This is a genomic window from Lacibacter sp. MH-610 (assembly GCF_045780045.1).
In the GTDB taxonomy this organism is placed as follows: Bacteria; Bacteroidota; Bacteroidia; order Chitinophagales; family Chitinophagaceae; genus Lacibacter.
On record NZ_CP116002.1, the window covers coordinates 1,785,586 to 1,843,256 of the forward strand.

The following is a 57,671-nucleotide window of genomic DNA, read 5'->3' on the forward strand; positions in this document are numbered from 1 at the left end:
TGTTACGGCATCAGCCCCCGGTTGTAGCGTATCTTTCCCGATGGGCAAAAGAAAGCGATAATAAATATCAAGGTTGAGTTTGTCTAATTCCGGCTGGTTTAACCTGGATAAAACACCTCCAATGGAATATTTATTTACCCAACTATTTATCTGATTTATAATTTCATTTCCTGTTTTGGATAATTCTTCAAGCAGGGGAGCAAAATCCTGTGCCAGCGGGCCGGGGTTAAAATCAAGTTTCAGTCTTCGTTCATCTACGCAATAAATATGTTTGTGGCCTAAATACTTTGCCAGGCGAAAACCAATTTGCTCCGCTTCAGATGAGCCTAATTGTCTTTCTCCTCTCAGGTATTGCTGGTACAGTGAATCACCCAGGTTTCTGTTCTTATCAAACTCCAGTGCTATACGTGTGGGTTTAAAACGGGCCAGTTGGATTATTAATTGCTCTATCTCTTTTTGTCTTTTATCTGAAAGAACATTATCTGATTTTACATTGAATTGGTCCTGGTTGGGGTTGTCAAAATGATAGGTTCCTAACAGCGCAATATGCGTTTTTACCTGTTCGCTTTTTTGTGCAACAAGTGAAATGCTTATGAAAAGCCCAGCAATAACAGGTGCAATTTTGTAAATCATACCAACTGATTTTATAGTCATTTTCATGCTTATAAAATTCGGTATTATTTACGAGATGATTGTCGGGTTTTTTACAATCAGAACGTGTCAGGTTTTTAGAAACCTAACACGCTCCTTTGTATTATTTAGCCAATACTTTATCAAGGGATAATTTCCCGCTTCCGTTAACGAGTAGCGCAAGACATAATCCTATCAATAATAAAAAGTATTCATATCCTTCACCTTTCTGATTTCCGGACCAGTTGATAAAAAAGCCATATTGAATATGGGAGGTAAAAATAATTCCGACACTAAGGAAAGCGATCATGACAGCTGCTAACCGGGAACCCAAGCCCATCAATACCAGTAAGCTTCCAAAAAATTCAATCACTATTACCAGCAATCCGATAATCCATGGCAAACCCACAGTTTCAGTAAAAAACTGCATAGTGCCTGTAAAGCCATATCCGCCATACCAACCCAATAGTTTTTGTGCACCATGCGGAAATAAAACAATGCCTATGGCAAAACGGAGTAATAGCCCGGTATAATCATTATTTGTTTTGAAGAGTTTTTGTAACATATAATTATAGGTTTATTCTTTTGCTATTTGTTTTTAATTTCCATAAAGAAATTGCTCACGGATGATTTTTCCGTTTTCCCAATGCTGTACTGATAACTGTGTATAGTTTCTTATGCCCCATTCTTTATGCGTATAATCGTAGCTCCATGTAACGTATGATATATTGTCGCCAATAGCGGTATGAAGAACTTTAGCGCCACGGAACTCGGTAATATTATTCAGGAATTCCTTTTCCCTGATGCGGTTGGCTTCTTTGCCAATAGTTGCGGGCTGCCCGTTTTCCTGCATTGTTACGTTGTCATCATAATAGAGTTCAAAGGCATCCAACAGTTGCCCGGCTAATACCAGTTGATTGAGATGGTTTAATTTTTCTGCAATTGTGTTCATAATAAAAAATTTAGATGTAATTAATGACACAAAATTGCGGTGCAGATGATGGTGAAGCCAATAACCTATGGTAGGAAAAAGTATTGATCTATGTTAAGAAGTTACTTGCCGGATAGTTGTTTGCGGATGCGGCTAAGCGATTCAGGTTTGATTCCCAGATAAGCTGCCAGTTGGTGTTGAGGAACTTTTTGTTCAATATCAGGATAGCGGTTTATAAAATCAAGATATCTTTCTTCTGCAGTTTGATTTAAACCGGCCAATATGCGTCGTTGCAGGGCTACATAACTGTTTTGAAAGGCAATGCGAAAAAAACGTTCAAATTTTGGCACCCGGGTATAGAGTGTTTCAAGATCTGTTTTGCTGATAAGTAAAAATTCAGCATCTTCCAGCACATCAATAAAATACTTTGAGGGTTCGTCGGTTAAAAAACTCGATTGTTCTCCAATCCACCAATCCGCTACCGCAAACTGCATAATATGTTCCTGCCCGTTTGCAGACAAATAATAATGCCGCAAGCAACCGCTGTTTACAAAGCATTCATAATGGCATACTTCTCCTTCCTGCAGTAAGAATTGCTTTTTTCGAAGACGTTTAAGCTTTAATAAGCTTGTGAAATAATCAAATTCCGCAGCCGTAAGCGTAATATGCCGGGATATATTCTGGTGAATAAGTTGAAACATAAAAAATGAGGAAATGAAGATAAAAAATAAGATGACAAATTAAAGAGGTATTTGCTATTTGGTAAGCAGGCGCTTCTTCAAAATGATGATGTAATCTGCTCCCGAAACATTTATCTGTTATTGTAGTATAACCGACATAAATGGTGTTTTCTTGTCCTTTAAGTCGTATTGAAGACAGTTCATCTCTTGAAGGTTTTTTCACTTTGTATTTGAAAAATTTAGTATGACAAATCATTACGATATCATCATCATCGGCACCGGGAGCGGTGGCGGCACCATTGCTTATAAACTGGCCCAAAGCGGTAAGAAAATCCTTATACTGGAGCGGGGAGGATTTGTACCGAAAGAAAAAGAAAACTGGGATGCGCAGGAAGTGGTGACGAAAGGAAGATACCGTCCTGATGAAAATTGGTATGATCATACTGGAAAGCCCTTTAAACCTTTTATTCATTACAATGTAGGGGGTAATTCTAAATTTTATGGTGCAGCGCTTTTTCGTTTTCGTGAAAGCGATTTTAAAGAAGTAAAACATTACGGCGGCATTTCTCCGGCCTGGCCATTGGGGTATGATGTATATGAATCTTATTATACACAGGCTGAATTTTTATATCATGTGCATGGTTTGCGTGGCAGCGATCCCACCGAGCCAAAGGCCAGAAGTGAATATCGTTATCCGCCTTTGCCTTATGAACCCGTAATTAAAGACCTTATACAAAAAATGCAAAAGGCAGGATTACAACCTTTTCCGCTGCCTATGGGTATGAAGTTGCCACAGGACAGTTCGCCAAATGAATCTCCTGTAAAACTTGAAAATTTTGATGGGTTTCCGGATCCAACTGATTCCAAAGCTGATGCACAAACGGCGGCTTTACGCAATGTTTTGAACAGGGAGAATGTAACATTACTTACACATACCTATGTTGAAAAGCTCATTACAAATACAGACGGCACAAAGGTTACCAATGTAAAAGCACTCATTAACGGGGAGGAACAATATTTCAGCACCGATATGGTAGTTGTTGCCTGCGGTGCTGTAAACAGCGCTGCATTATTTTTACGTAGTGCCAATGAACAGCACCCCAATGGCCTGGCTAACAGCAGCGACCAGGTGGGGCGTAATTTAATGCTGCATCATAATGGTTGCCTGGTTGCATTTACGAGGAAGAACAATACGAGTGTATTTCAGAAAAGTATAGGAATTGCTGATTTTTATCATGGTGCTGACGACAGCGAGTTCCCGCTGGGCGAAATACAACTCATGGGCCGTAATGATCCTGATACCATCTTATGGATGGGCGCATCTTTATTTCCCGGTAAAACATATGAAGAGTTGAAAGCGATGAGTATTGATTTTTGGTTAACCGCCGAGGATCTGCCTTCGCCTGACAATCGTGTCACACTTCGTAAGGACGGTTCCATTGAAGTAAACTATACGAGAACCAATTATGCAGCTTATGAAAAACTGAAAGACAAGCTGAAGCAAACATTTGAAAAACTGGGTGAACTTGACCCTGATTATAAAGATGTACAATGGGGTGGTTATGATCTTGATATAAGCGGTATGAGTCATCAAAACGGAACATTAAGGTTTGGTACAGATCCCAAAACTTCTGTGCTCGATTTGAATTGTAAAACACATGACCTGGAAAATGTGTACGTGGCAGATGCAAGTTTCTTTCCAAGCTGCGGTGCATTTAATCCTGCACTTACCATTGCTGCCAATGCCTTACGTGTAGGCGATCATATTATTAACGAAGTATTGAAAGTAAAGAAATCTTCAACAGAGAAATTTGAAATGTTAGGTTCTTAGTTTTCTCAGAGTTGATATGAAAAATCAAGGCGCTTCCTTTCCAGGCAGCGCCCTTTGCATAGTATATGGAAGAAGTAGCCAAACAAATAACCATTAATATCAGTCACGTGGTGGAAATACTCGCCGCTGTGATTATAGCGGTTGCAGTAATAATCGCTTTATATAACTACCTGCTGCAATTGCTGCGGAAAAGGAATCCTCCGTCACTGGAAAGTATCCGTGTGAATTTCGGAAGTACAGTTGCAGTAGCGCTGGAATTATTACTGGGTGCAGATGTACTGGCTACTGCTGTTGCGCCGGGTTGGGATGCAATTGGTATGTTAGCCGCCATTGCTGTGTTACGTACGGCCTTAAATTATTTTCTTGCAAAAGAACTTAAAGAAATCAAAGAACATGTATCCTGATCGTTTTTGTGGAATTCTGTTGATTGTAATGCAGTTGGTAACTGTTACTTTAAAGGCACAAAAGTTAAGTGTTGATATTGCTGCTGTAAGAAATCATTCTTTACGGCTGCATGGTACTAATGCCAGTTTATTTTATCATTTCACAAAACACTTTTCAGCCGGTATTGAAGTCAATCGGTTTTTCGGTACTCAAAAAATAAAGCAGGGAGAAACAGTCAGGTTATCAGCATGGGATTTTGATATGAATCTTCATTATTACTTACCTGCTTCCCGCCAAATTATCTTATACCCTGTGTTAGGAATAAGCTATTCAAGGGAAAAGGAAGCAAGTTTGAATGAATCAGAACTGCGTCATTTAAAATATGTTAACACCGGCGCTGGTATATTATTCGGCAGCAGAACCTGGAAACCTCATATTGAATTTATACTTGCTAACGGCAAAAAAACAGAGCAATTGGTGATAGCAGGTTTAAATATAGAGCTCGGTAAGGAAAAATGAGGATTGCGTCAATCAGGCGACACCGCATCCATTTCAATTGTATTCATTTTACATCATGCGTGCAATGCCCATACAGGTACGTCGTGGTCTCAGCGGTTGGACACAACTGAAAGCCGCCTGGAATGCAAACCAGTTGTATTATTTCCAGGAAGCAATCGGTCTGGGCATCTTCATGGTATCAGCATGTTTCTTCGGCTCTATGTTGTTTTCTCCTTACAGCAGTTGGTATGCTTATCTGCCCGATGTGTTTTTAAGAAATATACTGATGGGTGTGGCAATGGGTGTAACGGCACTGGTTATCTTTTATTCACCAATTACGGCTCCCAGCGGAGCACATATAAATCCTGCAGTAAGCCTGGCTTTTTTGCGCATAGGCAAAACCTGCAGGTATGACACCCTGTTTTTTGTTTTGTTCCAAATAACAGGAGGGACAGTTGCCGTTTTTTTAATGCAGTTGTTTTTGGGCAAGTTGCTAACCTCAGCACCTGTTCACTCTGTTGTAACTGTTCCCGGTAAGTATGGGGTTGCTGCCGCCGCAGTAACAGAATTTAGTATTGCATTTATTACCATGATGATGGTCTTGTTTACTTCGCACCACAACACGTTAAAAAAGTACACAAGAATATTTGCAGCCTGCCTTGTATGTGTATGGGTGATTGCAGCAGGACCTGTTTCAGGTTTTGGTATGAACCCTGCACGTTCTTTTGCCAGTGCGTTGCCTGCACAGATATGGACAGCTTTCTGGATTTATCTCCTGATGCCTTTTGCAGGCATGATGGCAGCAGCTGAATTTTTTCTCAAAACAAAATTTGCAAAACAAGTAACGGTAAAAAATGGTATATGAAACAGATACTGCGAAATGGATTGATAACAGCATTTTTTCTTTGTTTACAGGCTATAACTTTTTCCCAGGTAACGAATGTGGAAACAGTTGGCTTTACAGTAAAGGATATGGATCGGTCTGTAAAATTTTATACTGAAGTACTGGGCTTCCAGAAATTTAGTGACGAAGAGTTGCTGGGTGAAGAGATTGAAACCATCAAAGGTGTGTTTGGTATTCATCTCCGTGTCGTTCGTTTGAAACTGGGAGATGAAGTGATTGAACTTACCGATTATTTAACTGCCGGTGGCAGAAGTATTGCAGAAGATGCAAAGAGCAATGATTTATCTTTTCAACATATAGCCATTGTGGTGAGTGATATGGATAAAGCCTTTGCACAGTTGCGTAAGCACAATATTGAATTTGTTTCAACAGCACCTCAAACATTGCCCAAAACAATTCCCGCAGCAGAGGGCATCAAAGCCTTCTATTTCCATGACCCGGACAATCACAATCTTGAAATCATTTATTTCCCTAAAGGAAAAGGCCAGGCCAAGTGGCAGCAAACAAACGGAAAAATATTTCTTGGGATTGATCATACAGCTATCGGTATCAGCAGTACTGAAAAGAGTCATGTTTTTTACAGCACCTTATTGGGTATCGAACGCAAAGGAGACAGTTGGAATAAAGGAACAGAACAGGAACATTTAAACAATGTACAAGGTGCCAACCTGCACATTACCGGTTACAGGGCTGCAAAAGGTATTGGTGTAGAATTTTTAGAATACTTAGTTCCCGGCCCGGGTAAAACATATCCGACTGATACAAGAGCAGATGATTTGTGGTTCTGGCAAACCACTTTTATAGTAACAGATGCAAAAGCTGTTTTCGATAAATTAAGAGCAGCAGGCGTAATGCTTATTTCAGAACCGGTACATCTGCAGTACAACAAACGGCATTGTATGGTATTTACAGCAAAAGATCCTGACGGGCACGCTGTGCTCATAGTACAGCAACAATAACTACAGATGATTCCCATGTACACAAAAATTAAAATATGCCCTGTTTGCGGAGATGAAGTAGCCGGTTTGCTGTATCGTTATCATATTGATAATGAGAAACTGGTTCTTCAACGGATCAGGGAGCATAATCCTGACTGGGCCCAGGAAGATGGTATCTGCAGCCGTTGTGTAGATTATTATCATACAGAAATTATCATGCAGCAGCGGATGCTTCCGGAGATAGGCCCTTATTTCCCGGTAAAATCACCGGATGATTTTATTATCCTTCCGTCTGCATTGCGTTTAGATGCAGATGTGCGTTATACCGGAAAGGGTGTTACCATCTGTTTTATTGATAGTGGATTTTATTTGCATGATGATTTAGTTCAAACACGCAACCGTGTAAAAAAAGTACTGGATATAACCAACCCTTCTGCAACTGAGGAGTACTTTAAAAAATCACACCCTTCTGCATGGCATGGAACCATGACTTCTGTAGTTTGTGCCGGTGATGGTTACTGCAGCAATGGTTTATACAAGGGAATTGCCTGTGATGCAGATTTGGTATTGCTTAAAGTGCAGGATGAAAATGGACGCATCACCACCGAAAATATTTCAAAGGCATTACAATGGGTATTGGATCATCACGTTGAATATAATATCAGGATCGTTAACATGAGTTTGGGTGATGATGAAGCTACCGGTTATCATCAATCCATGGTTGATCAGCTCGCACAAAGACTTATTGAAAAAAATATAGTTGTTATCGCTGCCGTGGGTAATGATGAACAGGCTTCTATTAAGCCACCTGCTAATGCGCCTTATGTGATCAGTATCGGCGGCATTGATGACCTTAACAGGCTCGATGACGAACTGTTTTCTTATCACTCATCGTACGGCGCTACCATTGATGGATTGTTTAAACCGGAACTGGTGGCCAATGCCGTTTGGATTGCAGCTCCTATACTTCCGGGAACAGAGCAGGCTAACGAAGCGGAATGCCTGCACAGGGCAATGATGCTAACAGATGAAGAACTTGAACATCAGTGGGCTGATGTGCAAAAAAAATGTACCTGGATTTTGCCGGAAGCTTCAAAAATGGATATAACTTTTAAGAGGAAGTTACTTACAGATCGGATTCAGCAAACAAAATATTTTTCGGCAAAGTACATGCATGTGGATGGTACTTCATTTGCAGCGCCGTTGGCAAGTGCCGTGGCAGCACAAATGTTACAGGCTAACCCGGCACTGGATGTATTCAGCATCAGGAAAGTATTATTCAGTACTGCAAAACGCCTGCCCGCTATACAAATTGAAAAACAGGGCTATGGTTATATCCGTCCCCGCAAAGCATTATTTCAAATTTTAAACCGGGAGGTGTTTATGAAAGAGCATGCATCACCTTATATCAATCGCAACAAACGCATGGTTGAATTTCATATACAGAATAACTGTGCACACCAGATTTCCCTAGCAGGTAGTTTTAATTACTGGGCGCAGGATGTTTTGTTAATGGAGCCTCATGCTAACGGCAACTGGAAAATTCAAATTCCCCTTCCTCCCAAAGGAACTTACACGTATAAATTTCTGATTGATGACAAAATGTGGGTGGAAGATGTTGAAAATCCCGTTCGGGAACCTGATGGATTTAATGGCTGGAACAGCATACTCAATATTTAAGCGTTCACATTCTCTTCAATTACGTCTTACAGGCGACAGCATCATTGCTGTTGTTATGCTCTCTTTGTGTAAAGTATTTGTATGGCAGTTATATGGTTGTTAGCGGTCATAGCCGGGTATCTTATGGTTGGCATTTGCTTTCTGCCCTTTTATTATTCAAAAGGTATAAAGATGGTAGATGAAGGAGTAAAGGGAAGCAGTTTTGGATTTTACATTATCATTATTCCCGGCGTTATAGTGTTTTGGCCCATATTGCTTCGCCAATGGATAAAAATTTATAAAGCCCCAAAAAATGAACAGGCAGCTGCGTAAACGTCATCGCATTGTATGGATGGTACTGGCCGTGTTGATTCCTTTCCTGGTAATTATATCATGGTTGCTGATACCCTCATTAGAGCCGGTAAAAGCTATTGTGAGTTCACAACCTCCCGCTTTGCCTGTAGTTTTAAGAACCATTCAGCGGCCTCATTATGAAATAGAGCTTCAAACTGATAAGCAGGGGCATTTGCAACTGGAGTGGTGGAGTAAAGTTTCATTACGTATTCCTTCTGCTGTGGTGTACCAGGTGCGTGAAAACGGTGAGCAACATTTAATCGGACGGATAGAAGCACGGGGTCATTACCGTTTTCCACTTGAGCGAAAGGATTCAACCGGCAGGTTGCAGCTGCAATTGTATGATTTTATTCATGAACAGGTAATTGATACCATCAATATTTCATTATGAGTACCGCATATGCAGCCGTGGGATGGAACCGGCAAAAGAAATTATATGACTTCTTCATTGCATTGTTTTGCATCAGCTATCTTGTTTTGTTTTCAGCACTTACGCTTTTATTTAACAGTGAGGTTACGTTTGAAACATTACTCATCCGCAGTACTTCTACACTGGCCTTATTATTGCTGCATGCAATCCTGTCTATTGGTCCGTTAACAAGATTGAATAAAAAGTTTCTTCCTTTTCTGTACAACAGGCGGCATTTAGGTGTTACTATGTTTTGTTTGGCAGCTGTGCATGGCATCTTCAGCATTTTTCAGTTTCATGGATTAGGTAATGTTAACCCGGTTGTTTCTGTGCTTACGTCAAATACTAACTTTGGCAGTGTGCCTGCTTTTCCCTTTCAGTTGCTGGGTTTACTTGCACTTATAATTCTTTTCCTGATGGCTATCACCAGTCATGATTTCTGGTTGCATAATTTATCACCCATGGTTTGGAAGTCCTTGCACATGATGGTCTATGCAGCTTATGCACTGGTAGTAATGCATGTAATGCTGGGTGTGATTCAGTTAGAAAAAAATCCGGTATTCGTCTGGATTTTATTCATCGGTACTGCCTCATTAATCATCCTTCATTTGCTGGCAGCATGGAAAGAGCGAAAGATTGACGGCATGAAATACACCATGACGCAAAACGGATTTGTATATGTATGTGAAGCGCATGAAATTGAAAACAGCAGGGCAAAAATATTCTGTATTAATGAAGAGCGTATTGCGGTGTATCGTCATGAAAATAAATTGTATGCTGTTCATAATTTGTGCAAGCACCAGGGTGGCCCTTTAGGCGAAGGAAAAATTATTGACGGATGTATTACCTGTCCATGGCATGGGTATCAATACCTGCCGCAAAACGGGCAATCGCCGCCGCCATTTAAAGAAAAAGTAAGCACTTATGCTGTGAAGGTAAAGGATAACAAAGTATGGCTCAATCCCAATCCGTTTGCAGAAGGTACGGAGCAGGAAGGAGCAACACTTTAGTAACCGGATTTTATTTAAAACAGTTGAAGATGAATGATGAATTTTATATAGGCTGGATGCCGACAGCTCCGCAAAGTTTTGCAAAGCATATAAAAAAGATATTGTTAGTAATTGGTCTGCTCGTAATTACTCTTGGTATTATACTCGCATTACAGCAGCGAAAATTTTCAACATCAGTATTTGAATACGGAATGCTTACAGAGGTTTCAGGGATTTATCAACAATATCCTGTTCCTTCTTTAAAAGTATTTTCAAAAACAGATGCTAACGGAAAACAGGAGTTTATTACAATGCCACTGGTAGGTTACGGTAAATTTGGTGCGCAGGGGATTATTGACGAACTGGAAAAGCAAAAGGGTTTTCGTTTTCATCAACATCAGCTAACATTAAAAGGAACTTTGATTTACAGTGACGGGAAAGCAATTTTGCAAATTGATAAGTACGATGCGCCGTTGGTGAAAGTGAAAAAAACGGAATCGTCTTTGAAAAATGTTGTAAAAGATTTGGGTACGGTTGATTTGATTGGTGAAATATTAGACCCCAAATGTTATTTTGGTGTAATGAAGCCCGGCAGGGGAAAGCCGCATAAAGATTGTGCCATTCGTTGTATTGCAGGCGGCATCAGCCCGGTTTTATACGTTCGTCAGCGTGAAGGTGGCCCATTATATTATTTATTGCTTGATGAAAACGGCAACCCTGTAAATGATTTTGTAAAAGACTATGTGGCAGACCCCGTAAAGCTTCATGCAAAAGCTATGCAGTATAATGATTGGGTTGTATTATATATCAACACAAAAACAAAACTGCAACGTACAGGTGGCTTGAGTTGGTTTAAAGAAAATGATGAATTGATTTATTGTAAACCTCTTTAATCAAAAGTTGTTTGGTTTACCGGGTCAGCAGTTGTTGTTTTTTAAGCAGCCTCTTTGCTGCAGCATCAACAATATCAACCGCCACCTCCTTTTTCGATTTCAACGGAAATTCAGTAACTGATAAATCATCCTGGATAATCGAAATTTTATTGGTGTCAAATCCAAAGCCCGCCTGTGCATCGTTCATAGAATTGAGTACCACTATGTCAAAATTCTTTTTCTTCAATTTCGATAAAGCATGTTTTTCTTCATCATTGGTTTCAAGGGCAAAGCCAACAGAAACCTGGTGAGGTTGTTTGATTTGCCCAAACTCAAACGCTATATCTACATTCTTTACCATTTTGATCATGAATGATTCATCATTCTTTTTGATTTTTTGTAAAGCTGCTGCTTCGGGTCGATAGTCAGCAACTGCAGCAGCAAAAACTGCAACATCCGTTTCTTCAAAATAGCGACAACAGTCTATATACATTTCATTGGCTGATTGCACCCGGATGATCTTTAAATGCTCATGATGCAATTCAATACAAACGGGGCCTGTTACCAGTACAACCTGCGCCCCTCTGCTAAGAAATTCCTGTGCAAGGGCATATCCCATTTTTCCGGAGGAGTGATTGCTGATATAGCGTACCGGATCAATCGCTTCTCTTGTGGGGCCAGCAGTAATCAGAATCTTTTTTTGATAAAGTATAGTAGAACCTTGATTCATGGTAGTAAAAATAATTATAACTCAAACTTAGGGTTTATAGCAGCTTAAAATGTAAGCTGCATTACATAGGCAACATTTACCTTAATTGCCATCTCTTTATTTTATAAGCCTGGTAGGTTCTGCCCTGTATAGGAACAGGATTATTACTGTTAATAAATGAAAAGGGTAGTGTTTGGCAGGGTGCTTTTGTGCAATAGCCTGTGATGTCTACATGCAGATGCGGTTCTGTACTTATACCTGTATTACCGCTCAGTGCAATCGTATCACCTGCCTGAACATAATCACCTTTTTCAACCAAAACACCCTGGAAAGTAAGATGCAGGTAACGGGCAGCTGTAGAGTCGTCATGTAAAATGATCAGGAAGTTGAGAGAGTCGCTGTTATTGGTATGATCATGAAATTGTTCTTTTACGTTGACTACCCTGCCGGAGCGCATTGCTGTAACGATGGAACCTACGGGCATGCGAAAATCATAGGCAAATTGCTGATGTTCAAAATGGCTATGCCTGCCACAGTTCCCCTGCAAGAGAAAATAACTATTGCCGGCAGGATAGGGAAGAAGATAACGTGGTTTGGATTTGTTGATGCACGACGTTGCTGTAGTTTGAGAATAACCTGTGCTATGAAAAAGAAGAATTAATACTATCCAAAGCCGGTTGATTTGTTGCACGGTTTTGATTTATTCATTTGTGGTGAAAAGGATTAACAATTGTTATACACCTTAATAATTGTTTCTCTTAAGGCATGGGCTTCGTCTGTACTGTGATAATAAATAATATTGGCAATGTCTTCCGGTTTCACCCAATTGTTGAAGTCAGCTTCCGGCATCGCCTTGCGGTTTTGTGGAGTGTCAATCGTACTTGGTATAACTACACTTGCTACTACATTTTTTCCTCTGGCTTCAATATTTATTAACTCCGCCAGCCGAACCACTAAAGATTTGGCAAAACCATAGGCTGTCATGTTTTCACTCTGAACTGCAGATAAACCCGGTCTTGCTCCAATAAAAAACATTCTGCCCTTGTTCTGCTTCATCATTTGTACAAACACCGGCCGGGCAATATGATATGTAGTTTCAAAATTGAGTTTGTATTGTTTCATTAAATCGCCGGAGGAAGTTTCACTGATACGTCCCATTGCAAATCCGCCAACTGTTAGAACTGTTGTATCAATAGTACCATGCTTCTTAATTACTGAAGCAATGAACTCCGCTGCAGCTTCTTCATTGAGCAGGTCCACTACCACTTTTTCAAATTCATCTTCGTGAAAGTTCATAGGCGTAGCATCATCGGGTACAGCTGTACCAATTACTTTATATCCTTCAGCGATAAATTTTTTTGTTACTGCCAGTCCAAGATTGCCTGTGGCACCTGTAATAATGGCTATTTTCTTTTTAGACATAGATATAAAACTTAAATTAAAAAATAGCTCCGCTTTTGGCGGAGCTCCAACACTCTCAACTTACTCCCAACTGAATTTTCCACCTGTTAACACCCTTAGTTTATGCAAGCTGGTATGGGTGGTGAGGTACAATGTTTTTCCATCATCGCCCCAGGCCATATTAGCTGCACGTTCAGGCGTAACAATTTTGCCGAGTAATTTTGCCTCGGTCGATAAAATCCAAACACCGCCGGGTGCTGATACAAACAGATTCCCTTCCTTATCTACTTTGATGCCGTCAATGGCTTCATCATCTTCCGTAAGATTCCAGTCGAAAAATATTTTTCCATTCTTTAATGTGCCATCTGCCTGTACTTCATAGCGCCAAACAGTTTTGGTATGATGCACATCCCGAATATCCCAGTTGCCCACATATAAATATTTTTCATCAGGCGAAAATGCAATACCGTTTGGTCCTCCGCAATCTTTTGCAACTACTGATACCTTTCCGTTTTTTATGAGAAACACACCCTGGTAATCCAGTTCTTTGTTTTTATCATTGAAGAAACCGGGCAATCCATAAGGAGGATCAGTAAAATATATGCTGCCATCACTTTTCAGCACTAAATCATTGGGACTATTAAAACGTTTGCCATCAATTTTATCTGCAAGTACTGTAACAGGCCCTTTCTTTTCAATACGGATCACTCTTCTGTTTCCATGCTGGTCAATAATCAATCTTCCTTCTTTATCAATTGCCAATCCGTTACTTCCCGGCTGACCATATTCGCCAATATCAGCACCTGTAAATCCGCTGTGACTCATGTACACCGTTACATTATGATTCTTTGGATTGTAACGATAAATGGCATTGGTGTTCGGGTCGCTGAACAATAAGTAGCCATCAGGATGCCAAACAGGACCTTCCGTAAATGAAAATCCATCTGCAATCTTTTCAACCTTTGTGCCGGGCGCAATAATTGTATGGAGCTTTTCATCAATCGCAAATATTTTTCCGTCATCAGCCCATGATTTATTTACCGGCAAACCATCTTTATAAAAATCAACAACCGCATTGCGTACCCATATATAATTATCCGGCAGTTTCCCCATTGTTCCGTTAATACCGAGAATTGCTATGGAGAATTGATCGCCTGCTTTTGCATTGTTTGTAAGTATCACACGGTTTCTTGTATTGTAACCGCTGATGACACCATTTCCATTTTGGCCAAAGCCCTGCATTTGTTTTCCATTCACCCATATTTCACTGTAATCATCCATCACAATTTCAAATACAGCAGTAGTACCTGTGGTATTCAGCCTTCCGATCGTAGCAGGAATAGTGAGATCTACTTTATACCACACGAATGATAAAAGACCTGTTCCCTGTCTTCTTTCCAATTCTGTTGGTGGTATTGCTTTAAATGCTTTATCAAAATCAGCTGCTCCTATTTGGGGATGCAGTTGATGCGTTTTAATGGCAGTACCGGTTGGATACAATGGCAGTTGATCGCCATTGGTTCCGGGGCCGGGTGTTTTGAAATCGGCATTCACTATATGTGCATTTTGTACAAACCATCTTGCATTAAGGATTGCTGCACCTTCTGCTGTTTTTAAATCTGCAATTGCCTGCGGTTTATCAACAGCCAGTTGTCTTGTTTCCTGTGCAAACAAAGCAATTGCTAATAGCAGCAGAAAAAAGAGGATGATCTGGAAGCGAATGATTTTATATATTCTGCTCATGGTTATTGTATTTGTGCTTTACTGCCTGCATTGGCAATATCTTCATCCTGTTGTGCACTGGCACTGCCACTTACTCCAATGGCACCAATCACCTGTCCATTGAATATAATGGGAATACCGCCTTGCAAAAATGTATGACCCACAGTTATCAATGCACCTCTGCCACCATTGATAGCGTTTTCTAACCGGGAAGACGGTGCTTTAAACAGGGCAGAAGTGTTTGCTTTTTTGGTAGCTACTTCACTGGCGGCTGCAAAGGTTCCATCCAGTCTTTCCAGGTAAATAAGATGACCCCCATTATCCACTACAGCAATGGCGCCTCCGGGGGCATTTACAGATTTTGCATATTTCACTGCTTCGGCTACAATTTTCTTAGCTGCTTCCAGTGTAATTGTTGATTGACTGATTACCTGTGCTTTTGCAAGTGTTACAGTAAAAAGTGCTATTGCAATCAGAATATTCTTTTTCATGTGATGTTGTTAAGAAGTTAATAGTTAAACAGGCTTATCGTATTTTACTTTTTTACCTGCATTTTCTTTTTGAATGGGTGGCCACTGCACATCAGCCTGCGATTTGAATTTGGGAATGTCTTTGTTAAATAAATCCCATGCACCCTTTGAGTGCTGAAGAATTAAGTGACCATCAACAATATTCCAATACTCAGGATTTACCGGTCTTCTCCTGGCAAATGCCATCGCATACCCGCAAAAGGAGCCGTATAAGGGAGCAAACATTTCCGGATGCTCTTTAAACATGTCAGCATGTTCCTGTGATGTGAAATAATAAGTAGCTCCGTTGTAGCGTGCTGAAAATTGGGATGAGCCTTTGATAGGTTTCTTGTCAGTAAAATAAGCAACAGGGTCATAACCACCCATGATGACCCCATCATCGTTGATGTTGTTATAGAACCCCTTTTCTTCGTCAGTTGTAATTTGTTTGCCGTTATGTGCTGCTACATCGGGCCAGTATTTATCTGCTTTTACAATATTGCCCGGTACATCTTTGTTCCATCCGTTTACTGCACGCTGATTGTGTTGTATAAATAAACGTCCACCCACAATAGAGAAATTGTTGACATCAATAGGAGCGATGCGACCCAGTGACACAGCGTAGGCACACCAACCACCAAACTGGGGTACATATTTTTCAGGATTGGTTTTGAACAGTTCCAGGTGTTCCTGTGAAGCAAATTGATATTTGGCATCATGATAGGTAAACGTAAATTTCGGGTCACCTTTTACAGGTTTATTATCAGTAAAAAAGGCTACGGCATCATATCCATCAAGGATAACACCGTTTGCATCCAGATTATTAAAATACTTTGTACTTTTTTGCGCCTGTGTATTGGCGGTTACAAATAAACAAAGGATGACAAAGATGGTAGCTATGAGGACATTGATGATTTTTTCCCGGCGTTCTTTTGTTTTCACAACAAAATTCAGGCGATTGATTTTTCTGCTTGTATCCATAAAATTGAATTTGATGGAACAAAGTAAGCAGGCCGGTATAACATCAGGTGTCGGTCATTTTACATAGTAGTATAAGTTTCAATGAAATATTTATACGGAAAAGGTAGTGGTTAAAGAAGTTTATGGCAGGAAAACAAAAAACCGATTCATATGAATCGGTTTTATCGTGCCCGGGACTGGATTCGAACCAGCACGCCCTTTCGGGCACCACCACCTCAAAGTGGCTTGTCTACCAATTTCAACACCCGGGCAATTGGAGGGGTGCAAATGTAAAATGAAAAATGTAGAATGAAAAATAAAAAACCAACCCGTGGCTCACAGCTAATACCTTGCAGCTTATTTTTTCAATTCTATCCTGAACGTTGTGCCTTTACCCACTTCAGAATGTTTTACAAACAATTTGCCCTTGTGATATTGTTCAATGATACGTTTGCTCAGACTCAGTCCTAATCCCCAGCCACGTTTTTTGGTGGTAAAGCCCGGCTTAAATACACGGTTGATGTTTTGTGAAGCAATTCCTTTGCCTGTATCCGCCACATCAATCAACACTTTGCCCGCTTCCTCTTTTAAAGTAACAGTAATGCTGCCGTTGCCATCCATGGCATCCAGTGCATTCTTCAATAAATTTTCTATTACCCAGTCAAACAGGGGAGGAGAAAGCGGGGCTACCATCGCATCACGTTCATGTATAAAATGAAACTGCACTTTTCCGGCGGCTCTTTTCTTTACATAATCCACCATCCGCTGTACCTGTTCTACTGTGTTATGCGGCTCCAGTTGTGGTACAGAGCCGATCTTTCCAAAACGGTCACTCACCAGTTTCAGCCGCTCTACATCTTTTTCCATTTCGGCCGCAATCTGTCCGGCCCCTTCTTGTTCTTTCAGCATTTCCACCCAGCCCTGCATACTGCTCACGGGTGTGCCGAGTTGATGGGCGGTTTCCTTGGCCATACCCGTCCACAGCATGTTTTGTACAGAACGGTTGCGGCTTTGCAGGGCCAAGAGTGTGATGATGATAAAGAGCGCCACAATTAAGAGCTGAACCAGTGGATAATAACGCACTTCATTAAGCAAACGGGTATGACCGAAATAGTAGAGATTGAAACGGGTGGAATCGTAAGGGTCTGTCCACTTAATAGGATCGTTGATGGCCCGGAACTCATCCAGTTTTTTGCGAACATACCCGGTATCAATGGCAATCTTCTGAGAGTCCAGGTTGATGTATTGCACAATACTGTCCTGCTCATTGGTCCAGATAACTGGCACATCATCATTATCCTGGATAATTTTAAACGGCAGCCTGGTGTCGCCTGCAGTTGCACTCAGTAAAGCATTGCTGGCTTCCACCCATTCTTCCACTTTCTGCCGTTCTTCACGGGCTATCTTCCGGCCGAGGTAGTTGGAATAAAAAACAGTACCGCTTACAATGGCTATGGCAATTACTGCCAGTAAACTGCGCCAGTTAAAAAATTCACCAAGCATATTTAAAAATAGGAAGGATTAGCAGCCAACAACTATTTTTGAGCAAATTTTTAAAACCCTTGCGTCAACCTTCTGTTGCAATTGTGATTTTAAACTGGAACGGCGAAGCTTATTTAAAGCAGTTTCTGCCGTCTGTTCTGGCTTCCACCTATGCCAACAAAAGGATTATTGTAGCTGATAATGCTTCCACCGATGGTTCTTTAGAATTGTTACGGAAGGAGTTCCCATCAGTTGAGATTCTTACATCAACCATGAATTATGGCTTTGCCAAAGGCTATAATTTTTTTCTGCAGCAGATAGAAGCTGATTACTACATCTTACTTAACTCCGATGTGGAAGTAACACCGGGTTGGATTGAACCGGTAATCGCCTTAATGGAGCAAGATGCCCGCATTGCAGCCTGTCAACCCAAACTCCTTTCCTGGCACGACAAGACAAAGTTTGAATATGCAGGTGCTTCCGGCGGTTGGATGGATGCCTTGGGTTACCCCTTTTCAAGAGGACGTTTGTTTGATGTGCTGGAAACCGATGAGGGGCAGTTTAATGATGCGGCTCCTGTTTTCTGGGCAAGCGGTGCTGCTTTTTTTGTGAGGGCTCACTGCTACCATGAGGCCAAGGGGTTTGATGAATACTTCTTTGCGCATATGGAAGAAATTGATCTGTGCTGGCGTTTGCAGCGCCTTGGTTATGACATCTATGTATGTCCGCAAAGTACCGTGTACCATGTAGGCGGCGGCACATTGCCCAATGGCAGCGAACGGAAAGTGTATTTCAATTTCCGCAACAACCTCATCATGCTTACTAAAAATCTGCCGCTTACACAGTTGATCTGGAAGATACCGGTTCGGCTGGGGCTCGATGCTGTTTCTGCCTTGAAAGAATTGCTGCTGGGTTATCCGTTATATTTCAGGGGCGTGGCAAGTGCTCATCTTTCTTATATAAAATGGTTGTTTCTGAAAGGGCATCGCTATAAAGCAGATCAGCCCGTTTTAAAAGGTTGGTATAGCGGAAGTATTATCTGGCAATATTTTGTGAAGGGAAGAAAAACTTTTTTGGAAATTGTGAAAACAAAATAAATCAATAAAAGCCCGCAACCCTTACATTTGCAAAGTAAAAAACCGATCACATGTCACAGGAAGTAATGGACAACAAAAAAAATGATTTCACCCGCAACTGGGTAGTATCTTCCCGTTTTTTATTTTATGTGCAGCTCTTTTGTATTGTTGCGTTTGTTATGGGCGGCTGTTATAAACTGTACAGCTATCGTTACAAAGGAAAGCCGAATGTAGAAGTGCCTTCCAGCACGGAGTACAACCCGAAGTATAAATAAAATTTATTGCTATATAGTAAGAACCGCCGTGAGGCGGTTTTTTTATGCTTGTACATAAACCATATAAAACAAAAAAAGCGACCAAAGTCGCTTATTCTGTGCCCCGGAACGGAGTTGAACCGTTACGGCCATTGCTGGCCACAGGATTTTAAGTCCTGCGTGTCTACCAATTCCACCACCGGGGCAATATTTTTATATAAGAACTACTTGTACTCCAAAAAGGAATTGGACCATTACGGCCATTGCTGGCCATCACGCATTAAGGCGTGACGTGTCTACCAATAATTCCACCATCGGGGCCCACCGTTTGGTGAAAAAAAATCCCGCTGTAGAGCGGGATTTGAGCGGAAGACCGGGCTCGAACCGGCCACCCCGACCTTGGCAAGGTCGTGCTCTACCAAATGAGCTACTTCCGCTTGTTTAAGAACTTGTGGGGTGCAAATGTAAAGAAGCAATATTAATCTCCCAAAATCAATTTGAACTTTTTTTATTGATACCGGTAAGTAACATAACCCAGCAGTCTTTTTTGTTTGTCATAACAGCTTTCTTTCTCCTTTAATCCCTGCTGGTTATAGCTGTATCTCCACACCAGGTAATTACTGCTGCCCGGTTGTACTGTAAGCATCTGCTGTAATTGGCCTGATGGATTGTATTCAAAAACAGATTCAGGTAATAATTTTTTAGCCCGGTCATTAAACTTTACAATATCTGTTAAGCGTTTGTTGTCGTAATAATAGTAGTACAAGGCAGTGCTTACACCGCTACTGTTAAACCACTCTTCTTCTATAGGCTGATTGTTTTCATCACACTTAAATTGTACTCTCAGAGTATCATTATTACGGATGCGGAACATTTGCTGTATTCTTCCTTCAGCGTCATATATCCAGTTGTGTTTCTCCGTTTCGCTTTGTTTGTAAGCATAGCTCTGTGTGGTTACTGTTAACTCTGTGAGCTGTCCTTTTTCATTGTAAGTATAAGTTGTAACAGAAAGCGAACTGTTGCTGCTGTCGCTGCTCCTTATGAGTTGCATCTTTGGGTTAAACTGGCTTACCAGCACACTCTGCATGGAAGCAGCAGATTGTGTATAGGTTTTAATGATATTGAAAGTGGGTGAAACTTCCTGGAAACAAACAAAGTCAGGTGTGGGTTCTCCTTGCGGACTGAAGGAATTGAGGATCACCTTACGTATTTTCTGTGCTTTGTATTGCTGCTGCAGTTCAGTAGTTTGCTGCAGGCTCACCTGGTCTTTATAGTAAAACTGGCTGTGGGCGGCAATTGGGAATAAAAAAAGCAGATAAAGGATTTTTTGTAACATGTGTGCTGAATTAGATCAAAGATATTCCTGCTAAATGAAACGTATGAAGCTTTCTTTATATTTTTAGCAAAACTTAAAAAAGAAATGTCGCACGGAAAAGAACGGAAAGAAAAACTGTGCTTAAACTGTAATGCAAGGGTTTTTGGCCCTTACTGTCATGTATGTGGCCAGCATAATATTGAGCCCAAGGAAACGGTATGGGAGCTGATAGTTCATTTTTTCAATGATATCACGCATTTTGAAGGCAAGTTTATTTCTTCACTCCGCTATCTTTTATTCAAACCGGGATTGTTAACGCTGGAGTATGAACGGGGCCGCCGTGCTTCTTATATGAACCCGGTGCGTATGTATGTATTTGCATCTGCATTTTTCTTTATCCTGTTTTTCAGCTTCTTTTCAGAAAAAACAAAAAGCCCAATACGTATAAATCAAGATGCGGACAGCAGCAGTACAAAAATTCCTGCTGTCAACTTCAGTAATAAAAGATTGCTGGAAGAAGGTTTGAAGGATGCAAAAACAGCGGAAGACTCAGCCGCAGTTTACAAAGTGTTCGGAACAAAAACTGAAAAAGCTTCCGGCAAAGAGGATTCAGCAACTACCGGTATGCTGGGCATAACTGATAAGACATACCAAACCATTGCTGAATACGATTCTGCTCAACAGGCGTTGACTGAAGAAAAAAGAGATAACTGGTTAGAGCGACTCATGAACAAACGCATTATTGTTGTAAATGAAAAATACAAGGGCGACTTAAAAGCTTTTAATAAAGATGTAAAAGATAAAACACTGCACTCCATACCCAAAGTGTTATTTATTTCATTACCGGTGTTTGCTTTCTTTCTGTTCCTGCTCTACATACGGCACAAACGCTTTTTTTATGTAACACATATCATTTTTACCATTCATCTGTATGTGTTTTATTTCATCATGCTTTTGTTCCTGTTTACAAGTAATGAAATAGAAGCCGCTGCTGCATGGTGGCCGGGAACTCTTATCAGTTTGATTATCGGATTCTACATGTATATCTACCTGTACAAAGCCATGCGTCGTTTGTATGCACAGGGCAGGGCTAAAACCATACTCAAGTATTTTATCCTGTTATTTTTTACTGTTATACTTTTTGCACTTTTAAGCGTAGGCTTATTTTCTTACACTATTTTCAATGTTTAATCAATGAATCAACAAAATATCAGTATTGCTTTTTTACGTCTTGTTCAGATTATGGAAGAGTTGAGGGAGCAATGCCCCTGGGATAAAAAACAAACCATCCAAACACTGCGGCCGCTTACCATTGAGGAAACTTATGAACTGGCCGATGCTATTGATAACAACAACTGGCAACAGATCAAAGAGGAGCTGGGCGATTTACTGCTGCACATTGTTTTTTACTCACGCATTGGTGCCGAACAGCAACAGTTCAGCATTGATGAAATGATCCATGGAATTTGTGATAAACTGGTGGCCCGTCACCCGCATATCTATGGCGAAGTAAAAGTGCAGGATGAAGAAGAAGTAAAACGTAACTGGGAGAAACTGAAGATGAAAGAAGGAAAAACTTCGGTGCTGCAGGGAGTACCTGTTTCACTTCCATCTATGGTAAAAGCCATCCGCATCCAGGAAAAAGCAAAACGGGTGGGCTTTGAATGGGATCATAAAGAACAGGTGTTTGATAAAATTACAGAAGAGCTGCAGGAGTTAAAAGAAGTAGTGGCCGCAGGAGATGCTGATAAAATGGAAGATGAAATGGGCGATGTGTTCTTCTCACTCATCAATTATGCACGGTTTTTGCAGGTGGATGCAGATCTTGCGCTGGAACGAACCAATAAAAAATTCATCACCCGTTTTCAACGCATGGAACAGGTAGCATTGAGCGAAGGAAAACAACTGCATCAAATGACGCTGGAAGAAATGGATGCTATCTGGAACCGCATTAAACATTTAAACAAAGAAGAACCGGCCTCCTGATTTTGACCCAACCATCCACCATACGGACGTTCCTGTATAAAAACGCCTATCTCTTTATCCTGGGAGCGTGGTTGCTTACTTTTTCTTTTTTATTTCAATACTATTGGTCTTACACTTCATCGCCGGGGCAGGTACGTAAGGCGCTGGAAAATACTATTCAGTCAAGAGAAACAGATTTTGAACGTTTGCTCACAGATAAAGTTTTTGTGGAGCGGCTTTATAACCTCAAAGTTTCCAAACAGGAATTTCAAACCGTAGCAGAGAAAGATTATTTTATTTTCCTGGCACAGATCACACCCGATGGTCCGGAGTTGAAAGTTTGGAACACACAAATCATTCAACCCACATTATCACTTTGGCTGCATGAAGACGGGCAATGGTTTCAAAAACTCATCAATGGTTATTATGTTATCAGCCGCCGCACCATTACCACTTCCACCAATCAAAACATAGCAGTACTGGCATTAATACCGGTAAAGTGGGAGTACTTTGTAACCACTAACGATCTCAATAACAGCTTTACGTATCTGCCTTCCATCGAAGCATATTACAATGTAAGTGATACCGCCGTTTCCAAACTGGCGATTACAAACAAAAAAGATGAAACCTTATTCTGGCTTACAGAAAAACAGAATGTACCGCAACCTTTAAGCACCCTTACGATTGTGCTGCGGCTGCTGGCCATGCTTTGCATGCTCTTACTTATTCATAAAGTAGCGGTGCAGTTGGCAATAAAAAAATCATTTACAGCAGGTTTTCTTTTCCTGGTGTTCATCATCGGCGGCTTGCGACTACTCAGTTACTGGTTGCCCATACCGGTGGAGTGGCGGCAGTTTGAATTATTTGATCCTTCCATCTATGGTTCCAATGCGGTACTTCGTTCGTTGGGTGATTACCTGGTGAATATGATTTTATTGCTTTGGTTGCTGGCATTTGCATGGCGTTATTCACCCGGTAAGGGACTTTTTAAAATACATTCCAATGTGTACCTCGCAGGATTGTTGCCGGCTGCGGCGCTTTACCTTGTTACCGTTTTGTTCGGAACTTTGATACGCAGTCTCGTTGCAGATTCCCAGATATCATTTGATGTAACCAATTTCTTCAGTCTTTCCGGTTATAGTTTTATTGGTTTCTTTATTCTTGGATGTTTATCGCTCTGTTATTACCTGGTGGCACAATGGCTTACAGCACTGCTGCAATTGCAAACAGCCCGTCAATGGATTACACAGGTATTATTGCTTATTATCACCGCCTTCATTTATTTAACACTTACCATTGATACCGGTAATGTGCTGTTCAACTTTGTATTGCTGGTGTGGTTGCTGGCCGTAAGCACACTGTTATCTTTTAAACATGTCATTTTTCAGAAAGTACCCGCCAGTGGTATTTCTTTATTCTGGTTGTTGCTGTTTTCTGTTTCGCTCACCGTGTTATTATTGGCTGAAAACCGTGAAAAAGAATGGGCCGACCGGAAACGTATGGCCGAAAAACTCAGCCTGCAAACAGATCCTTCTGCGGATAACCTGTTGAGTATAGCTTTGAATAATTTCCGTCCTGATTTTTTACAAACCAACTTTCAGCGTTTCAGGGTGCAGGGTACCAATCAATACCTCAAAGACAGTTTGATAGGAGAGCATTTCTCCGGTTATCTCAACAAGTTTGATACACGCATTTTTACATTTGATGAAAATGAGCAGCCACTCTTTAATGATGATTCTGCTTCTTTCAATGCACTCAATACTATTTACAACCTGCAAAGTCAGCCGCTGGGCAACAGTGATTGGCGTTACTATGAAGAATCCTTTGATAAGTTTTATTACCTGGCTCGTCGTGAAGTAAGAGACACAACTTCGTTCCAGGTAAAGGGCTCAGTGTTTATTCTTTCAAGACCACGCCGCTACACCGGTGATAAATTTTACCCGGAGCTGTTTTCTAAAACCTTTAATCTGCAAAGGGAGTATTCACCGGCTTATGCCTACGCCATTTACAAAAACGAAGAACTCATCAGCAGTTTTAATGATTATCCGTTTCCCATTCATTTGCCAAAAGATCATACTTCCCCTTCAGGTTTTCATGATCATGAATTAAACGGACATTCAGAACTCTGGTACATCGCTTCGCCTGACCGTGCAGTGGTAGTTGTAAAAAAAGAACAGGAAACCTTACAGGCCATTACACTCTTTGCCTATCTGTTTCTTGTATTCCTGCTCATGTGGGGTGCATATCGGTTTGCTCAATATGTATGGCGCATGCGTTCGGAAAAAAGAAAACCGGCACAATGGCTGCAGCTCAATTTCCGCTCACAGGTACATACTACTATTTCAGCCATCAGTATTATATCCTTCTTTGTAATTGGTGTATCCACCATCTTCTTTTTTATTAACCGGCACAACCGTACTAACAGGGAGCGTCTGAGCCGCACCATTGAAATTATGCGGAGCGAAGTGGAAGAAGCGCTCAATGCCCATGCGGTGTTTGATGATGTACTGAAAGTATATGATGAAGTGGCAGCAGGAGAGTTGCAGGCCAAAGTAAACCGTATTTCAGAAATACATGGTGTGGATGTAAATGTGTATGATCCCACGGGGTTGCTGCGTATTTCATCACAACCTTATTATTACAACAAAGGATTGCTCAGCCGGCGTATGGATCCTTTGGCCTATTATCAACTCGCAAAAGAAATGCTGGTGCAGAGTATTCAAACAGAAAAAGTAGGCAGCCGCAGTTATATGAGTATTTATGTGCCGGTGCGTGATAATGAAGGACGTTCCTATGCGTATGTAAACATTCCTTACTTTACTTCGCAGAACGAACTGCGGCAGGAAATCTCCAGCTTCCTCGTAACACTCATCAACCTCAATGCATTTATATTTTTAATTGCCGGACTGGTAGCGTTTTTTGTAACCAACCGTATTACCGCTTCTTTCAGTTTCATCAGCGATAAGATGAAAGAAATCAAACTCGGTAAAACCAACGAAGCCATTGTATGGAAACGGAATGATGAAATCGGGGAACTGGTTACTGAATATAACCGTATGGTGCAGCAACTGGAAGCGAGTGCGGCCCTGCTGGCAAAAAGTGAACGGGAAGGTGCCTGGCGTGAAATGGCCAGACAGGTAGCGCATGAAATTAAAAATCCGCTCACGCCTATGAAGCTGAGTATTCAATACCTGCAAAAAGCCATTGATAATAATGCAGCAGATACAAAAGTAATTTCACAGAATGTAGCACAAACACTGGTAGAGCAGATTGATTACCTCAGCAATATTGCATCAGAGTTTTCCAATTTCGCCAATATCGGTAATGCCCAACTGGAGCGTTTGAACCTGCAGCAATCATTGCAGGCAGTGATTGATTTGTTTGCCATGAACCATGAAACAAACATTGTATTCCATCCCGTTGCTCAACCTGTTTGGGTGCTGGGCGATAAAACACAGATGAACCGCCTTTTCACCAATCTCATCCGCAATGCTATTGAATCTGTACCTGCCGGTAACACACCCACTATTGAAGTGCGTTTACATGCAGATGCACAAAACGTAACCGTATCTGTAAAAGATAACGGAAGCGGTATTGAACCCGATCTTCGTGATAAAATTTTTGAACCCAACTTTACTACTAAAACCAGCGGTACAGGGCTGGGTCTTGCAATGTGCAAAGGCATTGTAGAACAGATGAAGGGCAGCATCTGGTTTGAAACCGCCACCGGCAAGGGAACTGTTTTTTATGTGCAGTTGAAGATGATTGGATGATGGGATACAGGTATTATTTTAATGAGTTGATTGTTTTATCGGTTGGTGTCTTCACCAACCGAAAGAAATTGAAATTTTCTTCGTAGCAACCTCTCCCAATAGAAACAGTTGAGGAACAGTACAAATGTTGTTGGAGACGTTGCGTTACTACTGATCATCACGCAACGTCCCCATTTAGCAGTTTACAGGTTTTGAGCAATTGGGAATGGTAGACGTTGCTGGGAAAGAGGGTACGACAATAGATCTTCTTTATCTGTTTGCAAACGAATCAGCAGATGTAATTATGTTGTAGTCGATTACTCACATATAATAGATGCATGTCTTGCTATCTGTTGCCATCTTCCATCATTCAGCATCCAGATATTGGTGAACCGGCGTTTATACATTTGACCGGCTTTGGCTCCGGGTATATCATTTCTTGAAACAAATGTTTCATAGCCCATGGTAATGACTAAGTTTTTTTGAAATTGCATCTGTTCAATTATTCTTTCAAAATGGCTGTAATTGATCATGCCTGCTTTCTGCGTTTGCAATACAGCATCCCGGTTGGGAGAAATATTGTTTCTTGGGTTGTTTACTAAATATTCTTCAGCCCATAGTTGTTTTAAACTGTTGGTATCATTATTAAGAATGGCGGTAACAATTTTTTGTTCCAGTACTTTGATTTCTGTTTCCAATGAAATTTGTGCTTTGCTTATGAACGAAACCTCCAAAAGCACAAATAAAAACAGCATAGATTTCATGGTAAATTGATTTAAAGGTTATACTCAGGTTTTGGTTAATCGTCGGTGTTTTCACCAACTGAAAGAAAATCTTAACATGGAATGTTGCTTGTGATGCTAAAAACCACCAGATAAAGGTATCAATTACTATCAAAAGTTTTTTGTAAGCGCCGGGGAAAAAGTTATTTTACTTCTCATGACCCGTGTATATATCCCTCTTCCCAGCAACTTCTTCCAATAGATACACTTGAGGAACAGTACAAGAGTTTTTGTGGACATTGCGTTACTACTGATCATCACGCAACGTCCCCATTTAGCAAATTACAGGTTTTGAGCAATTGGGTATGGGAGACGTTGCTGGGAAGGAATTGAAACCCGGAGTATGGTTGGTGGGGACACCAACCATTAAGATAAGTCTGTATGTATTTTTCAAGTTCTGTCATTGTTGAGGGTGTTCGCTAAAATGGCACATAACGCAAACGCATTGGCAATGTGGCGGTATTCTGTGTTCCGTCCGCCAAGTGCTGCTGCTGATTAAAGATACAAAAGCTCATTGTTTATTCTGCTCCTCGGCGTTATTCGTCTGCAGAAACCGAAGCTTAATAGCAAACAAAAAGTTTAAAATATATTATTCATCCCGCCATATCGCCAATCCACTGTTTGCGGCAGCCTTCAATTAGAAGTAGAAAGTAATAAAGAAGTAGTTCAGTATTAAAAAATTATGTCTTTTACTTTAATTTTTTCCAAAAAAAGGTTTTAGAAATCAAAAATACAGAACCAATAACTTTAAGTTGACCGTTTGCTTGTAGGGTAAAAACACCGTCTAACTCTTTTTTACGCTTTATAGAAATAATGGTGCCCTCCCAGTGGTTTTTTGCCGCAATGTATTTTACATTCTTCATGGCTGTTTTACCCACAAAAGAAGGGTCGGCAGACTTAACAATCAAAGCACTGTAAACTCCGGAGGCATCTTTGGTAACCTGAAAGGTGGATTTGTCTAATTCCTCGCAATACCATTTGCCAATAATGGCATCAGGATTTTGACGTGTAGTGAACGAGTAGTTGAAAACGATAACGACTAATAGTGTCGTCAAAAGAATTAATTTATTCATGATTGCGAGTTAAAACGTTTATGAAGTTGAATAGTCAAATAAGTTGTTAGGTAGTTTTACGATAGTTTAATATGGCCCAGCTATTAAAGAAAACAGCCATTCCGGTAATTACAATAAACTGAGCTTTTATCTGACCAACTGAACTGCCTTTCAGAACCACCAAACGAACTACATCAATAAAATAAGTCACGGGGTTACAAGCGGCAATCCATTTTGCCCATTGCGGCATACTATCTACCGAGGTGAATAAACCACTCATCAGCATAAAAATCATCATAAAGAAAAAAGCTACGGACATTGCCTGTTGCTGATTATTGGAGTAGGTGGAAATTAATAACCCTATACCCAGCAAGGCAATTAGATAAATAGAAAGAAACAGGTATAATGTTACAAGGGAACCCAAAGGCACAATTTGATAGACAAGCCTCGCTACACCAAACAGACCAAGAGAAAACACGAACATGCCAATAACCCAAAAAGGGATGAGCTTACCTAAAATGAAATAAACCTTCTTTATAGGTGTTACATTAATCTGCTCAATGGTACCCACTTCCTTTTCCTTTACAATGTTTAAAGCACACATATAGGCACCCACCATTGTAACTAAAACAACCAAAATGCCAGGCACCATATAAAACTGATAATTCAGAAACGGATTGAACCAATTTAAGCTGGTTATTTCAATAGTAGGTACTCCTGAAAATCTTGCAGGGGTATTCCACTTTAAACGCACTTCACCGTTGTAATCGCTGATAATATTATTTAAATAAGCACTTCCGACTGTGGCCTTTGTGCCGTTAATAGCATTTACCGCAATGAATAAATTGTTGGTGTTATTGCGGATTAAATCAGTTTCAAAGCGAGTTGGAATTTCAATCATCAAATCAGCCTTATCTTTTTCAAATTGCTTGAAAGAACTATTATACGACTCACTGTAATCCGTTAGTTTAAAGTAACCGGATGCAATAATTTTATCTATCAGCTGTCTTGAGTAAGTGCTTTTATCGTGATCAATTACAGCTATGTTGATGTTCTTAATCTCAAAATCTGCTGCTAAAGGCATTACCAATAATTGAATGATGGGCATGGCAATGATCATTCTAAGAATTGTAGTATTCCTGAAGATTTGCCTGAATTCTTTTCGTAACAAAAACTTTAATGTTCTCATGCTAATCTGGTTTTAAATTTTTTGAAACTGATAAACAATAAAACACAAGTCATACCCGTCAAAATCAACAGCTCTTTCCAAACTGCACTAAAACCTAAGCCCTTTATCATGATGTCTTTAACCACAATGTAGTACCACTTAGATGGGACAATATTGGCAGCAACCTGTAATGGCCAAGGCATGTTCTCCAGTGGAAACAGAAAACCTGTAATCATCATAGTAGGAACGAGCATCCCCATTAAGGAAATGAGCATAGCTTCCTGCTGCGAACTGGTACTGTTACTAATTAACAAGCCTAAAGAAAGTGCGGTAATGATGAGTAATGAACTTGCCAGATAGAGTAAGAGAATGCTACCGTTTAATGGCATATCCATAAACGATACACTTAGAATAAGTATGAGTGTGAGGTTGATAATAGATAGTAGAAAATATGGGACTGCCTTTGCTATAATCACCAATACAGGATTGAAAGGCGATACCAGTAGTACTTCCATTGTACCAGTTTCTTTTTCCTTTACGATAGAAACAGAAGTCATTAACACACAAACGAGTAATAGAACAAGTGCCATTACACCTGGAACAAAGTTGGTGGCACCTTTTAATTCAGGATTATATATCATCCTTACCTCTGTATTTATACGAAATGGAGGTCCGGCATTCTGATGTAATTCCTGCTGATAGCCCCGAATGATATTTGCGGCATAATTTGTAAGCGTATTAGCCAGGTTAGGATCTGAGGCATCGGCTATGATTTGAATCTGAGCTTTATTGAAATGCAAAAGATCGTTATTGAAATTTGCAGGTATTACGATAGCTAATTTTGCTTTGCCTTCCTCAAATGCTGCTTCGATCTGACCAGATGTCATAGCAGTTCTTTCTATATCAAAACTGGAAGAGGCTTCCAACTTTTCAATAATGCGTTGTGAGGCTACATCTTTAGCGTAATCACAAACGACAATATTTGAGTTTTTTATTTCATTGGTTAACGCAAAGCCAAACAGAATAATCTGGGCTATGGGCATACCAAATAACAGGAGCAAGGTTTTTCTATCACGAAATACATGGTAGAATTCCTTTTTTACGAAAGTTAAAAATTGGTTCATATCAGTCGGCTTTTCTTTTTGCCCCTCTGGCTAACTGGAAGAACACTTCATCCATTGAGGCGGCATTAAATTGATTTTTTAAATTGGCTGGTGTGTCAAGTGCTTTGATTAACCCGTCAACCATCATTGAAATTCTGTTACAGTATTCGGCTTCGTCCATATAGTGTGTGGTAACAAATACCGTTATACCGCTATCAGCTGCTTCATAAATAAGATCCCAAAACTGACGCCTGGTAACAGGGTCAACGCCACCTGTTGGTTCATCTAAAAAAACTATACTGGGTTGGTGTAAAATGGCTACTGAGAAAGCCAACTTTTGTTTCCAGCCAAGCGGCAAACTACCCACCAGCTTTTTCGATTCGGTTTTCATACCAAGGGTTTCAATTAACGAGTCAGATTTTAATCTGATTTCTTTGTCTGACAATCCATAAATGCCACCGAAGAACTCAATATTTTCCAGTACAGTTAAGTCTTCGTACAGCGAGAACTTCTGGCTCATGTAACCAATATTGCTTTTGATTTTCTCAGTGCCAGTATAAATATCATGGCCGGCAATTGTTGCCGTGCCAGAAGTAGGTGTTGATAAACCACATAGCATACGCATGGCAGTTGTTTTGCCTGCACCATTAGCACCTAAGAAGCCAAATATTTCACCTTTATGAACATCGAAAGTGATTTCGTTTGTTGCAATAAAATCGCCGAATTTCTTAGTGAGCTTGTTGGTTGTTATTACAATGTCTGTATTCATATTAGTTCATTAGATGAATGAAGCAATCTTCGATAGTTGGCTGGATACTGTTTAACTGTATGTCGTTATGAGCACCCTTTAATTGTAGTTCTTGTATCAAAGACGTTTGTGCCACGTATAAATCTTCGGTATTAAATGTGATATGATGGTATTCGCCAAAGGCATAACATGTGCTTACCCATTGGCTTTGGCGAAGGTCTTTTAGCAAAAGACTCATATCACCTGACCGAATTGCGTACAAAGGTTTGGGGTACTTATCTGTAATATTCTTTGGGGTGTCAACAGACATTATTGCGCCTTGTTGAATTAAAGCAATACGTTCACATAGTACCGCTTCATCCATATAGGGTGTGGAAACCATAATGGTAATTTGCTGTTTCTTCAATTGTTGTAACATTTCCCAAAATTCCTTTCTGGAAACAGTGTCTACACCTGTAGTAGGCTCATCGAGAAACAGCACTCTGGGCTTATGGATCAAGGCACAACATAAAGCCAGCTTTTGTTTCATACCGCCAGATAATTTACCTGCCCGCCTGTTTTTAAAAGGCTCCAGTTGCACATAAATATCTTTTATGAGGTCGTAATTGGTTTTAATATCTGTATTGAAAAGTGTTGCAAAAAAATCAAGGTTTTCTTCAACTGTTAAATCCTGATACAATGAAAATTTCCCGGGCATATAACCTACGTGCCGTCTAATTTCTTTATACTGCGATTTTGTATCATTTCCGAAAACTTTGATACTTCCATTATCAGGCAAAAGCAGGGTCGTCAACATCCTGAACAAACTTGTTTTACCGGCACCATCAGGACCAATCAGGCCGAAAAGTTCACCTTCTTCAATATTGAGAGAAATATTATCAACAGCCTTTACAGTACCTTTCGCATAGCTTTTTGACACTTCTTTTATTTGAACGATTGACATCTTATTAAAATTTTATTTGACCATACATTCCCACCTTATACTTGCCATCATTTACCACTTTTACTTTCACCGCATACACCATATTGGCTCTCTCTTCTTTCGTTTGTATAGTTTTGGGTGTAAACTCCGCTTTATCGTTAATCCAGGTTATTATACCGCTGCCTTCATTAAAACCGCCACTGCCATTATCCGTTAATACCTTTACAGTTTGGTTTATTTTGATTAATGGCAGTTGATTACCAGTAACATATATCCGTAAAAAAAGGCTTGACATATCTGCCATTTTGAATAATGGTTTACCGGTGGTAACCATTTCTTCAGACTTGACGTATTTGCTTAACAGGGTGCCATTAAATGGAACTGTTATAACCGATCTCTTTAACTGGTCGTTTACCTGTTCGATTTGAATAACCAGCGGCATTGGATCAGCTTTAAGACCAGAAGCCTGAGTTTCCAGAGAAGCAACCTGTGCCTTTTTCTGCTGGCTGATAACGTCCATTTGTTTTGATACCTCTGCAATTTGTGCAGCGTTATCTTCAAGCTGTTTTTGAGTAGCTGCTTTGGCTTGAAACAGATTCTGCAGACGTGTTTGTTCTTTCAACAAATAGTTGAGTTTTGTTCTTGATACTTCAATTTGCTGATTGTAAAAGCTGGTTTGCTCTGCTATGTTTGGTAAGCGGCTATTAATTGCACTGATTTGTGCCTGTAATTGCTTTTTCTTCAGGTAAAGTTGAACGGTATCAATATACCCGATAACTGCACCTTTACTCATAGAAGCACCTTCTTCAATTAAGAAGTTTTTAAGTGGGCCTGAAGCCTCTGCAGAAATTACCGTTTCATCAGCCTCAAAAGAGCCGGTTGCATCGAAATCTGAAGTTTGGTTTTTGCATGATGCAAAAACAATTAAAACCAGTACTGCTAAAAAACTATTGTGTTTCATTTTATAATGATTTTTTTATTGTTGATGTGATTATTTTCCTTTAGTGACAAGAAGATTGTATTGTGCATACAATAATTGAATTTGATGTAGCACTAAATTTTGACGTGCCTGATCTTCTGCATTTAATTGATTCAAAAAATCAAAGGTTGTTACCGTTCCATTAACCAATTGAGCCTCGGTAGTTGCTTTAATATTCATCCTCAACTTCACTATTTCGTTGTCGGAATTTATCAACCCTTTGTACTTTTCAATTTCTTCAGATTGCTGACTTATGTTGAGGTTCGTATTCAACATAAATATTTCCTTTTGAATATCAAAGCCCCGCTTATGTAAATCCAACAATGATTTTTCTTTTTTGTAGGTGTAAAAGCTTGATAAGTTCCAATTGAGCCTGAGGCCTGTGTAATAGTAAGACGCTGGATTATTATTAATCACATTCAAACCCGGAGCACCATATCCACCCTGAAAAAAGAAATTTAATTTGGGGAGTGTTTTGTTGGTTAGCAGTCTGGTTTGAATATCAAAGCCCCTTTGCTGTATTGAAAACAATTTTAACTCAGGTCGATTGATTGCTTCACTATTTTGAAGAAAAGCCGGTTTAAGCAGAACTGCATTTATTCCAATACTTTTACCTGTAAACTGTTCCAGCATTTTCAGATAGGCTTTTTTACCAGAAGTAAGTTCATCTATACGTTGGTTAACTTTTAGTACTTCCACTTTTAGTAAATCCAGGTTAGACACCAGGCTTGAGCCGTTGATAACAGCTGCCTGTACTTTTTGTAAGGCATTTTCTAAATCGGTTTTTATAAGTGTAGTTTGTTTGATTTGCTCATCTATAAGTATAATGCCAAAGAATAGCTGGTTAATTCTTTCATTGATTTTATATAGTTCCACTTCAATTTTTTGCGACTCAACCTCTGCGTTATTAGCGGCCAACTCTTTTTGGATTTTGACATTCCATAAATCAGTGATTGGCTGAGTAATTTCCCCATATATGCGGTGCTGATCTTTCCGAAGTGGATCAATGGAAGACCCAGGTATATTGAAGGGAAACGTGAGTACTTCTGATTGATACGTTGAATAACCTGACACATTTACCTGCGGTAAATATCCCTTTTGAACATTGGCCAGACTGTACTCTTTTGATCTTTCAATCAAAGCAAGCTGCTTTACCAGTGGATAATTGTTTCTGGCCCATTGATAACATGAGTCAATTGAAATGCCTTGAGCATTAGCCGAAAAGAAGCTCATTAACGAGCAAACAATAAAGGCTACTATTTTATTCATTTGTTTCATACATTTATTTTAATCATATGTTTAATTCGTATGCAAAAAAAATCCTATTCGTTGAGCCCCATTAAGCGAGGTATTAGTTGCTTTCTTTCAAGCATAAACTCCTTAAACATGGAGTCAGACATATTGCCCATTTTTTTTATTAATGGACTTGCAATAAAAGGAAATTGAACCAGGGCCATCAGGTTGGCAATAAAATGAAGAGGATTTGCTTCCTTAACCTGCCCATTTTTATAAGCCTCTTGGTATTGTTTCACCAAAACAGAAGACATCACCATATTTGCAACCGGCAATTTTTCTAAAAACCCTGTAGCATCATTTCTGATTTCAGACATAATGAATAGGGGGATGTTTGGCTCCTTTAGTAACATTTCTGTATAGCTGTCCACCATTTTTTCTACCTTTTGCCTAATAGACGTAGATTCATCATTAAAAACCAGTGACATTTGTTGTATGAAGCCCAACATTGTTTCAAACATTATTATTTCAAATAGACGTTCTTTGCTTCTGAAATAATAGTTTAAAAGTGCCAGGTTAATTCCAGCCTCCTCCGCTATATCTCTTGTACGGGTGCCGTAGAAGCCCTTTTTAATAAACACTTTACGGGCCGCTTGTTTTACCTTCTCTTCGGTGGTGGAGTCCAAAACCTTAGTTTCCTTTGCCATTTTAAATAATAGATGGCGCAAATATAGTTAAACACTTGAATTAAACAAGTGATTAATAAGTTAATTATTTATAGTTGCCATCTTTTTGTAGTGTTTCTACAATCCCATTGATAAATCACTCTGTTGAAATATGGACTCAGAAAGCTAAATTTCCGGGTTGTTCTGAGAGACAGAATATCATGGTGTGCTATTCTGTTATTAGGTTTTGTATAAATTGCCGCTAATGTACAGGGCTTTGTGCAGGTGGGAAATTTGAAATCCGTCTGCCCACAACTGCTGCTCAATTTATAAATTAAAGTTCATTGTTTGTGCTATTGCTGAATGTTGTTCGTCACGCTGGAACTATAGCCGATGCTTGTAAATAGTTGAAATTACAACGTTGTGCCTCACTTGCACGAAGCCTCCTGTTGTGTGCTGTTATTTCGTGTCAAGCGGTTTCCAATTATCGTCTCGTTGCTCGTCCTTTGCAGGCGGTCTGACGTTGCGTAACATCTCTCTGTCACAAGCGCCAAATTCTAAAAAGTTTTGCTGCGCTTGTCGTAGTGACATGGGGTTTGCTCCGCCTTCGTAGTCTGGGTCTTCCAATTGAATGGGGTCGTCTTCCCAAAAGCAAACTCCACAAATGTCATAAGAACCGTTTGGCTCGTGTCTGAAAGTCTTGTATCCACAACACGGACAAGCATATTTCATTACCATTTCATCATCTTGATAAAGTTGTCAAACTTTTCTATGCCTTTGTCAGCAGAATATTTCCGCTCAAATTCAATCGGCTCATTTGGCTTTGGATGATACTTGAAAAACCATTTTTGTGTTTGTCCGTCAAACTCGATGTGGAGTGCTTCTCTGTTCCATTCCATAGGGTCGTAAATACCGATAACCAATTTGTTCATTGATGTAAAGGCAAACAAGCGGTCAGAAAGTTTGGTCGTAATAATGTGTCTGACCAAATGAAGTAAAGGGTCAAGTTGCCAGCCATGATTATTTAAGTCAACGTAGTGCTGTTCAATCTCTGACCAGGGTCGCACTTTAGCTGTCTGCGGTTTATATTTCAATATGTTTAGAGGCACTTTCATAATAGCACACAACACTAAATTATACGCCACTACCCAAAAATCCAAATTCTCTAAGTTATTGATTTACAAAAGCAGTCATGTCGCCTTTTTAGATTGTGGATTTTTAAAAGGCGACATGCAAATTGGAAAGGCGACATATAACTTTTTTATCACTTCACCCGATAAACCGGGTATCTTAAAAAGCCCGGCTCTGCATAAGGCGATTGCTGGTACACAAACTGCAACTGGGCCCTTCCGTTTTTGGCAAAAGCGGTATCACTGTTACGGCGTTGTTCCAACTGCTCTTTCACCTTGGGGTTTTGCTGTAAAAACAGTTCGGCTTTTTCTTCAAAAGCATAAGCACTGTATCCTTCTTTCTGCCCGAGGATGGGATCAAAAAAGTTCCAGGCAAAATAACTGTCTTCACCCGTGGGCTCCAGTACCTGCATCAAAAAATGATTGGCAGCCTGGTTCATAGGTATGTACCAATCACCTTTTCTGAACCGGATTGTTTGTACTTTTTTAGTGGTCTTTACATCTGTATTCAAATGATGTCCTTCATAGGGGCGGGCATTACTCTTGTAATCTTCAATCATATATGCTTCAACGGTGATGGTGGTATCTTTTTTCAGGGGCTGCATCTGCACTTTGTTCAGCTTCAGCAGGTCAATCACCTTCCACCATCCTTGCGGAATGATATAAGCAGTTGGTTTTTCAATCATGGTTTTGGGTGTAAAGAAGTTGTAGAACTTCATTGTTACTTCAAACGGTTTTTCATGATTGTAAAACAGGCGGGGCTGTCCGCTGATGTTGCTGGTTTTTTGTTCAGCCGTATAACCTTTATACGTAAGCTCTGTAAACTTTGAACGGTCGGCAGTAAAACCAAACGGGAACTCTTGTTGTGTAATAAAGTTTTGCAACTGCTGTTTGCGTAACTGTTTAATGGTAGTGGCATTGCTGCCGGCAAACTCTATAAAACTTTTCATGAGTTGGTAAGTGGCTTCCACCCGTTGCGGATAAGGTTTGAGCATATGAGTTTCCGGTACAAAGGAAAACGTACCGAACAGGGCCGTGTAGCCGCTGCTGTAACGGGGGCCATCCCAGTAAGCACCCCAGCCATTCTCCGGTTTATCACCAAAATTGTTTACATAGGGGATGAGGTCATAGCCTTTTTCCTTCATGCTTTTGTAAATGGCCGGTTCAAATATTTTGTTTAGATAATCACCCATTACGCCACCCAGTTTGTTGTGTTGCGTGGTGAGTAAGGTCATTACATGCTGGTAATCGGCACCATTGCTCACATGGTTGTCAAGAAAAATATCCGGTTGTGTAAAATGAAAGATCTCCGCAAAGCTCCTGGCTTCACGGCTGTCACATTTTATAAAATCACGGTTGAGGTCAAGGTTCTGAGAATTACCACGGGAGCCTTTCTCTGCCGGGCCGTTCTGATCAATCCGGTAATAAGGTGTTCTGTTCAAACTGCCACCGATGTTGTACACAGGAATAATGGCCAGCACCACATTTGCAGGAAGTTTAAACCCACCCCTTCCCCTCCCGGGAGGGGATACTATGTCTTTCACCATCAGCAGGCTCGCATCAATACCATCGGGCTCACCGGGATGGATACCGTTATTTATGAGCAGCACTACTTTATTTTTTTGTTTCCACTGTTGCGGGGTAAAACTTCCATCACTGCTTACCAAAACAAGATGCAAAGGTTCGCCGGCATCTGTACTGCCCATGGTGAGCATTTGTACTTGTGGTGAAACTTTATCAATCTGCTTCCAGGCCGCAATAGCTTCGTAATAGGTAACGGTTTCGTTTCCTTTGGAAGTTTCGTAACGGGTAACGGGTAATTGTGCATGGGCCATCACACACAGTAAAAGACAAAGGGGAAGAATAAGTTTTCTCATACCCGCAAAATAATCAGAAAACAAAAAGAGTTCCGGTAAGGGAACTCTTTTTATATAAGCGGAACAGTATCTTACTGCACTACAATGCTCCGGGTACTGATGCCTTCTCTGGTATTAATTTTCAGAATGTACATTCCTTTCTGCAGGTTGCGTGTTTGTATCTGTACCACCGTTTGACCTGCGGGTACCAGCTGCTGCTGCAGCATTCTTCCTGTAAGATCCATGATCTGTAAGGTAGTGGTATGTGTAAATGCTTTTTCAAAACGAACGGTGGCATTGCTGTTTACTACCGGGTTGGGGTAGATGCGGATGGCATTGGCCGGAAGGTTTAAAATATCATTTACGCTGGTGGTGGTTAACAAACCGGTACAGTTCCATACATCAAATACCCACTGCGGGTTATCAATATACGGGTTGCGGTTGCCCTGCACTACAAAGATGGAATCATTGCGGTCAATTTCTTTCTGACTAACGGGGTCCTGCAGGTGCCACTTGTAAAGGAGTTTTAAATGCCAGTCATCAAAAGCCTGGTAAGCAGTGCCGTTGAGTACAGCATCGGCGCTTCCGTTAGACTGCCATCCTGCAACCAGGCTTTCATAACGGGTAACCATATAAAACTGGGCTCTTGCAAAATCACCTTTGTACTCGTTGATAGGCTCAAACACAGTTCCTGTATAACCAAAGTTATTACCGGTGCCACGTTTGCTGCCGTTCTGGGTAGGGTTGCCGGGTGTGTTTTCAATATTGGTTACTTCTCCAAAAGGAAAACTGCTGCGTAAGTTATTCACCCATCCATCAGTTGGGAACAGATGATTAACATCTGTATACATGGGTGCTGTAGTACTGTTAAACCAGCTTTGAGGAAAGGAGTGTTCACGGTTATAACAATCGCCTTCTTTGGAATAGTTGCCGCATTGATTACCACCGGAAGCAGCAGGTCCGTACACATATTCATACGGTTCATTCTGCCCCGGTCCACGATCACTGTACATATCCCATATGATATCACGGGTATTTTCAAAATTCCGTTTGATATCTGTTTTGGCATAAGCTGTCCATACTCCCGGAGTATAAGTAAGCTGGATAGCATCTGTTGAAATAATTGTTGACAAAGCCGTTTTTAAAGGAGCACAACTTAAGCCGGTTGCCGCATTGTAATAGTTGGGAGGTAAGTTGCTGTTCGTATTGGTGGTGCTGATATTGCCATTAAGCGAAGTGGTAAAATATACAGGCTCACCGCTGCACTCACCATTGGCAGCAAATATAAAGAAGTAGTAAAGGGTATTTTTTGTTAATCCCGTAGCGTTAAAAGAAGTGGTGCTGCCGTACGCTACCACCGTGCCGCCTCCCAATGATTGTCCGTTGGTATAGGTTGTACCGTTTACAGGATTAGCACTTAATGACGATGCTGTGCTCCGTACCACTAAGTAACGGTTAGCAGAAGCCGAAGCAGTGAAACTACCGGTAATACTGGTATTGGTGGCGTTAAGATTGAGTGCCGTTGGTGCAGCAGCAGGAGCTGCACAGGCCGGCAATGCAGGTGTATTGGTGCTGCCCGTAAGCGGATTGGTGAGCAGGTAGTTTGGTCCGCCGGAACAGCTGCTGTTATTAAGCGCATACACAAAAATGGTGTAGGCCGTAGCAGGCGTTAAACCACTGATGAAAAATGAAGTGGAGCTGCTTACCTGCACTACGGTTCCACCTCCCAGTGATTGACCTGCGGCATAGTTAGTTCCATCCACCGGTTGGGCTGATAATGTGGGGCTGGTACTCCTGATCACCAGGTATTGATCGGCTGCAGGAACTGCTGCTGAATAAAACCCTGAAATGCTGGTAGGTGATGGGGTCAGGTTCAAGGCGGTAGCCTGGGCAGTAGGTTCTGCACAGGGGCTCAGATTGCCCGATGTAATTACAATATTATCAATACCGATACCGGGCATAGAACCCGAGCCTGTAGCAGGACGCCAGGTAATCCAGCGGAGCTGTATTTCGGGTTCATCGGCAGCGTCGTTGGGTAACAGAAAAGTATAAGTATCAAAATCAGTTGGGCCATCGGGATCGCCACCATTGGTTGAGCTGCTGTTGTACACCGCTGAAGAACCTGCAATAGTGGTGAAATTACCGGTAGAACCAACACGGTATTGAAGGGCAATTCCAAAATCCCGGCTGTTCACCACGGTTTCAACCAAGTCGTAGGATACACTCACAGAACTGATGCCAACGGTATTAATGGCCATCACAACCTGTGTAGTCCCGGTAGTAGCATTTGAAGATCCCAGAATGGTAAGCCGTCCGTTGCCGGAAGGAGCGTGACCATACTGCCCTCCGGAGTTGCCGCTCACAGGATCAGTTCCGGAAATGGAGGCTAAATTGGCACCGCCATCACTCAGCTCAGCAAGTGATAAAGAGGTATAAGGTCGGGTGCCGCCGCCCGTCCAGGAAGCCATACCGGGTTTGGGTGTTGTAAAACTGGTGGTACCAAAGTTTTCATTCACCGGTAAGGAAAGCGGGGTGGGGTTGGTTTGAGCAGAAATGCCCGTAACGTAAAACAGTAAAAGTAAGAGTAGAGAAATTCTCATACAGTAAAAGGGTTTAAAGTGCTAAAATTAAAAAACCCATCCTTTGAAAGATGGGTTTTAAATATGTTTTCAGCAAATGTTGATAAATTACTTTGCTAATTTGTTGATGTTCTTAGTGAGCTTGCTCTTTAAATTGGCTGCTTTGTTCTTGTGGATTACGCCACGCTTCGCCAGTTTATCAATCATGGATGCCACAGATTTCAACTTATCGCCTGCCTGCGTTGCATCATTCAATTCTTTCAGATCACGGATGGCATTACGGGTTGTTTTACCGTAATAGCGGTTACGGTCACGGCGGGTTGTACTCTGACGAACATCTTTTTTGGTAGCCTTATGATTTGCCATATTCTAATTTTTCGGACGGCAAAGGTAGGGGAAAACATCTTTCCTGCCAGATGATTTTCCAGTTTTTTTTAGCTATCCTTTTTAAGCCAGGCAATGGACTTTTACACGATTCACAAAATTGCAACGGGTTTATCTGCTGCTGCCTGTTTTTTCTGAGCTGAAACAACCGATATTTGTAGCCCTTTAAAAAAGCGTAATCACCCAAATTTTATGAAGGATTTCCAGTATATCACCGGCTCCCATCCGCAATACATCGAAAGTTTATACCAGGATTTTGTAAAAGACCCCAATACCGTTGACCCCGAAATGAAAAAATTCTTCGAGGGGTTCGATTTTGCGGTGGGCAGCGGGGCTGCTAATGGAACATCGACTACGCTCAGTTCCGCTAACGGTGCTTCGACTCCGCTCAGCACTTCTTCAGGTATTGACTGGATGCGTGAAATACAGGCCTACCGAATGATATTGGGCTACCGTAACAAAGGGCATCTGATTGCTAAAACCAACCCCATCCGCAAACGGAAAGACCGTGGTGCTAATATTGAGTTAGGCTTTTATGGTTTTTCAGAGGCTGATCTGGATAAAGAATTTCATGCCGGTCAGTTAATTGGTCTGGGCACCACCACACTCCGCAACATTTACAATCACCTGGAGAAATGTTATGCCGGTCATGTAGGGGCAGAGTTCAAATACATCAGCGATCAGAAGCGTGTTGATTTTTTAACCAGGGCCATTGAAAACGATTTTCATCAGCCACTGGCTTTACAAAAGCGTCGCCGCATCCTGGAAAAACTCAACCAGGGTGTGATGTTTGAAAAATTCCTGCACACCAAATACATCGGCCAAAAACGTTTTTCACTGGAAGGTGGTGAAACAACCATTGCCGCACTGGATGAAATCATTAATACCGCCGCCAAGCATGATGTGCATGAAGTAGTGATTGGTATGGCGCACCGTGGCCGTTTGAATGTGCTGGCCAATATCATGGGTAAAACCTATGAGCAGATCTTCAGTGAGTTTGAAGGAACTGCCACGATGGATCAAACCATGGGCAGTGGTGATGTAAAATACCATATGGGTTATGGTAGTGAAGTGCAGACCGATGACGGAAGAACTATGCACCTGAAACTCATGCCCAATCCTTCGCACCTGGAAGCAGTAGACCCTGTTGTAGTGGGTTTCAGTCGTGCAAAGGCTGATATTATGTACGAAAGTGACTTTGATAAGATATTGCCCATTCTCATCCATGGTGATGCATCTGTAGCAGGGCAGGGGATTGTGTATGAAGTATTGCAGATGAGTGAGCTGGATGGTTATTACACCGGCGGAACCATTCACTTTGTTATTAATAATCAGATTGGTTTTACTACTGATTTTGATGATGCAAGAAGCTCTGATTATTGTACTTCACTGGCCGCCATGGTACAGGCACCTGTGTTTCATGTAAATGGTGATGATGCGGAAGCGGTGGTGAAATGTGTGGAGTTGGCGGTTCGTTTCCGCCAGGAGTTTCATTGCGATGTGTTTATTGATATGGTGTGTTACCGCAAGCATGGTCATAACGAGGGGGACGATCCCAAGTTTACACAGCCGCAGTTGTATGCCATGATTGATAAGCATCCCAACCCACGGGAAGTATATACAGAGTATTTACTAAAGAATGGTGAGGAAGAAGCCAAAGCTCTGGCTAAAGAAATGGAGCAGAAATTCTGGAGTGATTTGCAGGAACGTTTGGATGAAGTAAAACAGAATCCGCTTCCTTATCATTACCAGGCACCGGAACTTGCATGGAAAAGTTTAAGAAGAGCAACTGCTGATGATTTTGTACAATCACCAATTACGGCCGTTTCTGAAGCTACTTTTACCAACATCTTCAACAGTATCATGAAATGGCCGGATGATTTTAAACCGCTGAAAAAAGTGGAAAAAATCATCCAGGAGAAAATAAAACTCTTTAATGAAGAAGGTAAAATTGATTGGGCTACCGGGGAACTGATGGCCTATGGCAGTTTGCTGCTGGAAGGGAATGATGTGCGTATGAGCGGACAGGATGTGCAGCGTGGTACTTTCTCTCACCGTCATGCAGTGCTGCGGGATGAAGTTACCAACAGACCTTATAACCGCTTAACAGGTATTGAAGGCGCCAATGGCAAATTCAGAATTTATAATTCTTTGCTGAGTGAATATGGAGTGCTGGGTTTTGAATATGGTTATGCCATGGCCAATCCCAATGCATTGGTGTTATGGGAGGCGCAGTTTGGTGATTTCTGCAATGGTGCACAAACCATGATTGATCAGTTTATTGCTGCCGGTGAACAAAAGTGGAACCGTATGAATGGTGTGGTCATGCTGTTACCGCATGGATATGAAGGGCAGGGTCCGGAGCACAGCAGTGCCCGTATGGAACGCTTTTTACAAATGTGTGCAGAACTGAATATGGTGATCACCAATATCACTACCTCTGCTAATTTCTTCCATGCTTTACGTCGGCAGGTTGCCTGGCCGTTCCGTAAGCCGATGATTAATTTTTCGCCCAAGGCCAATCTGCGGAATGCAGGTACTTATTCCTTAAAAGAAGAATTTATTAATGGTGGTTTTAAAGAAGTGATTGATGACCCTGCACAGCCTGATGCATCGCAGGTGAAGAAGGTATTCTTCTGCACCGGTAAAATGTATTTTGACCTGGCAGAGCGTAAAGCAAAAGACAACCGTACTGATGTGGCCATTGTTCGTGTAGAACAATTGTATCCATTGCCGGTACAACAACTGGAAGCCCTGTACCAGAAGTACAATAAAGCCACCTGGTTCTGGGTGCAGGAAGAACCGATGAATATGGGTGCAGCCTGGTTTATGCAAATGCAATTAAAGAGCATCAACTTCGGCGTCATAAGCAGACAGGCTTCTGCATCTACTGCAACAGGATATAATAAAGTACACCAACAGGAGCAAAAAGAAATTGTGGATACGGTATTTTCAATTTAAACAGTAAAAAGAAATCATTTTTCCCCCGAAATTTGCAACACTTCAAAAAGAAATTATGATTGATATAAAAGTTCCGGTTGTAGGCGAGTCTATCAGCGAAGTAACCTTACTCAAATGGACGAAAGCTGATGGTGCATGGGTTGAGCGTGATGAAGTAATTGCTGAACTGGAAAGTGAAAAAGCAACATTTGAAATCAATGCAGAAAAAGCCGGTATCTTAAAACACGGTGCGGCTGAAGGAGATACGGTAAAGATCGGTGATGTGGTATGCCGGATTGATGAAACTGCTGCTAAACCCGAAGGCGCTGCACCTGCTGCTTCCAAGGAAGAAAAGAAAGAAGCGGCACCGGTTGCAAAGGTTGAAACAACTGCTCCTGTAGCTGCTGTAAGTAATGACATCAAAGCAACTCCTGTTGCGGCAGCTATCATTGCCGATAAAAAAGTTGATGTAGGTTCCATCAAACCAAGCGGCAGCGGTGGAAAAATTTTGAAAGATGATGTATTACAGGCTTTGAGCAATCCCGGTAAAGTTTCTTTTAACGGAGGCGGTTTGGGCAGCCGTAATGTGCGGAAAGAAAAGATGAGTAACCTGCGCAAAACCATCAGTCGCCGTTTGGTGGAGAGCAAGAATACAACCGCCATGTTAACTACGTTCAACGAAGTGGACATGAGCCGTATCATGGAAGTGCGTTCCAAATACAAAGACAAGTTTAAAGAAATACATGGAGTGAATCTTGGCTTTATGAGCTTTTTTGCGAAAGCCTGTGCCATTGCTTTAAGCGAATGGCCGGCGGTGAATGCTTATATTGACAGTGATGAAATTGTGTATCATGATTATGCAGATATTTCCATTGCTGTATCTACACCACGTGGCCTCACAGTTCCTGTGATGCGTAATGTGGAAAGTATGAGTATGGCTGATGTAGAAAAGAAAGTAGTAGAACTTGCAGGCAAAGCAAGAGATAATAAATTAACGATGGAAGAACTCACGGGCGGAACATTCACCATTACCAATGGTGGTGTGTTCGGAAGTTTGATGAGTACACCCATTATTAATTTGCCGCAAAGTGCTATTTTAGGCATGCATAAAATACAGGAAAGGCCGATGGCGGTAAACGGACAAGTGGTAATAAGGCCCATGATGTATGTAGCATTAAGTTATGATCATCGTATTATAGATGGAAGGGAAAGTGTGAGCTTCTTGGTAAGAGTAAAAGAATTGCTGGAGAATCCTGAACTGCTGTTGTTCGGAAAAGATCCGGTAAAGACTCTGTTAGAAGTATAAAACACCTCGTAACTTCTAACGGTTACTTGCTAAAAAAGCGTCCCGAACATAAAGGGACGCTTTTCTTTTATTGGGAATTCCGTTATTAATACACAGAAGTTTTTATTGCTGCTGATTTGCTTTTCTTTGCACCTGTGAGCCGTTATTATTCCTATTTCAATACTGCTGTAAATTTTGTTCGGTCATATACACATGATGAACCCTTTGCTTCTTTTTTAAAAAAGCAGTTTGCAGCTGATAAAAAATTTGGAAGCCGGGATCGTAAAACGATTGCTCATTTATGTTATTGTTATTTCAGAATGGGTCATTTGATGGAGAATGAATCAGTACAGGAGCGAATGATCACCGGGTTGTTTTTATGTTCGGTTTCTGAAAGTGAATTGCTCTTACTGGCAAACCCCGATTGGAATGAAAAAGCAGCACTGCCCATCAATGAAAAACTGCAAATGCTGCATCTTACTGCAACCGATTTATTTCCTTTTGTTGATGAATTGAGTGGAGGAATTGATGCGGATGCTTTTTGTAAAAGTCATTTTACCCAACCTGATTTGTTTTTAAGAATAAGGCCGGGTTATAAAGAAACTGTTCTTCAAAAACTTACTGATGCAGGAATTGGTTTTGAAATGAAGAGTGAAACCTGTGTAGCCGTACCCATCACTACAAAAATTGCTGATATACTTTTGTTGAACAAAGAAGTAGTGGTACAGGATTATAGTTCGCAACAGGTGGCTTCCCTTCTCAATTCCGTCAAATCCTTCGACTCCGCTCAGGATGGGCTGCAGACCCTTCGACTCCGCTCAGGGTCATTTCAACATCTTACAACACCCATCAGCGTTTGGGATTGCTGTGCAGCCAGCGGTGGCAAATCAATTATGGCGAAAGACATACTGGATCAGGTTGAGTTAACGGTAAGCGATGTTCGTGAAACGATTCTTTTCAATTTAAAAAAACGTTTTGCAGAAGCAGGCATCAGCAAGTACAAAAGTTTTGTAGCTGATTTGTCTGCAGAAAATCTGAAGCTTCCATCAACTGCTTATGATCTTATCATTGCGGATGTACCCTGTTCAGGTTCCGGTACCTGGGGCCGTACGCCGGAACAGATGCGTTCTTTTGAATCAGCTTCTATTGATTCCTACAGTCAGCTTCAACAGAAAATTGCAGCCGCCGTTGTGCCGCAGCTGAAACAGCAGGGCTATCTGTTGTACATCACCTGCTCTGTGTACAAGAAAGAAAATGAAGAAGTGGTGCAAATGCTTCAGCAGCAATGCTCCTTACAACTGATAGAACAAAGATTATTGAAAGGGTATCATGAGAAAGCAGATACCATGTTTGCTGCACTATTACAGAAGCGTTGATTACTGTTTAGTGAATTCTTTTGTGGCAACCGGTTTCCCGTCTTTAGATACTGAAAGAATATAATTCCCTTTAGGTAAAAGGTTAACAGGGATGTTTTGTGTGATTGTTCCGGATGGTTTGTTGAAGGATTGAGTAATGAGCAGTTGTCCCTGCTGGTTAAAAACCTGGAACAGGTAATTGCCTGCTGTCTGTTCATTCAGTTTGATGGAAAGCGAAGAAGTAACAGGATTGGGATAAAGTTGAATTGTTTTGTCAGTTCTGTTTCTGTCAATGGTAGAAGTGGCAACGGAAAGAATAACCGTAGCGGAATCAATCAGGTAAGCATCATAACCGGTAATGGAGGTATCAATCACCTGGCGGATGCGATAGCTTACTGTTCCGGCAGGACTGTTACTGATTACATCATTCACTGAATAATTTCTGAGCGCTACAACATTACCTGTTGCCGCCACCGTTTGCACTACCGTATAATTGGATTCATTGGGCAACTTTCGTTCTACCTGGTATCGCATGGTGCTGATGTCTTTACTGCTCCAGTTAACGGTTGTTGTAAAGTTGTTGATGGTGGCCGTCATGCTTGAAGCATCTGCAACTAAAATTCCGAATGCTTTTTTCATATTCGGTAGCCCGTAGCCATATTGTTCATGCGGCGTATTGAAACGGTCTGCACTTTGACGAAGTGTTGTAATGATTTTCCAGTTATTGAATTCAGGAAATAATTGCCATAAACAAGCTGCTAAACCCGCCATGTTAGGACAGGAGAAAGAAGTGCCGCTTCCCGTAGTTGTATTGCCGGATGTATTGGATAAAACGGTACCCGAGCCTACTGAAACAACATCAGGTTTTATTTGTCCGTCGCTTGTGGGGCCATAACTGGAGAAAGAAGCAATAATGCCGCTGTTGTTTACAGCGCCTACTGATAACACACTATCGCCATCAGCCGGAGCGCCTATGTAACGCCAACTGCCGGAACCATCGTTGCCGGCACTGTTCACCACCAGGATTCCTTTTTTAGCGGCGAGGTCTGCCATGCGGCTGATGACAGTGGTATTGCCATTCATATCTGCATAGCTATGATCATAAGCAGGGTTGTCAAAAGTGGTATAGCCGAGTGAAGAGGAGATAAGATCAGCACCGGCGCTATCAGCATATTCAGCTCCCAATACCCAATTGTATTCTTCAATAATCTGTTCCGTTGGTGCGTCTTCAGTTCGTAATAAATAATAAGATGCTTCAGGACAGGAGCCGATGAAGGTTCCGGGTATATAAGCAGCTACAATTGAAAAACAGTTTAATCCGTGCGGATGATCTTCATTTACATTGCTGTTGCCTGATACAAAATCCCAGGTGCCGAGTATTTGATTACGGTTACGGGCACTGTCAAAAAAGCGATTGGTTTGAAAACCTGTGAAGCCGGCGTCCAGAAACGCAATGCTCATGGTTTGTCCACGTGCCCCGATGTTATGCAGGAATTCACCTTTGTGAATTTTTATTTGATTGGAGGAAACACCGTAGTTAAATGTGTCAGCTGTTGTTTGTGAAGTTCTTGCATAGTTAAGCGGACCTAAAGGATTTATCGTTGGCAGTTTAGCAGGCTGCGGTGTAATAGTACTTCCTGATTTAAATGCCACGCTATCCCTTTTTTTTACAAAGGGAAAGGAATTGATTTTTTGTAAAGCCGCTGCATCTGTTGTTTGAATGATCACTGCATTCAACCACCTGCTCCGTCCTAAAATGGTAACGACACCTGCAAGGCGAACACTGTCAACATACCGTTGTACTACCGGCAGGTCATTACTGTCAATGGGAACCTGGTATCTTGTTTTCCTGGCAATTGATTTGGCGGATAAATAAGCTGATGGATTGCTGAGGCTGAAGCCCGTTTCATTCTTATCCGTAAAAAAAATAACATACTTGCTGTACTGTGCACACACATCATCTGCGAACCGCAACAGTAACAGTAAAAGCAGCCATTTCTTCATAAAGTTTTTGCTAAAGATGCAATTAATTTCTGGCAACCATCCACATTTTGATGCCAAAGCCTACAAGGCGTGGATCAAAGGTTGTTACCGGCGGCGTGCCGCTGGTGCGTTCATTCGGCTGGTTCTCCCAAACATAATGTTCACGGTACACCATGCCAATGTTCTTGGCGAATTTTTCTAAGGAGCGTTCCTGCGAAGCATACTTGGTATTATCAACCAGTGGCACTCCTCTTGATTCATTAATGTGGAGTACCGTAGTTACATCATTGATGGTTTGATTGCCGATGCGTTCTGTTTGATTGATGGCATCGTAAGAAAAATTCCAGAGACTGATGTTGAGATTAGTGCCGTAAGAAGCATAAGGTTTATCAGGCAGGTATGAATTGCCCAGCCAGGTAAAAGATTCCTTAACGGGTAAATAAAGTTTAATCACCCGGAGATTGTTTTCGTTTACCTCAGCACGTTTATTATCAACAAACGTAACAGTGTATTGTCCGTTAGGAGTCCAGGAGCCGCTGGCAGCACTATCGTTGATATAAGTATTTACAATCCACATGGGGCGGTTGAGATTGTCAACACCCAGGCTGTCAAACTGATGACGCACCTGGTAGCTGTTGATTTTTTCTGCTTTACCACCGTTAAAGAAGATAAGTGAATCCACACGGTAAGTAATGAATTTGCCTTTTTTCACGGGCATCAACTCCTCAAGGGTGAGGGTATCCAGGGTTTCCGTTTTTTTAGAACAGGAAGCGAATAGTAAAAGGAGGGCAAAGGCCGGAATCCATTTTTCAAAAAGGGACGAAATAGTGGAAAAGGTTTTCATTAAAGTTAAGTTAGTTAATGATTGTCAGTTTCTTATTGTTTATAGATACCTCAAGGGTTCTCAGCGCTGCATAAAAAAAGGCACGCTGTGCATGCCTTTTAACGTAAAATATTCAGAATCATTGCATCAAAACAATGGTTTTCTCATTATAATTCCTCCACCAATGACATCGTCTCCTTCATAAAAAACAGCGCTTTGCCCGGGTGCAATTCCTTTCGCCTGCTCGTAAAACTGAACTTTTACCGTTCCGTTATCCTGGGGATATAGATTGCTCAGGGAGCCTTTGTCTTTATACCGGATTTTGGTAACCGCTTCCATGCCGGAGCTGATGGCATCGTACTTAATGAGGTTGATTTTCCCAACTTCCATTTCGGTCTTATCAAGGTCTTCCTCATCGCCCAAAACAACGGTATTGGTTTCCGGAATGATTTCAGTAACAAAAACGGGTTTGCCAAACGTAACGCCCAGCCCTTTACGTTGACCAATGGTATAGAACGGATATCCATTGTGTTTGCCCAGGATATTACCGGATTTGTCTACAAAGTTTCCCCCATTTACACGATCTTCCAGTCCTTCCACTTTACGTTTTAAAAAGCCACGGTAATCATTATCCGGCACAAAACAGATTTCATAGCTCTCTGCTTTTTTAGCCAGTTCCGGATAGCCGTAGTCATGCGCCATTTGCCGGATCTCGGTTTTACGGTAGCCGCCAAGTGGCAGTAAAGTTCGGCTCAGCAAATCCTGCTGCAGGCCCCAAAGTACATAGCTCTGGTCTTTGGTTTCATCTACGCCTTTGGAAATAAAGTAACGCCCGTTGCTGTGCTGCTGAATTTTAGCATAGTGGCCGGTAGCAATAAAATCACAGTTCATCATATCTGCCCGTTTGAGCAATGCCCGCCATTTAATATGTGTATTGCATAAAACGCAGGGATTGGGTGTACGGCCGTTGAGATATTCATCTACAAAATTCTCAATCACAAAATCACCAAACTCTTCACGGATGTCTAAAATATAGTGGGGAAAGCCGTGTTGTACAGCTGCCGCACGGGCATCATTAAAACTATCAAGATTGCAACAGCCTGTTTCCTTTTTACCTTTGGCACCGGAGCCGCTGCTGGCATAATCCCAGGTTTTCATAGTGATGCCAACTACTTCATAACCTTCATGATGGAGCATAAGGGCTGTAACTGTACTGTCAATACCGCCGCTCATGGCCACCAGAACTTTTCCTTTTGCACTCATAATTGTAATCGTTTCTTTAAAAGAAAACATGCAAAGTTAGGTGAAAGAAGCGGATGGTAAGTAGTTTGTAGATCCCGGTGATGGGAGAGGCGTCAGTTATTTAAAATCCTTTAGCCACTAATGAAAAAGCGTTTTTAACACCGTCGTATTTGAATTCGCAGAACTGAAGTACATCTCTGCCTATAACTCCGTCGTAAGCACTGCCATTAAAATGACCTCCGAGTACATCGAAGGTGAGCGCTTTCTTTTTGAAGATAGGCAGGTAGAGCACACAGCTGTATCGTAACACCTGCCAACTGCCACCCTGACCCTGTACCCATTCTTCAGAGTCGTTGTAGGAAAACAGGTTGAGCATTTTTATAATGGAGTGATCCAGCCCGGAAATATTGGATCCTGTATCCACCAGCAATTTTACCCTGGCAAATGATTCAGGAGTTCCGTAGTTTTTGAATTTCAGAAAAGCTTCTTCAGAAGAAAAAATTTCTGCTTCCACCACGGGGCCTGTTTCCAGAAGGTTCCATTTCACAGCTGTTTCCTGCATTCTTTGAAGTTCGTAAGCTTTTTTCAGGGAGCAATTTCTTGTGGATAGAGTGATGAAACATATTTCAACATTCCGCTGAAAAATTTCGAAAATACCTGTACATTCATCGTTCATATTATTATTCAGCTAAATTTTTAAGTTATGATCAAACTACAAGTAATCGGCAATTTGGGAAAGGATTGTGTGGTGAACACGGTAAACGGAAAAAACGTTATGAACTTTACCGTAGCTCACACGGAAAAATTTAAAGACAGTACCGGTGCCCAGCGTGAAAAAACAACCTGGGTGGATTGCGCCTACTGGAGCGACCGTACCGGTATTGCGCCCTATCTGAAAAAAGGAACACAGGTATATGCAGAAGGAACTCCTGAAGTAAGAACTTACCAGACTCAGGATGGTAAAAGCGGTGCTTCACTTTCAATGCGTGTATTAAGTATTCAATTGCTGGGCAGCCGTAATACAGAAGGTGGAAGCAGCAATGGTGGTGGTTACAGCGCTCCGGCTGCAGCTCCTCAAATGAGCAATGAACCCGGCATCGGTAATGATGTGGCAGATGATTTGCCGTTTTAAAAAATTGATTACAAAGAAAAAAAATCCCTCTGCATTGCAGAGGGATTTTTTTTAAGAACTTATTTGAGTTTTGATTTGATCTCCTGCAATTTCAACAACGCTTCCACAGGTGTTAAGCGGTTGATATCCATCCCTTCCAGCATGGTTCTTATTTCTTCAAAGGTCTGGCTGTGTACATCAAAAATGCTGAGCTGCATTTTTTCAACCGGTAATTGTTTGAGTTGCTGTTTTACATCCGCCTGTGAACGGAGCTCTTCTAATTGCTTCAGTATTTCATTGGCACGGTTAATTAATGCCGGAGGCATACCTGCCATACGGGCTACATGAATACCAAAACTGTGTACGCTTCCCCCAGGTGCCAGTTTGCGGAGGAACACGACTTTGTTGCCAACTTCTTTATTGGTAATATGATAGTTTTTAATACGGCTGAACTTTTCTTCCAGCTCATTCAACTCATGATAGTGTGTGGCAAATAATGTTTTGGGTTGATGGGGGCTCTGGTGCAGAAATTCGGCAATGCTCCAGGCAATGGAAATACCATCATAGGTAGAAGTGCCACGTCCGATTTCATCCAGCAAAATCAAACTCTTATCGCTAAGGTTGTTGATGATGCTGGCTGTTTCATTCATCTCCACCATAAAAGTACTTTCGCCGCCGCTCAGGTTATCGCTGGCACCTACACGGGTAAAAATTTTATCCGTGATGGGAATTTGTGCTTCACTTGCAGGAACAAAACTGCCCATATGCGCCATCAGTACAATTAATCCTGTTTGGCGCAGCAAAGCACTCTTACCACTCATGTTAGGTCCGGTGAGAATAATGATTTGCTGTGATTCTTTATCCAGTAAAATATCATTGGCAATATAAGGTTCCCCCGCCGGTAGTTGCCGTTCAATAACAGGATGACGTACATCTTTGGCTGTTAATGCATCACCCTCATGCAGTGTAGGTTTTATATACTTGTACTGCAGTGCGTTTTCAGCAAAACTGCAAAGGCAATCCACAATGGCCATCACCTGTGAATTGGTTTGCACCGGGCCCACATATTCCTGCATTTCAGTTAAGAGCTGTTCAAATAAAGCGGCTTCTATCACCTGGATCTTTTCTTCCGCACCGGTAATTTTTTCTTCGTACTCTTTCAGTTCAGGAGTAATGTATCGTTCAGCATTCGCCAGTGTTTGTTTTCTTGTCCACTCCGCCGGTACTTTGTTTTTATGAGCATTGGTTACTTCGAGGTAATAACCGAAAACATTGTTGAAGGAGATTTTGAGTGAAGGAATACCTGTTGCTTCACTTTCTCTTTGTTGTATTTCCAGTAAATATTCTTTACCATGATGTGCAATGCGTCGCAGTTCATCCAGCTCTTTATCAATCCCGTCTTTTATGACCATGCCTTTAGTAACGGCTACCGGTGGTTGATCCGTTAAAGAGCTGATGATTTTATCTGCAATAAACGTACATGGATTGATGGTATCACTCAACCGTTTGAAGTAATTACTGTTGCTGCCGGCACAAAGCTTTTTCAATTCCGCAGCATGTTGCAGACTTTTTGCTAAATGCAGTACTTCCCGAGGATTGATTTTTTTGAGCGGCAGTTTCGCCACCAATCGTTCCAGGTCGCCGCACTGTTTAATGAGGTGTTGCAGTTGCTTGCGGAGATCGGTAGCAAGCAGTAAAGTTTCAACAGTATCTAACCGTTCTTCAATCCGTTGTTTATCTTTTAACGGCAGTACCATCCAGCGACGCATGAGCCTGGCACCCATCGCCGAAACGGTATTATCCATTACTTTAATAAGAGAGTGTCCGCCATCGCTTTGGCTGCCCAGTAATTCCAGGTTGCGGATGGTAAAACGATCCATCCATAAATAATCGGTTTCTGTTAAGCGGTGAATACCGGTAATATGCCCGAGGTTAGGATGTTCCGTATCTTTTAAGTAGTGGAGAATGGCACCTGCGGCAATGATGCCTGCTTGTAAATTTTCAACACCAAACCCTTTGAGGGAATGTGTTTGAAACTGTTTGAGCAAAAGCTCCTGCGCATACGCATCAGCAAAAATCCATTCTTCCAGGTGATAGGTATAGAACCGATGCCCAAACCATTCTTTGAACAGCTTTTGTTTGTGTCGCTCAAAAATGACTTCAGCCGGGCGAAGGCTTTGCAGGAGTTTATCAGCATAGTCTTTATTTCCTTCGGTAATAAAAAACTCACCCGTGCTCACATCTAAAAAAGCAAGCCCCAGGTTATTATCCTGGAAATGTACGGATGCGAGGAAATTGTTATTCTCATTATCCAGCAATTTGTCGTTGGTGGTAGTACCCGGAGTAAGCAGCTCTGTTACACCCCGTTTTACAATGCCTTTTGCCTGCTTGGGGTCTTCCAGTTGATCGCAAATCGCTACCCGGTAGCCTGCTTTTACCAGTTTGTGAAGATAAGTATCCAGGGCGTGGTGCGGAAAGCCGGCCAGTTCACTGCTGCTTGCGGCACCATTATTCCGTTTGGTAAGAGTGATGCCCAATACCTGGCTGGTAATGATGGCATCTTCGCCAAAGGTTTCGTAAAAATCACCCACCCTGAACAGTAGCACCGCATCAGGGTACTTCGCCTTGATAGCCTTGTGTTGTTGCATGAGGGGAGTTTCCGAAGCCGATTTTGCCATAGGGCGCAAAAATAAGGAAGCATAAAGGAGAAATTGTAAGAATTAAACCCTCTGCGTCCTCTCCCTGGCTCTGTGTGAGGAATTTGTTTTTCATACAGAGGGCACAGGGTACACGGAGGTGTATATAACGTCACACTCCGAAGTCAACACTCAAAAGCTCTTTACACAGATTTGTGAATAAAAGAAAATCCAAATTTCTTTCTTCATTTAAGCTGTTTTCCCCTACCTTTGCCGTCCAAAATTTTAGTATCATGGCAAGAGTATGTCAGCTTACAGGAAAAGTGCCGGTTGGTGGTCACAAGGTATCGCACTCAAATATCAAGACCAAGCGTCGTTTTTTACCCAACCTGCAAACCAAGCGTTTTTTCCTGGCTGAAGAAGACAAATGGGTTACCCTGAAGCTTTCTACTGAAGCAATCCGCACCATCAACAAGCGTGGGTTGTACAACGTGGTAAAAGAACTGAGAGCAAGAGGTGAAAAAATCTGATTAACTGATTTTAATTAAACAGCGAATACAATGGCAAAGAAAGGTAATCGTGTTCAGGTGATTTTGGAATGTACAGAGCATAAGACTTCTGGTCAGCCCGGTACAAGCCGTTATATCACTACCAAAAACAAAAAGAACACACCGGAGCGTCTGGAGTTGAAAAAGTTCAACCCGATACTTAAAAAAGTAACGACTCACAAAGAGATTAAGTAATGTGTGCAAACACGTTATGATTTGAAAACGAACAAACTGAAAAGTCATGGCTAAAGCAGCTTCAAAGAACGCAAAAATTAAGGACGCCAAAGCAGCGGCTGAATCAAAGAACTGGACCAAAGTGATCCGTGCAGTACGCAGCCCCAAAACAGGCGCTTATACTTTTAAAGAGGCAATCGTTCACAAAGACAAAGTGAAGGATTACCTGGCTCAAAAATAATTATATCAACTTTGATTGATCGTGAAGCTGTTTCGTTACTTGTACCGAAACAGCTTTTGTTTTTCGGGTGTGTCACCCCAAATGTTTCGGTTTTATCACTTTAATGAAAGTAGATTTAATATTTCGGCTGCGGGTGACTCACCCGCCTGAAGAAGTGAATTTGCCTGAATGTAATTTTGGTTTTTATTTTTAGCTGTGGGTGTCTCACCCGCATAAAACAGACATCATGGGATTTTTTGGAAAACTCTTCGGTAAAAAAGAAAAGGAAAGCCTTGACCAGGGTTTGGAAAAAACCAAGGAAGGATTTCTCGGGAAAATAACCCGTGCCATTGCCGGAAAAAGCACGGTGGATGCTGAAGTATTAGACAACCTGGAAGAAGCATTGGTAGGAGCTGATGTGGGCATTGAAACTACAGTTGCCCTGATTGAGCGTATCGAAGAAAGAGTAGCGAAAGATAAATACATCAACACTTCTGAACTCAATAGCATATTGCAGAGTGAACTGCAGAATATTCTTGTAGATGCACCTGAAGACACCAACTACCCCGGTTTTGATTTGCCGGCAGGTAAGAAACCTTTTGTGATTATGGTAGTAGGAGTGAATGGTGTAGGTAAAACAACCACCATCGGCAAACTGGCGCATCATTTTAAGGCAGCCGGAAAATCGGTGATGCTGGGTGCTGCCGATACCTTTCGTGCAGCAGCAGTTGATCAACTAACGATCTGGAGTGAACGTACCGGCGTACCCATTGTAAAAAAAGAAATGGGAAGCGATCCTGCCTCCGTTGCATTTGATGCAGTGAACAGCGCTGTGGCAAAAAATGTGGATGTGCTTATCATTGATACCGCAGGCCGTTTGCATACCAAAACACATTTGATGGAAGAGTTGAGCAAGATTAAAAGGGTGGTACAAAAAGTAATTCCGGATGCACCACATGATGTATTGCTGGTACTGGATGGCAGTACCGGTCAGAATGCACTGGAGCAGGCAAAACATTTTACGGCAGCAACCGATGTAAGTGGCCTGGTGATTACCAAACTGGATGGAACTGCCAAAGGAGGTGTGGTACTGGCCATCGCCCACCAATTCAAGATACCGGTAAAGTTTATTGGTGTAGGTGAGAAGGTAGAAGATTTGTTAGTGTTTAATAAGAAAGAATTTGTAGATAGTTTGTTTAGTCTCTAAAATAACAATGGCAATTCTCCCAATGAAAAAGCCCCGCATTGCTGTGGGGCTTTTTTCCTTCAGATTCTTGCGAACCTTATTTTTTCTTAGCGGCTTTCTTTTTAGGAGCAGCTTTCTTTTTAGGAGCAGCTTTTTTAGCAGCTTTCTTTTTAGGAGCAGCTTTCTTAGCAGCTTTCTTTTTTGTTGCCATTTTTGTAGAATTTAGAGTTAGTAAAAAAACTTATCTGGGTAAAAATAAATATTTTTTTTAACCAAACAAATTTTTTATGCACCAACTTCAACAGGAGCAACAGAAACAGTAGTCTTGTTGTTCTTTCCTTTTTTGAATTCTACAACACCATCAGCTAATGCAAACAGTGTATAATCTTTACCTACACCCACATTTTTACCGGGATGATAAACAGTACCACGCTGACGGATGATGATGCTTCCTGCACTGGCAGGCTGACCACCATAGATCTTTACACCTAAGCGTTTGCTTTGTGAATCACGACCGTTCTTTACACTACCTTCACCTTTTTTATGTGCCATTGTTTAAGAATTTGAAATTTTGAAAATGATAAAATCTGAAAATGGTTGTTTCAGATTTTACGCAATTGCAGTTACTTTAATTTGTGTGTACAAAGTGCGGTGACCTCTTTTCTTACGGAAACCTTTACGGCGTTTCATTTTAAACGCAATAACTGTTTTACCTTTTTTCTCACCAAGGATTTCGGCTTTCACTTTTGCTTTCACTGCACTGCCTGTAGTAATGCTGCCATCAGCATCTACCATCAATACATCTGAAAACTCTACGTTATCACCTGCGTTACCTTCAATGTGAGGAACATAAAGGCTTTGACCTTCTGTAACTTTAAACTGCTGACCAGCGATTTTTACTACTGCGAACATAACTTTCCAATATTAGGGCTGCAAAGGTAGGGGGTTTTAGCTATGGAGACAAGGAAACCTTGAAAAAATTTGCCCTCATTTTAACGCTACCGTTTGGGGGCGTACTGCTAATTTTGTTGGCCACTAGGGCCAATCGTAATGAAAATTAAATCTTTCCTGGCAAAGCCATTTGCCGGGTATATCTATAAAGAAATCAAAAAGGGGATGTCTTCAGCCGTAGCTGACCAGGAATCCCTACTTAAAAACCTGCTGAAAACAGGAACCGGTACCCAGTTTGGTAAGGACCACAGCTTAAAAGAGGTGAAAACCCATGCTGAGTTTAGCCAGGCAGTACCTATCAGGGATTATGAGGCTTTTAAACCCTATATCCAGGCCATCAAAGAAGGTAAGCACAATGTGCTCTGGAAAGGTCGCCCTATTTATTTTGCCAA

General features: G+C 41.3%; 56 protein-coding genes and 3 tRNA genes (2 of these 59 only partly in view). 23 read left to right on the forward strand and 36 right to left on the reverse strand.

The genetic code is table 11. The features are described from left to right. The 4 genes from PDL71_RS08170 to PDL71_RS08185 form a co-directional block, all read right to left on the reverse strand. Window positions 1–633, reverse strand: partial view of a DUF5694 domain-containing protein gene (locus tag PDL71_RS08170; protein WP_407527872.1) — the 5' portion only. 180 nt of this gene lie to the left of the window's left edge; only the first 633 of its 813 coding nucleotides appear in the window; its start codon is at window positions 631–633; its stop codon lies off the left edge, out of view. Window positions 634–754: 121 nt separating this feature from the next. Continuing rightward, on the reverse strand, window positions 755–1,195 hold the full coding sequence (locus tag PDL71_RS08175; RefSeq protein WP_407527875.1) for a DoxX family protein: 441 nt from the start codon (window positions 1,193–1,195) through the stop codon (window positions 755–757). 33 nt (window positions 1,196–1,228) lie between these two features. After that, a complete protein-coding gene (locus PDL71_RS08180; protein ID WP_407527878.1) occupies window positions 1,229–1,582 on the reverse strand; it encodes a SnoaL-like domain-containing protein in 354 nt (117 codons plus the stop codon). Between the two features lie 101 nt (window positions 1,583–1,683). Next, window positions 1,684–2,262: a Crp/Fnr family transcriptional regulator gene (locus PDL71_RS08185; RefSeq protein WP_407527880.1), complete on the reverse strand. Its 579-nt coding sequence runs from the start codon at window positions 2,260–2,262 to the stop codon at window positions 1,684–1,686. 223 nt (window positions 2,263–2,485) lie between these two features. Here PDL71_RS08185 and PDL71_RS08190 point away from each other — a divergent pair, with 223 nt between their 5' ends. The 9 genes from PDL71_RS08190 (at window position 2,486) to PDL71_RS08230 (ending at window position 11,100) form a co-directional block, all read left to right on the forward strand. Next, the gene (locus tag PDL71_RS08190) at window positions 2,486–4,072 is read left to right on the forward strand and encodes a GMC oxidoreductase (RefSeq protein ID WP_407527882.1); all 1,587 of its coding nucleotides are present in this window, start codon (window positions 2,486–2,488) and stop codon (window positions 4,070–4,072) included. Between the two features lie 65 nt (window positions 4,073–4,137). Beyond that, entirely contained in the window at window positions 4,138–4,476 is a 339-nt protein-coding gene (locus tag PDL71_RS08195) for a DUF1622 domain-containing protein (RefSeq protein ID WP_407527885.1), read from the forward strand. Next, entirely contained in the window at window positions 4,436–4,975 is a 540-nt protein-coding gene (locus PDL71_RS08200) for a hypothetical protein (RefSeq protein WP_407527887.1), read from the forward strand. The genes PDL71_RS08195 and PDL71_RS08200 overlap by 41 nt, the downstream gene beginning before the upstream one ends. Window positions 4,976–5,030: 55 nt before the next feature. After that, the gene (locus PDL71_RS08205; protein WP_407527890.1) at window positions 5,031–5,819 is read left to right on the forward strand and encodes an MIP/aquaporin family protein; all 789 of its coding nucleotides are present in this window, start codon (window positions 5,031–5,033) and stop codon (window positions 5,817–5,819) included. Further along, window positions 5,816–6,817 carry a VOC family protein gene (locus PDL71_RS08210; protein ID WP_407527892.1) on the forward strand — a complete coding sequence of 334 codons (1,002 nt, stop codon included), beginning with the start codon at window positions 5,816–5,818 and terminating at the stop codon, window positions 6,815–6,817. Before PDL71_RS08205 ends, PDL71_RS08210 begins: the two co-directional genes overlap by 4 nt. A gap of 15 nt (window positions 6,818–6,832) precedes the next feature. Further along, window positions 6,833–8,476 carry a S8 family serine peptidase gene (locus tag PDL71_RS08215; RefSeq protein ID WP_407527894.1) on the forward strand — a complete coding sequence of 548 codons (1,644 nt, stop codon included), beginning with the start codon at window positions 6,833–6,835 and terminating at the stop codon, window positions 8,474–8,476. 292 nt (window positions 8,477–8,768) lie between these two features. Beyond that, window positions 8,769–9,200, forward strand: coding sequence for a hypothetical protein (locus tag PDL71_RS08220; protein WP_407527897.1), 432 nt, complete (start codon window positions 8,769–8,771; stop codon window positions 9,198–9,200). Then, complete coding sequence (locus PDL71_RS08225) at window positions 9,197–10,228, forward strand: Rieske 2Fe-2S domain-containing protein (RefSeq protein ID WP_407527900.1); 1,032 nt, start codon at window positions 9,197–9,199, stop codon at window positions 10,226–10,228. Before PDL71_RS08220 ends, PDL71_RS08225 begins: the two co-directional genes overlap by 4 nt. Before the next feature lie 29 nt (window positions 10,229–10,257). Then, window positions 10,258–11,100, forward strand: coding sequence for a hypothetical protein (locus PDL71_RS08230; protein ID WP_407527902.1), 843 nt, complete (start codon window positions 10,258–10,260; stop codon window positions 11,098–11,100). A gap of 16 nt (window positions 11,101–11,116) precedes the next feature. On the opposite strand, the gene PDL71_RS08235 is transcribed toward PDL71_RS08230, so the two are convergent. From PDL71_RS08235 to PDL71_RS08270, 8 genes are all read right to left on the reverse strand, one after another. Continuing rightward, the gene (locus PDL71_RS08235; protein ID WP_407527905.1) at window positions 11,117–11,809 is read right to left on the reverse strand and encodes a phosphopantothenoylcysteine decarboxylase; all 693 of its coding nucleotides are present in this window, start codon (window positions 11,807–11,809) and stop codon (window positions 11,117–11,119) included. Between the two features lie 76 nt (window positions 11,810–11,885). Next, a complete protein-coding gene (locus tag PDL71_RS08240; RefSeq protein WP_407527907.1) occupies window positions 11,886–12,272 on the reverse strand; it encodes a M23 family metallopeptidase in 387 nt (128 codons plus the stop codon). Between the two features lie 239 nt (window positions 12,273–12,511). After that, window positions 12,512–13,210 carry an SDR family NAD(P)-dependent oxidoreductase gene (locus tag PDL71_RS08245; protein ID WP_407527910.1) on the reverse strand — a complete coding sequence of 233 codons (699 nt, stop codon included), beginning with the start codon at window positions 13,208–13,210 and terminating at the stop codon, window positions 12,512–12,514. 60 nt (window positions 13,211–13,270) lie between these two features. Then, window positions 13,271–14,932: an SMP-30/gluconolactonase/LRE family protein gene (locus tag PDL71_RS08250; protein ID WP_407527913.1), complete on the reverse strand. Its 1,662-nt coding sequence runs from the start codon at window positions 14,930–14,932 to the stop codon at window positions 13,271–13,273. Between the two features lie 2 nt (window positions 14,933–14,934). After that, window positions 14,935–15,402 carry a GlcG/HbpS family heme-binding protein gene (locus PDL71_RS08255; protein WP_407527915.1) on the reverse strand — a complete coding sequence of 156 codons (468 nt, stop codon included), beginning with the start codon at window positions 15,400–15,402 and terminating at the stop codon, window positions 14,935–14,937. A gap of 24 nt (window positions 15,403–15,426) precedes the next feature. Beyond that, the gene (locus PDL71_RS08260; protein ID WP_407527918.1) at window positions 15,427–16,401 is read right to left on the reverse strand and encodes a YHS domain-containing (seleno)protein; all 975 of its coding nucleotides are present in this window, start codon (window positions 16,399–16,401) and stop codon (window positions 15,427–15,429) included. A gap of 167 nt (window positions 16,402–16,568) precedes the next feature. Further along, window positions 16,569–16,652 (reverse strand) — tRNA-Leu (locus PDL71_RS08265). An 85-nt stretch (window positions 16,653–16,737) separates the two neighbouring features. After that, window positions 16,738–17,883: a sensor histidine kinase gene (locus PDL71_RS08270; protein ID WP_407527921.1), complete on the reverse strand. Its 1,146-nt coding sequence runs from the start codon at window positions 17,881–17,883 to the stop codon at window positions 16,738–16,740. Between the two features lie 38 nt (window positions 17,884–17,921). Here PDL71_RS08270 and PDL71_RS08275 point away from each other — a divergent pair, with 38 nt between their 5' ends. Both PDL71_RS08275 and PDL71_RS08280 read left to right on the forward strand, forming a co-directional pair. Beyond that, window positions 17,922–18,959 (forward strand): glycosyltransferase family 2 protein, encoded by a 1,038-nt coding sequence (locus PDL71_RS08275; protein ID WP_407527924.1) that lies wholly within the window; start codon window positions 17,922–17,924, stop codon window positions 18,957–18,959. Between the two features lie 50 nt (window positions 18,960–19,009). After that, a complete protein-coding gene (locus tag PDL71_RS08280) occupies window positions 19,010–19,213 on the forward strand; it encodes a hypothetical protein (protein ID WP_407527927.1) in 204 nt (67 codons plus the stop codon). Between the two features lie 99 nt (window positions 19,214–19,312). On the opposite strand, the gene PDL71_RS08285 is transcribed toward PDL71_RS08280, so the two are convergent. The 3 genes from PDL71_RS08285 to PDL71_RS08295 all read right to left on the reverse strand — a co-directional run bounded on the left by PDL71_RS08285 (window position 19,313) and on the right by PDL71_RS08295 (window position 20,528). After that, window positions 19,313–19,398 (reverse strand) — tRNA-Leu (locus PDL71_RS08285). Between the two features lie 158 nt (window positions 19,399–19,556). Further along, window positions 19,557–19,629 (reverse strand) — tRNA-Gly (locus PDL71_RS08290). A 71-nt stretch (window positions 19,630–19,700) separates the two neighbouring features. Beyond that, the gene (locus PDL71_RS08295; protein WP_407527930.1) at window positions 19,701–20,528 is read right to left on the reverse strand and encodes a hypothetical protein; all 828 of its coding nucleotides are present in this window, start codon (window positions 20,526–20,528) and stop codon (window positions 19,701–19,703) included. A gap of 84 nt (window positions 20,529–20,612) precedes the next feature. Here PDL71_RS08295 and PDL71_RS08300 point away from each other — a divergent pair, with 84 nt between their 5' ends. From PDL71_RS08300 to PDL71_RS08310, 3 genes are read left to right on the forward strand one after another with little or no spacing between them, the layout of a single operon-like run. After that, window positions 20,613–21,698 carry a DUF3667 domain-containing protein gene (locus tag PDL71_RS08300; protein ID WP_407527932.1) on the forward strand — a complete coding sequence of 362 codons (1,086 nt, stop codon included), beginning with the start codon at window positions 20,613–20,615 and terminating at the stop codon, window positions 21,696–21,698. A 3-nt stretch (window positions 21,699–21,701) separates the two neighbouring features. Then, window positions 21,702–22,493 (forward strand): nucleoside triphosphate pyrophosphohydrolase, encoded by a 792-nt coding sequence (mazG, locus tag PDL71_RS08305; RefSeq protein WP_407527935.1) that lies wholly within the window; start codon window positions 21,702–21,704, stop codon window positions 22,491–22,493. Window positions 22,494–22,495: 2 nt separating this feature from the next. Beyond that, the gene (locus tag PDL71_RS08310; RefSeq protein ID WP_407527938.1) at window positions 22,496–26,245 is read left to right on the forward strand and encodes an ATP-binding protein; all 3,750 of its coding nucleotides are present in this window, start codon (window positions 22,496–22,498) and stop codon (window positions 26,243–26,245) included. Between the two features lie 296 nt (window positions 26,246–26,541). Here the strand turns inward: PDL71_RS08310 and PDL71_RS08315 are convergent, their stop codons facing one another. The 14 genes from PDL71_RS08315 to rpsT all read right to left on the reverse strand — a co-directional run bounded on the left by PDL71_RS08315 (window position 26,542) and on the right by rpsT (window position 40,807). Next, window positions 26,542–26,988, reverse strand: coding sequence for a nuclear transport factor 2 family protein (locus PDL71_RS08315; protein WP_407527940.1), 447 nt, complete (start codon window positions 26,986–26,988; stop codon window positions 26,542–26,544). Window positions 26,989–27,695: 707 nt separating this feature from the next. Then, window positions 27,696–28,079 carry a hypothetical protein gene (locus tag PDL71_RS08320; RefSeq protein WP_407527943.1) on the reverse strand — a complete coding sequence of 128 codons (384 nt, stop codon included), beginning with the start codon at window positions 28,077–28,079 and terminating at the stop codon, window positions 27,696–27,698. A gap of 46 nt (window positions 28,080–28,125) precedes the next feature. Beyond that, a complete protein-coding gene (locus tag PDL71_RS08325; protein ID WP_407527946.1) occupies window positions 28,126–29,247 on the reverse strand; it encodes an ABC transporter permease in 1,122 nt (373 codons plus the stop codon). Continuing rightward, window positions 29,244–30,350, reverse strand: coding sequence for an ABC transporter permease (locus PDL71_RS08330; protein WP_407527948.1), 1,107 nt, complete (start codon window positions 30,348–30,350; stop codon window positions 29,244–29,246). Before PDL71_RS08330 ends, PDL71_RS08325 begins: the two co-directional genes overlap by 4 nt. Before the next feature lies 1 nt (window position 30,351). Continuing rightward, window positions 30,352–31,098, reverse strand: a complete 747-nt coding sequence (locus PDL71_RS08335) for an ABC transporter ATP-binding protein (RefSeq protein WP_407527951.1) — start codon at window positions 31,096–31,098, stop codon at window positions 30,352–30,354. 1 nt (window position 31,099) lies between these two features. Further along, window positions 31,100–32,020: an ABC transporter ATP-binding protein gene (locus PDL71_RS08340; protein ID WP_407527954.1), complete on the reverse strand. Its 921-nt coding sequence runs from the start codon at window positions 32,018–32,020 to the stop codon at window positions 31,100–31,102. Window positions 32,021–32,024: 4 nt separating this feature from the next. Continuing rightward, a complete protein-coding gene (locus PDL71_RS08345; RefSeq protein ID WP_407527956.1) occupies window positions 32,025–32,960 on the reverse strand; it encodes an HlyD family secretion protein in 936 nt (311 codons plus the stop codon). Between the two features lie 30 nt (window positions 32,961–32,990). Continuing rightward, window positions 32,991–34,256: a TolC family protein gene (locus PDL71_RS08350; protein ID WP_407527958.1), complete on the reverse strand. Its 1,266-nt coding sequence runs from the start codon at window positions 34,254–34,256 to the stop codon at window positions 32,991–32,993. Between the two features lie 44 nt (window positions 34,257–34,300). After that, the gene (locus PDL71_RS08355) at window positions 34,301–34,918 is read right to left on the reverse strand and encodes a TetR/AcrR family transcriptional regulator (protein ID WP_407527961.1); all 618 of its coding nucleotides are present in this window, start codon (window positions 34,916–34,918) and stop codon (window positions 34,301–34,303) included. A gap of 417 nt (window positions 34,919–35,335) precedes the next feature. After that, window positions 35,336–35,614: a CPCC family cysteine-rich protein gene (locus PDL71_RS08360; RefSeq protein WP_407527964.1), complete on the reverse strand. Its 279-nt coding sequence runs from the start codon at window positions 35,612–35,614 to the stop codon at window positions 35,336–35,338. Further along, window positions 35,608–36,036 (reverse strand): hypothetical protein, encoded by a 429-nt coding sequence (locus PDL71_RS08365; protein WP_407527967.1) that lies wholly within the window; start codon window positions 36,034–36,036, stop codon window positions 35,608–35,610. The genes PDL71_RS08360 and PDL71_RS08365 overlap by 7 nt, the downstream gene beginning before the upstream one ends. 104 nt (window positions 36,037–36,140) lie before the next feature. Beyond that, the gene (locus tag PDL71_RS08370; protein ID WP_407527970.1) at window positions 36,141–37,883 is read right to left on the reverse strand and encodes a M14 family metallopeptidase; all 1,743 of its coding nucleotides are present in this window, start codon (window positions 37,881–37,883) and stop codon (window positions 36,141–36,143) included. A 71-nt stretch (window positions 37,884–37,954) separates the two neighbouring features. Continuing rightward, a complete protein-coding gene (locus PDL71_RS08375; protein ID WP_407527972.1) occupies window positions 37,955–40,462 on the reverse strand; it encodes an endonuclease in 2,508 nt (835 codons plus the stop codon). An 87-nt stretch (window positions 40,463–40,549) separates the two neighbouring features. After that, window positions 40,550–40,807, reverse strand: coding sequence for a 30S ribosomal protein S20 (gene rpsT, locus PDL71_RS08380; RefSeq protein ID WP_407527974.1), 258 nt, complete (start codon window positions 40,805–40,807; stop codon window positions 40,550–40,552). 210 nt (window positions 40,808–41,017) lie between these two features. On the opposite strand from rpsT, the gene PDL71_RS08385 reads away from it, so the two are divergent. The 3 genes from PDL71_RS08385 (at window position 41,018) to PDL71_RS08395 (ending at window position 46,426) form a co-directional block, all read left to right on the forward strand. Then, the gene (locus PDL71_RS08385) at window positions 41,018–43,786 is read left to right on the forward strand and encodes a 2-oxoglutarate dehydrogenase E1 component (RefSeq protein ID WP_407527977.1); all 2,769 of its coding nucleotides are present in this window, start codon (window positions 41,018–41,020) and stop codon (window positions 43,784–43,786) included. A gap of 55 nt (window positions 43,787–43,841) precedes the next feature. Next, window positions 43,842–45,071 (forward strand): 2-oxoglutarate dehydrogenase complex dihydrolipoyllysine-residue succinyltransferase, encoded by a 1,230-nt coding sequence (odhB, locus tag PDL71_RS08390; protein ID WP_407527980.1) that lies wholly within the window; start codon window positions 43,842–43,844, stop codon window positions 45,069–45,071. A gap of 116 nt (window positions 45,072–45,187) precedes the next feature. Next, complete coding sequence (locus tag PDL71_RS08395; RefSeq protein ID WP_407527983.1) at window positions 45,188–46,426, forward strand: Fmu (Sun) domain-containing protein; 1,239 nt, start codon at window positions 45,188–45,190, stop codon at window positions 46,424–46,426. On the opposite strand, the gene PDL71_RS08400 is transcribed toward PDL71_RS08395, so the two are convergent. The 4 genes from PDL71_RS08400 to PDL71_RS08415 form a co-directional block, all read right to left on the reverse strand. Beyond that, window positions 46,427–48,409 carry a S8 family serine peptidase gene (locus PDL71_RS08400; protein ID WP_407527986.1) on the reverse strand — a complete coding sequence of 661 codons (1,983 nt, stop codon included), beginning with the start codon at window positions 48,407–48,409 and terminating at the stop codon, window positions 46,427–46,429. A gap of 22 nt (window positions 48,410–48,431) precedes the next feature. Further along, a complete protein-coding gene (locus PDL71_RS08405; protein WP_407527988.1) occupies window positions 48,432–49,232 on the reverse strand; it encodes a hypothetical protein in 801 nt (266 codons plus the stop codon). A 126-nt stretch (window positions 49,233–49,358) separates the two neighbouring features. Continuing rightward, window positions 49,359–50,474: a tRNA 2-thiouridine(34) synthase MnmA gene (mnmA, locus tag PDL71_RS08410; RefSeq protein ID WP_407527991.1), complete on the reverse strand. Its 1,116-nt coding sequence runs from the start codon at window positions 50,472–50,474 to the stop codon at window positions 49,359–49,361. A gap of 100 nt (window positions 50,475–50,574) precedes the next feature. Beyond that, window positions 50,575–51,015 (reverse strand): hypothetical protein, encoded by a 441-nt coding sequence (locus tag PDL71_RS08415; RefSeq protein WP_407527994.1) that lies wholly within the window; start codon window positions 51,013–51,015, stop codon window positions 50,575–50,577. Between the two features lie 141 nt (window positions 51,016–51,156). On the opposite strand from PDL71_RS08415, the gene PDL71_RS08420 reads away from it, so the two are divergent. Next, a complete protein-coding gene (locus PDL71_RS08420) occupies window positions 51,157–51,585 on the forward strand; it encodes a single-stranded DNA-binding protein (RefSeq protein ID WP_407527997.1) in 429 nt (142 codons plus the stop codon). 59 nt (window positions 51,586–51,644) lie between these two features. Here the strand turns inward: PDL71_RS08420 and mutS are convergent, their stop codons facing one another. Then, window positions 51,645–54,242: a DNA mismatch repair protein MutS gene (gene mutS / locus PDL71_RS08425; protein ID WP_407528000.1), complete on the reverse strand. Its 2,598-nt coding sequence runs from the start codon at window positions 54,240–54,242 to the stop codon at window positions 51,645–51,647. A gap of 251 nt (window positions 54,243–54,493) precedes the next feature. Here mutS and rpmB point away from each other — a divergent pair, with 251 nt between their 5' ends. The 4 genes from rpmB to ftsY all read left to right on the forward strand — a co-directional run bounded on the left by rpmB (window position 54,494) and on the right by ftsY (window position 56,349). After that, window positions 54,494–54,730 carry a 50S ribosomal protein L28 gene (gene rpmB / locus PDL71_RS08430; RefSeq protein ID WP_407528003.1) on the forward strand — a complete coding sequence of 79 codons (237 nt, stop codon included), beginning with the start codon at window positions 54,494–54,496 and terminating at the stop codon, window positions 54,728–54,730. 30 nt (window positions 54,731–54,760) lie between these two features. After that, entirely contained in the window at window positions 54,761–54,943 is a 183-nt protein-coding gene (gene rpmG / locus PDL71_RS08435; protein ID WP_129132648.1) for a 50S ribosomal protein L33, read from the forward strand. A gap of 46 nt (window positions 54,944–54,989) precedes the next feature. Further along, a complete protein-coding gene (locus PDL71_RS08440; RefSeq protein WP_407528006.1) occupies window positions 54,990–55,163 on the forward strand; it encodes a DUF4295 domain-containing protein in 174 nt (57 codons plus the stop codon). Between the two features lie 226 nt (window positions 55,164–55,389). Beyond that, on the forward strand, window positions 55,390–56,349 hold the full coding sequence (gene ftsY / locus PDL71_RS08445) for a signal recognition particle-docking protein FtsY (RefSeq protein WP_407528009.1): 960 nt from the start codon (window positions 55,390–55,392) through the stop codon (window positions 56,347–56,349). A gap of 264 nt (window positions 56,350–56,613) precedes the next feature. On the opposite strand, the gene rpmA is transcribed toward ftsY, so the two are convergent. After that, the gene (gene rpmA, locus PDL71_RS08450; RefSeq protein ID WP_407528012.1) at window positions 56,614–56,880 is read right to left on the reverse strand and encodes a 50S ribosomal protein L27; all 267 of its coding nucleotides are present in this window, start codon (window positions 56,878–56,880) and stop codon (window positions 56,614–56,616) included. Between the two features lie 57 nt (window positions 56,881–56,937). Continuing rightward, window positions 56,938–57,240 (reverse strand): 50S ribosomal protein L21, encoded by a 303-nt coding sequence (gene rplU, locus PDL71_RS08455; RefSeq protein ID WP_407528016.1) that lies wholly within the window; start codon window positions 57,238–57,240, stop codon window positions 56,938–56,940. Between the two features lie 138 nt (window positions 57,241–57,378). On the opposite strand from rplU, the gene PDL71_RS08460 reads away from it, so the two are divergent. Next, window positions 57,379–57,671, forward strand: the start of a protein-coding gene (locus PDL71_RS08460; protein WP_407528018.1) for a GH3 auxin-responsive promoter family protein. Its footprint extends 1,207 nt past the window's final position; 293 of the gene's 1,500 nt are visible here — the first part of the coding sequence; it begins with the start codon at window positions 57,379–57,381; its stop codon lies beyond the right edge, outside the window.

Coding starts and splice junctions, on each gene's coding strand:
- rpsT (WP_407527974.1), bottom strand. CDS start 40,807: ATGGCAAATCATAAGGCTACCAAAAAAGATGTTCGTCAGAGTACAACC.
- ftsY (WP_407528009.1), top strand. CDS start 55,390: ATGGGATTTTTTGGAAAACTCTTCGGTAAAAAAGAAAAGGAAAGCCTT.
- PDL71_RS08350 (WP_407527958.1), bottom strand. CDS start 34,256: ATGAAACAAATGAATAAAATAGTAGCCTTTATTGTTTGCTCGTTAATG.
- PDL71_RS08240 (WP_407527907.1), bottom strand. CDS start 12,272: ATGCCCGTAGGTTCCATCGTTACAGCAATGCGCTCCGGCAGGGTAGTC.
- PDL71_RS08235 (WP_407527905.1), bottom strand. CDS start 11,809: ATGAATCAAGGTTCTACTATACTTTATCAAAAAAAGATTCTGATTACT.
- PDL71_RS08230 (WP_407527902.1), top strand. CDS start 10,258: ATGAATGATGAATTTTATATAGGCTGGATGCCGACAGCTCCGCAAAGT.
- PDL71_RS08405 (WP_407527988.1), bottom strand. CDS start 49,232: ATGAAAACCTTTTCCACTATTTCGTCCCTTTTTGAAAAATGGATTCCG.
- odhB (WP_407527980.1), top strand. CDS start 43,842: ATGATTGATATAAAAGTTCCGGTTGTAGGCGAGTCTATCAGCGAAGTA.
- PDL71_RS08360 (WP_407527964.1), bottom strand. CDS start 35,614: ATGGTAATGAAATATGCTTGTCCGTGTTGTGGATACAAGACTTTCAGA.
- PDL71_RS08250 (WP_407527913.1), bottom strand. CDS start 14,932: ATGAGCAGAATATATAAAATCATTCGCTTCCAGATCATCCTCTTTTTT.
- rplU (WP_407528016.1), bottom strand. CDS start 57,240: ATGTTCGCAGTAGTAAAAATCGCTGGTCAGCAGTTTAAAGTTACAGAA.
- PDL71_RS08220 (WP_407527897.1), top strand. CDS start 8,769: ATGAACAGGCAGCTGCGTAAACGTCATCGCATTGTATGGATGGTACTG.
- PDL71_RS08355 (WP_407527961.1), bottom strand. CDS start 34,918: ATGGCAAAGGAAACTAAGGTTTTGGACTCCACCACCGAAGAGAAGGTA.
- PDL71_RS08270 (WP_407527921.1), bottom strand. CDS start 17,883: ATGCTTGGTGAATTTTTTAACTGGCGCAGTTTACTGGCAGTAATTGCC.
- PDL71_RS08415 (WP_407527994.1), bottom strand. CDS start 51,015: ATGCAGGAAACAGCTGTGAAATGGAACCTTCTGGAAACAGGCCCCGTG.
- PDL71_RS08255 (WP_407527915.1), bottom strand. CDS start 15,402: ATGAAAAAGAATATTCTGATTGCAATAGCACTTTTTACTGTAACACTT.
- mazG (WP_407527935.1), top strand. CDS start 21,702: ATGAATCAACAAAATATCAGTATTGCTTTTTTACGTCTTGTTCAGATT.
- PDL71_RS08295 (WP_407527930.1), bottom strand. CDS start 20,528: ATGTTACAAAAAATCCTTTATCTGCTTTTTTTATTCCCAATTGCCGCC.
- PDL71_RS08280 (WP_407527927.1), top strand. CDS start 19,010: ATGTCACAGGAAGTAATGGACAACAAAAAAAATGATTTCACCCGCAAC.
- mutS (WP_407528000.1), bottom strand. CDS start 54,242: ATGGCAAAATCGGCTTCGGAAACTCCCCTCATGCAACAACACAAGGCT.
- PDL71_RS08195 (WP_407527885.1), top strand. CDS start 4,138: ATGGAAGAAGTAGCCAAACAAATAACCATTAATATCAGTCACGTGGTG.
- PDL71_RS08420 (WP_407527997.1), top strand. CDS start 51,157: ATGATCAAACTACAAGTAATCGGCAATTTGGGAAAGGATTGTGTGGTG.
- PDL71_RS08335 (WP_407527951.1), bottom strand. CDS start 31,098: ATGAATACAGACATTGTAATAACAACCAACAAGCTCACTAAGAAATTC.
- PDL71_RS08340 (WP_407527954.1), bottom strand. CDS start 32,020: ATGTCAATCGTTCAAATAAAAGAAGTGTCAAAAAGCTATGCGAAAGGT.
- PDL71_RS08175 (WP_407527875.1), bottom strand. CDS start 1,195: ATGTTACAAAAACTCTTCAAAACAAATAATGATTATACCGGGCTATTA.
- PDL71_RS08245 (WP_407527910.1), bottom strand. CDS start 13,210: ATGTCTAAAAAGAAAATAGCCATTATTACAGGTGCCACAGGCAATCTT.
- PDL71_RS08225 (WP_407527900.1), top strand. CDS start 9,197: ATGAGTACCGCATATGCAGCCGTGGGATGGAACCGGCAAAAGAAATTA.
- rpmB (WP_407528003.1), top strand. CDS start 54,494: ATGGCAAGAGTATGTCAGCTTACAGGAAAAGTGCCGGTTGGTGGTCAC.
- rpmG (WP_129132648.1), top strand. CDS start 54,761: ATGGCAAAGAAAGGTAATCGTGTTCAGGTGATTTTGGAATGTACAGAG.
- PDL71_RS08345 (WP_407527956.1), bottom strand. CDS start 32,960: ATGAAACACAATAGTTTTTTAGCAGTACTGGTTTTAATTGTTTTTGCA.
- PDL71_RS08205 (WP_407527890.1), top strand. CDS start 5,031: ATGCGTGCAATGCCCATACAGGTACGTCGTGGTCTCAGCGGTTGGACA.
- PDL71_RS08320 (WP_407527943.1), bottom strand. CDS start 28,079: ATGAATAAATTAATTCTTTTGACGACACTATTAGTCGTTATCGTTTTC.
- PDL71_RS08210 (WP_407527892.1), top strand. CDS start 5,816: ATGAAACAGATACTGCGAAATGGATTGATAACAGCATTTTTTCTTTGT.
- PDL71_RS08325 (WP_407527946.1), bottom strand. CDS start 29,247: ATGAGAACATTAAAGTTTTTGTTACGAAAAGAATTCAGGCAAATCTTC.
- PDL71_RS08370 (WP_407527970.1), bottom strand. CDS start 37,883: ATGAGAAAACTTATTCTTCCCCTTTGTCTTTTACTGTGTGTGATGGCC.
- PDL71_RS08180 (WP_407527878.1), bottom strand. CDS start 1,582: ATGAACACAATTGCAGAAAAATTAAACCATCTCAATCAACTGGTATTA.
- PDL71_RS08315 (WP_407527940.1), bottom strand. CDS start 26,988: ATGAAATCTATGCTGTTTTTATTTGTGCTTTTGGAGGTTTCGTTCATA.
- PDL71_RS08300 (WP_407527932.1), top strand. CDS start 20,613: ATGTCGCACGGAAAAGAACGGAAAGAAAAACTGTGCTTAAACTGTAAT.
- PDL71_RS08190 (WP_407527882.1), top strand. CDS start 2,486: ATGACAAATCATTACGATATCATCATCATCGGCACCGGGAGCGGTGGC.
- rpmA (WP_407528012.1), bottom strand. CDS start 56,880: ATGGCACATAAAAAAGGTGAAGGTAGTGTAAAGAACGGTCGTGATTCA.
- PDL71_RS08440 (WP_407528006.1), top strand. CDS start 54,990: ATGGCTAAAGCAGCTTCAAAGAACGCAAAAATTAAGGACGCCAAAGCA.
- PDL71_RS08185 (WP_407527880.1), bottom strand. CDS start 2,262: ATGTTTCAACTTATTCACCAGAATATATCCCGGCATATTACGCTTACG.
- mnmA (WP_407527991.1), bottom strand. CDS start 50,474: ATGAGTGCAAAAGGAAAAGTTCTGGTGGCCATGAGCGGCGGTATTGAC.
- PDL71_RS08330 (WP_407527948.1), bottom strand. CDS start 30,350: ATGAACCAATTTTTAACTTTCGTAAAAAAGGAATTCTACCATGTATTT.
- PDL71_RS08385 (WP_407527977.1), top strand. CDS start 41,018: ATGAAGGATTTCCAGTATATCACCGGCTCCCATCCGCAATACATCGAA.
- PDL71_RS08375 (WP_407527972.1), bottom strand. CDS start 40,462: ATGAGAATTTCTCTACTCTTACTTTTACTGTTTTACGTTACGGGCATT.
- PDL71_RS08215 (WP_407527894.1), top strand. CDS start 6,833: ATGTACACAAAAATTAAAATATGCCCTGTTTGCGGAGATGAAGTAGCC.
- PDL71_RS08400 (WP_407527986.1), bottom strand. CDS start 48,409: ATGAAGAAATGGCTGCTTTTACTGTTACTGTTGCGGTTCGCAGATGAT.
- PDL71_RS08260 (WP_407527918.1), bottom strand. CDS start 16,401: ATGGATACAAGCAGAAAAATCAATCGCCTGAATTTTGTTGTGAAAACA.